At 64.2% G+C, this 57360-nt stretch carries 60 protein-coding genes and 1 pseudogene (2 of these 61 running past the window's edge); 26 read left to right on the top strand and 35 right to left on the bottom strand.

Features of this window, described 5'->3' with window-relative positions; genetic code table 11:
* From fadD6 to B4400_RS09260, 4 genes are all read right to left on the bottom strand, one after another.
* Positions 1–1350, bottom strand: the 5' portion of a protein-coding gene (fadD6, locus tag B4400_RS09245; protein ID WP_078309644.1) for a long-chain-acyl-CoA synthetase FadD6. 441 nt of this gene lie to the left of the window's left edge; the window shows 1350 of its 1791 coding nt (coding positions 1–1350); it begins with the start codon at positions 1348–1350; its stop codon lies off the left edge, out of view.
* Between the two features lie 70 nt (positions 1351–1420).
* Complete coding sequence (gene log / locus B4400_RS09250; RefSeq protein ID WP_078309646.1) at positions 1421–1963, bottom strand: cytokinin riboside 5'-monophosphate phosphoribohydrolase; 543 nt, start codon at positions 1961–1963, stop codon at positions 1421–1423.
* Entirely contained in the window at positions 1960–2712 is a 753-nt protein-coding gene (locus B4400_RS09255) for an LOG family protein (RefSeq protein WP_078309648.1), read from the bottom strand. Before B4400_RS09255 ends, log begins: the two co-directional genes overlap by 4 nt.
* Positions 2713–2739: 27 nt before the next feature.
* Positions 2740–3687 (bottom strand): TIGR03564 family F420-dependent LLM class oxidoreductase, encoded by a 948-nt coding sequence (locus tag B4400_RS09260; RefSeq protein WP_078309650.1) that lies wholly within the window; start codon positions 3685–3687, stop codon positions 2740–2742.
* Between the two features lie 104 nt (positions 3688–3791).
* On the opposite strand from B4400_RS09260, the gene B4400_RS09265 reads away from it, so the two are divergent.
* Complete coding sequence (locus tag B4400_RS09265) at positions 3792–4532, top strand: AraC family transcriptional regulator (RefSeq protein WP_078309652.1); 741 nt, start codon at positions 3792–3794, stop codon at positions 4530–4532.
* Here B4400_RS09265 and dapE read toward each other — a convergent pair.
* Positions 4522–5598 (bottom strand): succinyl-diaminopimelate desuccinylase, encoded by a 1077-nt coding sequence (dapE, locus tag B4400_RS09270; protein ID WP_078309654.1) that lies wholly within the window; start codon positions 5596–5598, stop codon positions 4522–4524. The genes B4400_RS09265 and dapE overlap by 11 nt on opposite strands.
* A gap of 23 nt (positions 5599–5621) precedes the next feature.
* Between dapE and dapD the strand changes: the two genes are divergently transcribed.
* Complete coding sequence (gene dapD, locus B4400_RS09275) at positions 5622–6569, top strand: 2,3,4,5-tetrahydropyridine-2,6-dicarboxylate N-succinyltransferase (RefSeq protein WP_078309656.1); 948 nt, start codon at positions 5622–5624, stop codon at positions 6567–6569.
* On the opposite strand, the gene B4400_RS09280 is transcribed toward dapD, so the two are convergent.
* From B4400_RS09280 to fdxA (B4400_RS09310), 7 genes are all read right to left on the bottom strand, one after another.
* On the bottom strand, positions 6566–7132 hold the full coding sequence (locus B4400_RS09280; RefSeq protein ID WP_078309658.1) for a DinB family protein: 567 nt from the start codon (positions 7130–7132) through the stop codon (positions 6566–6568). The genes dapD and B4400_RS09280 overlap by 4 nt on opposite strands.
* On the bottom strand, positions 7129–8520 hold the full coding sequence (locus B4400_RS09285; RefSeq protein ID WP_078309660.1) for an acyl-CoA synthetase: 1392 nt from the start codon (positions 8518–8520) through the stop codon (positions 7129–7131). The genes B4400_RS09280 and B4400_RS09285 overlap by 4 nt, the downstream gene beginning before the upstream one ends.
* Before the next feature lie 15 nt (positions 8521–8535).
* Complete coding sequence (locus B4400_RS09290) at positions 8536–9501, bottom strand: proline dehydrogenase family protein (protein ID WP_078309911.1); 966 nt, start codon at positions 9499–9501, stop codon at positions 8536–8538.
* Positions 9494–11161: an L-glutamate gamma-semialdehyde dehydrogenase gene (pruA, locus tag B4400_RS09295; RefSeq protein WP_078309662.1), complete on the bottom strand. Its 1668-nt coding sequence runs from the start codon at positions 11159–11161 to the stop codon at positions 9494–9496. The genes B4400_RS09290 and pruA overlap by 8 nt, the downstream gene beginning before the upstream one ends.
* Positions 11162–11290: 129 nt before the next feature.
* On the bottom strand, positions 11291–12379 hold the full coding sequence (gene dapC / locus B4400_RS09300) for a succinyldiaminopimelate transaminase (RefSeq protein ID WP_078309664.1): 1089 nt from the start codon (positions 12377–12379) through the stop codon (positions 11291–11293).
* A 35-nt stretch (positions 12380–12414) separates the two neighbouring features.
* A complete protein-coding gene (gene fdxA, locus B4400_RS09305; RefSeq protein ID WP_078289378.1) occupies positions 12415–12741 on the bottom strand; it encodes a ferredoxin in 327 nt (108 codons plus the stop codon).
* Positions 12742–12917: 176 nt separating this feature from the next.
* Positions 12918–13226 (bottom strand): ferredoxin, encoded by a 309-nt coding sequence (gene fdxA, locus B4400_RS09310; RefSeq protein WP_353615246.1) that lies wholly within the window; start codon positions 13224–13226, stop codon positions 12918–12920.
* A 153-nt stretch (positions 13227–13379) separates the two neighbouring features.
* Between fdxA (B4400_RS09310) and B4400_RS09315 the strand changes: the two genes are divergently transcribed.
* Both B4400_RS09315 and B4400_RS09320 read left to right on the top strand, forming a co-directional pair.
* Positions 13380–13934: a PadR family transcriptional regulator gene (locus B4400_RS09315; RefSeq protein ID WP_078309666.1), complete on the top strand. Its 555-nt coding sequence runs from the start codon at positions 13380–13382 to the stop codon at positions 13932–13934.
* The gene (locus B4400_RS09320; protein WP_078309667.1) at positions 13927–15957 is read left to right on the top strand and encodes an NADPH-dependent 2,4-dienoyl-CoA reductase; all 2031 of its coding nucleotides are present in this window, start codon (positions 13927–13929) and stop codon (positions 15955–15957) included. The genes B4400_RS09315 and B4400_RS09320 overlap by 8 nt, the downstream gene beginning before the upstream one ends.
* 87 nt (positions 15958–16044) lie before the next feature.
* Here the strand turns inward: B4400_RS09320 and B4400_RS09325 are convergent, their stop codons facing one another.
* The 4 genes from B4400_RS09325 to B4400_RS09340 all read right to left on the bottom strand — a co-directional run bounded on the left by B4400_RS09325 (position 16045) and on the right by B4400_RS09340 (position 20179).
* Complete coding sequence (locus B4400_RS09325) at positions 16045–16347, bottom strand: hypothetical protein (protein WP_078309669.1); 303 nt, start codon at positions 16345–16347, stop codon at positions 16045–16047.
* Entirely contained in the window at positions 16344–16640 is a 297-nt protein-coding gene (locus B4400_RS09330) for a hypothetical protein (protein ID WP_170914959.1), read from the bottom strand. Before B4400_RS09330 ends, B4400_RS09325 begins: the two co-directional genes overlap by 4 nt.
* Before the next feature lie 2 nt (positions 16641–16642).
* Positions 16643–17281, bottom strand: a complete 639-nt coding sequence (locus tag B4400_RS09335; protein ID WP_078309914.1) for an MspA family porin — start codon at positions 17279–17281, stop codon at positions 16643–16645.
* A 291-nt stretch (positions 17282–17572) separates the two neighbouring features.
* Entirely contained in the window at positions 17573–20179 is a 2607-nt protein-coding gene (locus tag B4400_RS09340; protein WP_170914960.1) for a bifunctional FO biosynthesis protein CofGH, read from the bottom strand.
* Between the two features lie 117 nt (positions 20180–20296).
* Here B4400_RS09340 and B4400_RS09345 point away from each other — a divergent pair, with 117 nt between their 5' ends.
* On the top strand, positions 20297–21058 hold the full coding sequence (locus B4400_RS09345) for an O-methyltransferase (RefSeq protein ID WP_078309672.1): 762 nt from the start codon (positions 20297–20299) through the stop codon (positions 21056–21058).
* On the opposite strand, the gene B4400_RS09350 is transcribed toward B4400_RS09345, so the two are convergent.
* The 8 genes from B4400_RS09350 to typA form a co-directional block, all read right to left on the bottom strand.
* Positions 21055–21390 carry a hypothetical protein gene (locus B4400_RS09350; protein ID WP_078309673.1) on the bottom strand — a complete coding sequence of 112 codons (336 nt, stop codon included), beginning with the start codon at positions 21388–21390 and terminating at the stop codon, positions 21055–21057. The genes B4400_RS09345 and B4400_RS09350 overlap by 4 nt on opposite strands.
* 139 nt (positions 21391–21529) lie before the next feature.
* Positions 21530–22351: an N-acetyl-1-D-myo-inositol-2-amino-2-deoxy-alpha-D-glucopyranoside deacetylase gene (mshB, locus tag B4400_RS09355; RefSeq protein ID WP_078309675.1), complete on the bottom strand. Its 822-nt coding sequence runs from the start codon at positions 22349–22351 to the stop codon at positions 21530–21532.
* Between the two features lie 11 nt (positions 22352–22362).
* Complete coding sequence (locus B4400_RS09360) at positions 22363–24156, bottom strand: ABC transporter family substrate-binding protein (protein WP_078309677.1); 1794 nt, start codon at positions 24154–24156, stop codon at positions 22363–22365.
* Positions 24157–24231: 75 nt separating this feature from the next.
* Entirely contained in the window at positions 24232–25155 is a 924-nt protein-coding gene (locus B4400_RS09365) for an alpha/beta fold hydrolase (protein WP_078309679.1), read from the bottom strand.
* Between the two features lie 277 nt (positions 25156–25432).
* A complete protein-coding gene (locus B4400_RS09370; protein WP_078309681.1) occupies positions 25433–26212 on the bottom strand; it encodes an AraC family transcriptional regulator in 780 nt (259 codons plus the stop codon).
* Between the two features lie 65 nt (positions 26213–26277).
* On the bottom strand, positions 26278–28170 hold the full coding sequence (locus B4400_RS09375) for an alkyl/aryl-sulfatase (RefSeq protein ID WP_078309683.1): 1893 nt from the start codon (positions 28168–28170) through the stop codon (positions 26278–26280).
* 90 nt (positions 28171–28260) lie between these two features.
* Positions 28261–28650, bottom strand: a complete 390-nt coding sequence (locus tag B4400_RS09380) for a nitroreductase/quinone reductase family protein (RefSeq protein ID WP_286141872.1) — start codon at positions 28648–28650, stop codon at positions 28261–28263.
* 155 nt (positions 28651–28805) lie between these two features.
* Entirely contained in the window at positions 28806–30710 is a 1905-nt protein-coding gene (gene typA / locus B4400_RS09385; RefSeq protein ID WP_078309685.1) for a translational GTPase TypA, read from the bottom strand.
* A gap of 117 nt (positions 30711–30827) precedes the next feature.
* On the opposite strand from typA, the gene B4400_RS24360 reads away from it, so the two are divergent.
* Positions 30828–30995 (top strand): hypothetical protein, encoded by a 168-nt coding sequence (locus B4400_RS24360; protein ID WP_099051564.1) that lies wholly within the window; start codon positions 30828–30830, stop codon positions 30993–30995.
* On the opposite strand, the gene B4400_RS09390 is transcribed toward B4400_RS24360, so the two are convergent.
* The gene (locus B4400_RS09390; protein WP_078309687.1) at positions 30972–31373 is read right to left on the bottom strand and encodes a (deoxy)nucleoside triphosphate pyrophosphohydrolase; all 402 of its coding nucleotides are present in this window, start codon (positions 31371–31373) and stop codon (positions 30972–30974) included. The two genes, B4400_RS24360 and B4400_RS09390, sit on opposite strands and share 24 nt — an antisense overlap.
* Before the next feature lie 26 nt (positions 31374–31399).
* Here B4400_RS09390 and B4400_RS09395 point away from each other — a divergent pair, with 26 nt between their 5' ends.
* Complete coding sequence (locus tag B4400_RS09395; protein WP_078309689.1) at positions 31400–31684, top strand: 4a-hydroxytetrahydrobiopterin dehydratase; 285 nt, start codon at positions 31400–31402, stop codon at positions 31682–31684.
* 10 nt (positions 31685–31694) lie between these two features.
* Here the strand turns inward: B4400_RS09395 and purU are convergent, their stop codons facing one another.
* From purU to B4400_RS09410, 3 genes are read right to left on the bottom strand one after another with little or no spacing between them, the layout of a single operon-like run.
* Complete coding sequence (gene purU / locus B4400_RS09400) at positions 31695–32594, bottom strand: formyltetrahydrofolate deformylase (RefSeq protein WP_078309691.1); 900 nt, start codon at positions 32592–32594, stop codon at positions 31695–31697.
* Between the two features lie 3 nt (positions 32595–32597).
* Complete coding sequence (locus B4400_RS09405; protein WP_078309693.1) at positions 32598–33404, bottom strand: SDR family oxidoreductase; 807 nt, start codon at positions 33402–33404, stop codon at positions 32598–32600.
* 45 nt (positions 33405–33449) lie between these two features.
* Positions 33450–34673, bottom strand: coding sequence for a mannosyltransferase (locus tag B4400_RS09410; protein ID WP_078309925.1), 1224 nt, complete (start codon positions 34671–34673; stop codon positions 33450–33452).
* A 153-nt stretch (positions 34674–34826) separates the two neighbouring features.
* Here B4400_RS09410 and B4400_RS09415 point away from each other — a divergent pair, with 153 nt between their 5' ends.
* Complete coding sequence (locus B4400_RS09415) at positions 34827–35489, top strand: hypothetical protein (protein ID WP_078309695.1); 663 nt, start codon at positions 34827–34829, stop codon at positions 35487–35489.
* 29 nt (positions 35490–35518) lie between these two features.
* On the opposite strand, the gene B4400_RS09420 is transcribed toward B4400_RS09415, so the two are convergent.
* Complete coding sequence (locus tag B4400_RS09420; RefSeq protein WP_170914966.1) at positions 35519–36094, bottom strand: HhH-GPD-type base excision DNA repair protein; 576 nt, start codon at positions 36092–36094, stop codon at positions 35519–35521.
* Positions 36095–36210: 116 nt separating this feature from the next.
* On the opposite strand from B4400_RS09420, the gene B4400_RS09425 reads away from it, so the two are divergent.
* The 7 genes from B4400_RS09425 to B4400_RS09455 all read left to right on the top strand — a co-directional run bounded on the left by B4400_RS09425 (position 36211) and on the right by B4400_RS09455 (position 42937).
* Positions 36211–36504, top strand: coding sequence for a hypothetical protein (locus tag B4400_RS09425; protein WP_078309698.1), 294 nt, complete (start codon positions 36211–36213; stop codon positions 36502–36504).
* Complete coding sequence (locus tag B4400_RS09430) at positions 36501–37529, top strand: TPR repeat domain-containing protein (RefSeq protein ID WP_078309699.1); 1029 nt, start codon at positions 36501–36503, stop codon at positions 37527–37529. The genes B4400_RS09425 and B4400_RS09430 overlap by 4 nt, the downstream gene beginning before the upstream one ends.
* 130 nt (positions 37530–37659) lie before the next feature.
* Positions 37660–37992, top strand: a complete 333-nt coding sequence (locus B4400_RS09435; RefSeq protein WP_139361335.1) for a DUF485 domain-containing protein — start codon at positions 37660–37662, stop codon at positions 37990–37992.
* Entirely contained in the window at positions 37989–39623 is a 1635-nt protein-coding gene (locus B4400_RS09440) for a monocarboxylic acid transporter (RefSeq protein ID WP_078309701.1), read from the top strand. The genes B4400_RS09435 and B4400_RS09440 overlap by 4 nt, the downstream gene beginning before the upstream one ends.
* A gap of 44 nt (positions 39624–39667) precedes the next feature.
* Complete coding sequence (locus tag B4400_RS09445; RefSeq protein ID WP_078309703.1) at positions 39668–40876, top strand: MFS transporter; 1209 nt, start codon at positions 39668–39670, stop codon at positions 40874–40876.
* A gap of 280 nt (positions 40877–41156) precedes the next feature.
* Positions 41157–41546, top strand: a complete 390-nt coding sequence (locus B4400_RS09450) for a hypothetical protein (RefSeq protein ID WP_078309931.1) — start codon at positions 41157–41159, stop codon at positions 41544–41546.
* A gap of 89 nt (positions 41547–41635) precedes the next feature.
* Positions 41636–42937, top strand: coding sequence for an acyltransferase family protein (locus B4400_RS09455; RefSeq protein WP_078309705.1), 1302 nt, complete (start codon positions 41636–41638; stop codon positions 42935–42937).
* Here B4400_RS09455 and B4400_RS09460 read toward each other — a convergent pair.
* Positions 42934–43119 carry a DUF5302 domain-containing protein gene (locus tag B4400_RS09460; protein WP_078289448.1) on the bottom strand — a complete coding sequence of 62 codons (186 nt, stop codon included), beginning with the start codon at positions 43117–43119 and terminating at the stop codon, positions 42934–42936. The genes B4400_RS09455 and B4400_RS09460 overlap by 4 nt on opposite strands.
* Before the next feature lie 60 nt (positions 43120–43179).
* On the opposite strand from B4400_RS09460, the gene B4400_RS09465 reads away from it, so the two are divergent.
* From B4400_RS09465 to B4400_RS09475, 3 genes are read left to right on the top strand one after another with little or no spacing between them, the layout of a single operon-like run.
* Positions 43180–44028, top strand: coding sequence for a class I SAM-dependent methyltransferase (locus tag B4400_RS09465; protein WP_078309708.1), 849 nt, complete (start codon positions 43180–43182; stop codon positions 44026–44028).
* A gap of 2 nt (positions 44029–44030) precedes the next feature.
* Entirely contained in the window at positions 44031–44552 is a 522-nt protein-coding gene (locus B4400_RS09470) for a DUF1697 domain-containing protein (protein WP_078309710.1), read from the top strand.
* A gap of 13 nt (positions 44553–44565) precedes the next feature.
* Positions 44566–45375 carry a class I SAM-dependent methyltransferase gene (locus B4400_RS09475; RefSeq protein WP_078309713.1) on the top strand — a complete coding sequence of 270 codons (810 nt, stop codon included), beginning with the start codon at positions 44566–44568 and terminating at the stop codon, positions 45373–45375.
* Positions 45376–45386: 11 nt separating this feature from the next.
* Here B4400_RS09475 and B4400_RS09480 read toward each other — a convergent pair.
* Positions 45387–46030, bottom strand: a pseudogene (locus B4400_RS09480) (class I SAM-dependent methyltransferase).
* Positions 46031–46136: 106 nt separating this feature from the next.
* Between B4400_RS09480 and tpx the strand changes: the two are divergent.
* The gene (tpx, locus tag B4400_RS09485) at positions 46137–46631 is read left to right on the top strand and encodes a thiol peroxidase (RefSeq protein ID WP_078297550.1); all 495 of its coding nucleotides are present in this window, start codon (positions 46137–46139) and stop codon (positions 46629–46631) included.
* Positions 46632–46637: 6 nt separating this feature from the next.
* On the top strand, positions 46638–47450 hold the full coding sequence (locus tag B4400_RS09490) for a nuclear transport factor 2 family protein (RefSeq protein ID WP_078309716.1): 813 nt from the start codon (positions 46638–46640) through the stop codon (positions 47448–47450).
* On the opposite strand, the gene B4400_RS09495 is transcribed toward B4400_RS09490, so the two are convergent.
* Positions 47441–48082, bottom strand: coding sequence for a TetR/AcrR family transcriptional regulator (locus B4400_RS09495; protein ID WP_078309936.1), 642 nt, complete (start codon positions 48080–48082; stop codon positions 47441–47443). The two genes, B4400_RS09490 and B4400_RS09495, sit on opposite strands and share 10 nt — an antisense overlap.
* Positions 48075–50285 carry an MMPL family transporter gene (locus B4400_RS09500; RefSeq protein ID WP_078309718.1) on the bottom strand — a complete coding sequence of 737 codons (2211 nt, stop codon included), beginning with the start codon at positions 50283–50285 and terminating at the stop codon, positions 48075–48077. The genes B4400_RS09495 and B4400_RS09500 overlap by 8 nt, the downstream gene beginning before the upstream one ends.
* Positions 50286–50495: 210 nt before the next feature.
* Between B4400_RS09500 and B4400_RS09505 the strand changes: the two genes are divergently transcribed.
* The 6 genes from B4400_RS09505 (at position 50496) to B4400_RS09530 (ending at position 56510) form a co-directional block, all read left to right on the top strand.
* The gene (locus B4400_RS09505) at positions 50496–50834 is read left to right on the top strand and encodes a WXG100 family type VII secretion target (protein WP_078309720.1); all 339 of its coding nucleotides are present in this window, start codon (positions 50496–50498) and stop codon (positions 50832–50834) included.
* A 13-nt stretch (positions 50835–50847) separates the two neighbouring features.
* Positions 50848–53175 carry a TPR repeat domain-containing protein gene (locus B4400_RS09510; protein WP_078309722.1) on the top strand — a complete coding sequence of 776 codons (2328 nt, stop codon included), beginning with the start codon at positions 50848–50850 and terminating at the stop codon, positions 53173–53175.
* 44 nt (positions 53176–53219) lie between these two features.
* Positions 53220–54089, top strand: a complete 870-nt coding sequence (locus B4400_RS09515; protein WP_502688390.1) for a hypothetical protein — start codon at positions 53220–53222, stop codon at positions 54087–54089.
* A 107-nt stretch (positions 54090–54196) separates the two neighbouring features.
* Entirely contained in the window at positions 54197–54592 is a 396-nt protein-coding gene (locus B4400_RS09520; RefSeq protein WP_078309724.1) for a hypothetical protein, read from the top strand.
* Between the two features lie 22 nt (positions 54593–54614).
* Positions 54615–55190, top strand: coding sequence for a DUF3558 family protein (locus B4400_RS09525; RefSeq protein WP_078309726.1), 576 nt, complete (start codon positions 54615–54617; stop codon positions 55188–55190).
* A 27-nt stretch (positions 55191–55217) separates the two neighbouring features.
* Positions 55218–56510, top strand: a complete 1293-nt coding sequence (locus B4400_RS09530) for a hypothetical protein (protein WP_078309728.1) — start codon at positions 55218–55220, stop codon at positions 56508–56510.
* Here B4400_RS09530 and B4400_RS09535 read toward each other — a convergent pair.
* Both B4400_RS09535 and B4400_RS09540 read right to left on the bottom strand, forming a co-directional pair.
* Positions 56507–56995 (bottom strand): VOC family protein, encoded by a 489-nt coding sequence (locus tag B4400_RS09535; RefSeq protein ID WP_078309731.1) that lies wholly within the window; start codon positions 56993–56995, stop codon positions 56507–56509. The two genes, B4400_RS09530 and B4400_RS09535, sit on opposite strands and share 4 nt — an antisense overlap.
* 30 nt (positions 56996–57025) lie before the next feature.
* On the bottom strand, positions 57026–57360 hold the end of the coding sequence (locus B4400_RS09540; RefSeq protein WP_078309946.1) for a WS/DGAT domain-containing protein. Its footprint extends 1027 nt past the window's final position; the window shows 335 of its 1362 coding nt (coding positions 1028–1362); the start codon falls outside the window, past its right edge — the gene reads right to left on this strand; its stop codon occupies positions 57026–57028.

The raw sequence follows: 57360 nt of genomic DNA on the forward strand, positions 1-57360 counted from the left end.
ATGACCCCAACCGAGGTTGCGCATCAAATCGCCGGTGTTGAACCAGGTATCGCCCTTCTTGAAGGCATCGTGCACCAGCTTCTTCTCCGAAGCGGTCGGGTCGGTGTACCCGTCGAAGGGCGACATGCTGGTGACCTTGCTCAGCAGCAGGCCCGCCTCGCCGGCACCGACCTTGGTCAGGTACCCCTTGTCGTTGCGCAGTGGTTCGCCCGTCTCGATGTCGTACTTGACGTATGCCAGCGGGTACGGGCAGATGCCCACGGTGCGATCGATGTTGAGCGCGTTGACGAATGCGGTGTTCGACTCGCTGGCCGAATAGAACTCGCACACCCGCTTGATGCCGAATCGCCGGGTGAACTCGCCCCACAGCTCGGGCCGCAGCCCGTTGCCGATGATGACGCGCACCTTGTGCTGGCGATCGGTGGGCTTGGGCGGCTGGTTGAGCAGGTACCGGCACAGTTCGCCGATGTAGATGAAAGCTGTTGCGCGGCTGGCAATGACCTCATCCCAGAACCGGGATACCGAGAATGAGCGGCCAATGGCCAGGGTGGCTCCGGCGTTGATGGTCGTCGACACCGCGAGGGTCAGCGCGTTGTTGTGGTAGAGCGGAAGGCAGCTGTACAGCACGTCACTGGACCGGAGCCGCAAAGCCAGGCTCCCAATGCCGTACATACCGCGCAGCCACCGGTAATGGGTCATCACGCTGGCCTTCGGCAGCCCGGTGGTTCCCGAGGTAAAGATGTAGAACGCCCGGTCCTTGGCCAGCACCGCTTCGGTGGCACTGGGGTTGGTGGTGGGTGCCAATACCGACATCCGGTCGAGCTCGTCGGCGGTCAACTGCGAGACCACATTGACGCCCGATTCGCCGATGGCGTCCACGAATTCCGCGTCGGTGACAAGCATCTTGGAATCAAGCAGGCCGATGCTGTGCGCCAGGACATGGCCGCGCTGGTTGTAGTTGAGCATGCCCGCGATGGCGCCCAGCTTCACCGTGGCCAACATGAGCAGCACGGTCTGCGGCGAGTTGCGCAGCATGACGCCGACGACGTCGCCGCGGCCGACACCGTGCGAGGCCAGGGTCGCCGCATACCGGTTGGCAGTGGCGTTGGCCTGCGCGTAGGTGATGTCGTTGCCCTCGAAGCGCAGGAACACCTTGTCGGCGTACTTGGCGGCACGGTCGGCGAACACGGCGCCGATCGAAAGGCGCCCGTTGGGGTTGGCCTTGATACCGCCGAGAACTCCACCCGCCATGATCGGCAGGTCGAGCGCCAGCGAGGGAAGCTGTGCGAGCACCTCGGTCAGCCGCACCCGGTTACGGGCGGTGGACGGAATGGTGCTGCTTGCGGACATCTGGTTCTCCCTGTTCTTACCGCCCAGTAGGCAATGGCTCACCGCATTGTTGACGAACGGTCAGGTCCCGTCAATCCGTCGGTTGACATGCGTCGAGGGCCGCGGCGATATCGGTGTGCACCAAGAGCCGGTCCCGGGCAGGCGCTGCCACGTAACCCTTGTCCTGCACCTCGTCGAGCCAGCGCAGCAGCCCGGTGTAGTGCCCATCGGGGTCCAGCAGTACCACCGGCTTCTGGTGTAGTCCCAGGTAGCCGGCGGTCCACGTCTCAAAAACCTCCTCGAGAGTGCCGATCCCGCCGGGCAGGGTGATGAAGGCGTCGGACCGGTCCTCCATGATCTGTTTGCGTTCGCGCATGGTGGTGGTGACGATGAGTTCATCGGCGTCGGTATCGGCGACCTCGCGGTGCACCAACGTCTTGGGAATGACGCCGATGGTGCGTCCACCGGCGGCCCGCGCAGCCTGAGCTATCGCGCCCATGGCCGAGACGTTGCCTCCCCCGGACACCAAGGTCCATCCGCGTTCGGCGATGGCGGTGCCCAGACGAGAGGCCAGATCCAGTAGTTCGGGGTGCCGCGGCCCGGAAGCGCAGTACACGCAGACCGACCAACTCATGATCGTGCCCCGTTCCCGTTCGCCGCCGACTTGAGAATGATCTCCACGGCCTCTTCGACGCTATCGGTCACCGAGAGCAGCGCGATGTCCTGCTCACCCACCTTTCCGGCGGGCAGCAGCGTTCCGCGGATCCAGTCGATCAGCCCCGACCAATACTCGGTGCCCAGCAGGATGATCGGGAACCGCGTGACCTTGCGGGTCTGCACCAGGGTGAGCGCCTCGAAGAGTTCATCGAGGGTGCCGAATCCACCGGGCAGACAGACGAAGGCCTGGGCATACTTGACGAACATGGTCTTGCGGACGAAGAAGTACCGGAAGTTGATGCCCAGGTCCACCCATTCGTTGAGGCCCTGTTCGAAAGGCAGCTCGATACCCAGGCCTACCGAGTAGCCACCCGATTCACTGGCGCCGCGGTTGGCGGCCTCCATGGCGCCCGGTCCGCCCCCGGTGATGACGGCGTATCCCGCCTTCACCAGGGCAACGCCCAGCTCACGCCCAAGCCGATATTCGGGTGAATCCTGCTTCGTCCTGGCGGAGCCGAAAACTGTTACTGCTTTGGGTGTTTCCGCCAGCGCGTCGAATCCCTCCACAAACTCACCCTGGATGCGCAACACGCGCCACGGGTCGGTGTGCGTCCAGGTGGTGGTGTCCCGGGTGTCCAACAAACGTTGGTCGGCGGTGATGTTCTCGCAGCGGTCACGGCGCAACTGCACCGGTCCGTGCAGTTGGGGTTCGGTACTTTCTGGCACGCTGTCAGCCTAGGGGCCGCCGGCAACTCAATTCCCGCGGGACAGTTCCCCCAGGAGCGCCAGCGTGCGAGCCTCGTCCTCCGTTCCGCCCAATTCGGTGTGACTCGCAAACACCTCGGTGGCTCCCGCATCGAAGTATCGCTGCAGTTCCTTGGCCACATGCTGCTCGTCGCCGATGATCGCCAGTTCCCCCGTGTGCTGAACCCCCTCGGCGTCAAGCACTTTCCGATACGACGGGATGCTCTCGTAGAACGCCATGTCTTCGATCGCGAGCGCGCGGACCCGTTCCACATCGGAGGTGACGACAACGGCGACGCCCGCGATAACGCGCGGACGCGGACGCCCGGCCCGTTCGGCGGCCCCGTCGATGACGGGCACGATCTCCTCACCGAGCGCCCGTGGTCCCGCGTGCAGCGGAATCGTGCCGTCGGCGAGCTCGCCGGTGGCACGCAGGGCCTGCGGCGCCATGGCCGCCACCAAGAGGGGGATATTTTCGCCGCCGGGCTGCGAGGTCGTGAATTTCGGTGCGACCGTGAGGGTCTCACCGTGAAACTCCGCGGTTCCGCTGTCCAGCAGTTGCCGGAGCGTGGTGAGGTACTCGCGCAGACGCCGTATCGGTTTGTCCACCTGCAGGCCGTAGCTCGGACCCTCGATCACCGGCGCACCCAGCCCCAGCCCCAGCTGGAATCTCCCGTGGGTTGCGGCCTGCGCGGTCTGCGCCGCCGCCGATACCTCGATGGGATGGCGCGGATTGATCGGGATGACCGATACCCCCACGGTGCGGAGTTTTTCCGGGGATATCGCTTGCCCCACCACCGCGGCCATGGTGATCGCGTCGTAGTGATACATCTGCCCGAGCCACAACGTGCCAACACCGGCGTCGGTGACCCGGCGCCCGTGCGCGATGAAGGCGTCGACCAGGTTGGTATCGCTCTGCACACCGAGAGGTCGACCGATCGCCACTCCGAGTTTCACCTCTTGGCCAACCCCGCGCGGTCAGGCGGCTATTCCCGCTCAGGTCGCGATAGCACGAAGGTCAGGGTCTCTAGAGTGCGAGCTTTTCGATAAAATGCCATCTTATGTTGATTAGCAGCCACCTCACCGGAGTGATGTCGGTGAGCGGCGGGCAACGCATCAACCGCCACTGGCACGAAGTGCATCAGATTGTGTATCCCGCCTCTGGCGTTATCGCCGTGACGACGGACGACGGCACCTGGATCGCACCTCCGAACCGCGCACTGTGGATACCGGCAGGCGCCGGTCACGAGCATCGCTTCTACGGCCCCACCGAGTTTCATTCCGTGGCCTTCGACCCCGAGAAGTACGTGGTGGAACTGACAACCCCGACCGTGATCGCGGTATCCCCGCTGCTGCGTGAGCTGATCATGACCTGCTCAGTTCCCGGCGACCTACCCGACGATGAAGTCACGCGGTTGAATGTCGTTCTCGTCGACCAACTGCGGCGCAGCCCGGAGCAAGCACTGAAGCTGCCCACACCGCGCGATCAACGTCTGGCCGAGGCGTGTGCACTGGTGGAGGACGACCTGACGCAGGTATGGACGGTGACCGAGCTGGGCCGGCGTGTGGGTGCCAGCGAGCGCACCCTGACCAGGTTGTTCCGCACCGACATGGGTATGACGTATCCGCAGTGGCGCACCCAGATCCGGCTTCATCACGCGTTGCGGATGCTCGCGGAGGATCGGCCCGTCACCTACGTGGCTCATCAATGTGGTTGGGCCACACCGAGCGCCTTCATCGACGTGTACCGGCGCACCCTCGGTCAGACGCCGGGGACCTACGCGGCACCCGTCACGCGCTGAGGTAGCGCCGGAGCACCTCGGTGACATCGGTGATCTGCTGTACCGGAACGTGTTCGCCGCGGGTGTGCGCGAGGTTTGGGTCACCCGGCCCGTAATTGACCGCGGCGATCCCGCGCGCCGCGAACCGGGAGACATCGGTCCATCCGTACTTGGCACGTACCACTCCCCCTGCCGCGCCGACCAATTCGGCGGCGGCGGGGCGGTCAAGACCCGGCAGTGCCCCAGCGGCGGAGTCGGTGAGTTCGATCTCGACCTCGAGCCCGTCGAACACCTCGCGCACATGCGCGAGCGCCTGCTCGGGGCTGCGGTCGGGGGCGAACCGGAAGTTGACGGTGACCGCTGCGGCGTCGGGGATGACGTTCCCGGCGACACCCCCGTCGATCCGCACAGCGGACAGCCCTTCCCGGTATTCGCACCCGTCGATGTCGACGATGCGTGCGCGGTAGGCCGCGAGCCTGTCCAGGACAGCACCGAGCTTGTGAATAGCGTTGTCCCCCAGCCAGGATCGCGCAGAATGCGCGCGGGTGCCGTCGGCGCGGATCACGACACGCAAGGTACCCTGACAGCCCGCCTCGATGAGACCGGCAGTGGGCTCACCAAGGATGGCAAGATCGGCGTCGAGCCATTCGGGCAGTTCACGCTCGATGCGGCCCAGCCCATTGGCTGAGGACTCGATCTCCTCGCAGTCGTAAAACACCAGTGTCAGGTCGACGCGAGGTATCACGGTGGCGGCCAGGTGCAGGAAGACCGCATCCCCGGACTTCATATCCACGGTGCCGCAGCCAAACAGAATGTCGCCGTCCTCTCCCCGCTCCCAATGGCTGGGCACGTTGTCGGCGGCGGGCACCGTGTCCAAATGTCCGGCCAGCATCACCCGGGTCTTGTGGCCGTAATGAGTGCGGGCCAGCACCGCGTTGCCGTTGCGGATGACCTCGAATCCCCTGGCCTGTTCCCGCAGGGCAACCTCGACCGCGTCCGCGATAATCGCCTCGTGCCGGGACTCGCTGGGTATGTCCACCAGGGCAGCAGTCAGGGCCACCGGGTCACCAGCGAGTTCAAGCGCCATCGACTCAGGCTAGCGTGTAGGGCGTGAGCGGAGCAGTAGCACTTGGCCTGGCGACCATCGCGGCGGACGGATCGGTACTGGATACCTGGTTCCCGGCGCCCGAGTTGACCGATGCACCCGGCACCCCGGGCACCGAGCGGATCTCTGCGGCAGACGCACCTGCCGAGCTATCGGCACTGGCCGGGTCGGACCCAGAACGTGGCGTGGAGAAGGTGTTGGTGCGCACCACCATTGGCTCGCTCGCGGACAAGCCCGCCGACGCCTATGACGCCTACCTGCGGCTGCACCTGTTGTCGCACCGGCTGGTCCAGCCACACGGAGCCAGCACCGATGGACTGTTCGGCGTGCTCACCAATGTGGTGTGGACAAACTACGGCCCGTGCGCCGTCGAAGGATTCGAGACGGTGCGCGCCAGGCTGCGCGCACGCGGAGTGGTGACGGTGTTCGGCATCGACAAGTTCCCCCGCATGGTCGACTACGTGGTGCCCACCGGCGTGCGTATCGCCGACGCCGACCGGGTGCGTCTGGGTGCGCATCTGGCCCCCGGTACGACTGTCATGCACGAGGGCTTTGTGAACTTCAACGCCGGCACCCTGGGCGCCTCGATGGTCGAGGGCCGCATCTCGGCCGGTGTCGTCGTGGGCGACGGCTCCGACATCGGTGGCGGCGCGTCGATCATGGGCACCCTGTCCGGTGGCGGCAGCCAGGTGATCTCCGTAGGCCAGCGCTCGCTGCTGGGCGCTAACTCCGGTGTGGGCATCAGCCTGGGCGATGACTGCATCGTCGAGGCCGGGCTGTATGTCACGGCGGGCACCAAGGTCGCCACGCCCGATGGCAAGACCATCAAGGCGCTGGAGCTATCGGGTGCCAACAATCTGCTGTTCCGGCGCAATTCGCAGACCGGTGCGGTCGAGGTGGTGTCGCGCGACGGTGGCGCGTTCGAGCTCAACGCCGCCCTGCACGCCAACTAGTTCTGGCGCCAGGCGTACAGATCGCGCAGTAGCGCGATCTCGGCTCCGTGGTGGATCAGCTCGCGATTGATGTGCAGGACGAGCGTCGCGAAGGACCGGTGGCCCCATGGCCCCTCGGCCGGGCCGCAGGGGGCCAGGAGTCCGGCCTCGTCCTTGCTCATGATGCCCTCGCGCCACGCCGCGTAAAAACCGTCGAGTCGCTTCAGGGCATCAGCAGCGGTGACCGGGTAGTCGTAGGTCATGTAGTCGATGGGCGGGCCTGCCCAATTCTCTGGGAAATGGCTGGCGATGCGTGCGCCCAGCACGCCCACGAGGATGTGGCCGAGCCGCCAGGCGATAGTGGTCACCGGCGCTGGATTTGGTGGTGGGGCGGCGAATTCGATGACAAGATCGCCGGAACCTCCTAGCAGAGGCGCCTTCGAGGTGCTGCGGGGACGCAGGCTCCAGCAGTCGCGCACCGGTTCCCAGAAATACTCGTCGTCGTTCAGGCCGTCCAGCCGTGGGCGCAGCTGGGTTGTCCAGTGCAATTCGATCTGGTCTACGAGTTCCTCGGTCCAGTTCATAAGATCAGCTCCCTCTTGAGGACCTTGCCCATCGCATTGCGGGGCAGCCCGTCCACGAGCCGCACTTCACGCGGGCGTTTGTGAACGGACAGCTGTTGCGCCACGTACGCGATGACGTCACTCTCCACCACATCACCGACAACGTAGGCGACGATGCGTTGCCCCAGGTCCTCGTCGGGAACGCCCACCACCGCGACTTCCACGACCCCGGGGTGACCCAGCAGCACGGTTTCGATTTCACCGGCGCCTACGCGGTAGCCACCCGATTTGATCAGGTCGACCGATTCGCGTCCGACGATGCGGTGCATTCCGTCGCCGTCGACGACGGCGACATCACCGGTGCGGTACCAGCCGTCCTCGGTGAGCACCTCTGCCGTCTTCTCTGGCAGATTCAGGTATCCACTGAACAATGTCGGTCCTGCAACCTGCAGCTGGCCGACGGTTTCCCCGTCGTGTGGGGTTGCGGTGCCGTCCTCGTTCAGCAGCCGAGTTCGCACACCGGTCAACGGGTGACCGACCCACCCTGCGCGGCGCTCTCCATCGGCACGCGTGGACAGCGTGATGACGGTTTCGGTGGCGCCGTAGCGTTCGATGGGGGCATGGCCGGTAAGCCGGCGCAGCCCGTCGAAAACCGGCACTGGCAGCGGCGCGCTCCCCGACACCAGTAGCCGCGCCGAAGACAGTGCACGCGCACAGCATTCGTCGGCCACCACCCGTGACCACACCGTCGGCACACCGAAGTACATCGTGCCTGGTGTGGCGGCGTAGGTCTCGGGTGTCGGTTTGACGGTGTGCACGAACCGATTTCCCACCCGCAGTGACCCGACCAGGCCGAGCACCAGCCCGTGTACGTGAAACAAGGGAAGTCCATGCACCAGAACATCATCGGGCGTCCACGCCCACGCATCCGCCAGACCGTCGAGGCTGGCCGCCACTGCGCGCCGGCTCAGCTGCACGCCCTTGGGCGCACCGGTTGTCCCCGAGGTGTACACGATGAATGCCGTCGACTCCGGTCGCGGTTCGGAGTACTGATGCCACGACCGTGCGTGCCGCCGCACCGGCACATGCGGTAATCCATCCGACTCGTCCGGAGATTCACCCAGCCACGCGATCGCCCGGCTGTCGGTGAGGATGTGGCGCCGTTCCGCCTCCCCGACATCTGCCGGTACCGGCACTATCGGGACCCCTGCGATGAGCCCGGCAAGCACCGCCAGGACTGTATCTATGCTCGGGCGAGCGAGCACCGCGATGGGACCCGAAGCGCCGCCAATGCGTTCGGCTGCTGCCGTCGCAGCACCCACCAGGTCGCCGCGGCCCCAGCTGTCCTCGCCGATGCGAACCGCGTCCGCAAGGTCGGGCGACGTGGGGTGAAGGGACGTCAGCAGCATGACGCCAGCCTAAAGCTAGCCTCCGGAGACCAGCGCGCGCAGGAAAAAGGTCATGTTGGCGGGCCGCTCGGCAATGCGCCGCACAAAGTACCCGTACCACTCCTCGCCGAAGGGCACATACACGCGCACATGGTGTCCCTCGCCGGCGAGACGGCGCTGTTCGGCGTCACGAATCCCGTAGAGCATCTGGTACTCGTAATCGCCCGGACCCCTGCCCGTCTCGCGCGCCATCAGACTCGCGGCATCGACGATGGCGGGATCGTGTGAGGCCACCATGGGGTACCCGTCGCCCTCCATCAAGACGCGCAGACAGCGTAAGTAGGCGACATCGACGTCCTCGGGATCTCGGTGCGCGACGGACTCTGGCTCGTCGTAGGCCCCCTTGCACAATCGAATGCGCGAGCCTTTGCCGGACAGGTCTGCACAGTCGGCGTACGTGCGCTTCAGGTAGGCCTGCAGCACGGTGCCCAGCCACGGAAAATCGGCACGCAACTCGCTCACGATGCTCAGGGTGGAATCCGTGGTGGTGTGGTCCTCGGCATCGACGGTAACCCACACCCCGGCCTGATCGGCCTTGGCACACAACAGCTGTGCGTTCTCCAGGGCTATCTGTTCCCCATCGCGCGGCAGCGCCTGACCCAACGCGGAGAGTTTCAGCGAGATTTCCAGCGGGCGCACGCCGGTGTGCACGGTGTCGCTGCGCCGCGCCAGTGCGTCCAGCAGGGACAGATAGGCCGACACGGTACTCGTGGCCTGCCCGATATCGGTGGTGTCCTCACCGAGGTAGTCAATCGAGATGAACCGCCCGGAATCGAGCAGCGCGGTGCTGGCGGCGAGTACATCGTCCTGAGATTCACCGGGCACGAAACGACGCACCACCTGCCGCGTCAATGGCATCCGTTCGGCGGCGTGTCGCAGCCGCGCCGATCTACTGGCCGCCAAGACGGCAGGCCTGGCCGTTTTGCCGAACCACTCAGCCATCCGCACGCTCCCCGGCTGCTGGTCTTCCCGCAAGCGGCTCATCCATATGCGGGTATTGATAATCCGTTGGAGCGTCGAATGTTTCCTTGATGGATCGCGGCAGCAGCCAGCGCTGCAGATTGAGCGGCGATCCAGCCTTGTCGTTGGTGCCCGACGCCCGGCCACCACCGAAGGGCTGTTGACCGACGACGGCACCAGTGGGCTTGTCGTTGATGTAGAAGTTTCCGGCCGCGAATCGAAGCCGGTCACTGGCCGCCTGAACGGCCTGCCGGTCATCGGCGATCACGGCACCGGTCAGCGCGTAGCGGGAGCCGGTGTCAACGACGTCGAGGATGCGCTCATAGTCGTCGTCGGGATAGACGTGTACCGCCAGGATTGGCCCGAAGTACTCGGTGGAGAACGCCTCGTCGGTCGGGTCGTCCGAGAGCAGCACGGTGGGGCGGACGAAATATCCTTCGCTATCGTCGTATTCGCCTCCCGCCGCGATCGTCACCCCGGCGCTCTTGGCACGATCGATCGCGGCCGCGTTGCGCTTGAACGACTCCTCGTCAATGACGGCACCACCGAAGTTCGAGAGGTCTGTGACGTCCCCGTACGTCAGCCCGGATGCCGCATCAAGGAACTCATCGCCCATCTGATCCCACACCGACCGGGCCACAAAGGCGCGAGAGGCCGCGGAACACTTCTGCCCCTGGTAGTCGAAGGCGCCACGAATAAGCGCCGTACGCAACACATCCGGCCGCGCGGAGGTGTGCGCGACGACGAAGTCCTTGCCTCCGGTCTCGCCGACAAGCCGAGGGTAGGTGTTGTACCTGTCGATGTTGGTGCCGACTTCGCGCCATAGATGCTGAAACGTCCGGGTGGAGCCGGTGAAATGGATACCCGCCAAGCGCGGATCGGCGAGCGCCACATCCGATACCGCGATCCCGTCTCCGTTGAGCAGGTTGATGACCCCGGGCGGTAATCCGGCGGCCTCCAGCAGCTCCATGGTGAAATGCGCGGCAAAGGCCTGGGTGATGGACGGCTTCCACACCACAGTGTTTCCCAAAAGCGCTGGGGCCGTGGGAAGGTTTCCCGCAATCGCGGTGAAGTTGAACGGCGTGATGGCGTAGACGAAGCCCTCCAGCGGGCGGTACTCCATCCGATTCCACGCGCCACCGCCACTACTGGGCTGCTCGGCCAGGATGTGCCGCGCGAACTGCACGTTGAACCGCCAGAAGTCGGCCAGCTCGCAGGCCGAATCGATCTCGGCCTGGTAGGCAGTCTTCGACTGTCCGAGCATGGTCGCGGCGTTGAGGGTGGGCCGCCACGACCCCGACAACAGATCGGCAGCACGCAAGAAGACAGCCGACCTGTCATCGAAAGACAGTGCTGCCCAATCATTTTTAGCGGCAAGAGCAGCCTCAACCGCGTCACTGGCCTCGGCATGACCCGCGTTGGTGACTGTCCCCAGCACGGCGCGGTGGTTGTGTGGCTGCACCACATCGATGCGTTCACCGTCACTCATCCGGCGAGCGCCACCGATAACATGCGGCAGGTCGATGGGCGTCGCGGCGAGGTCAGACAGTGCCGTGGTCAACCGGTCGCGTTCGGGGGTGTTCGGAGCGTACGTGAGCACCGGCTCGTTGATGGGAGCCGGCACGTTGGTGATGGCGTCCATGTATCCAGCATCGCCCTGATTCCCCGCAGCTGTCGAGGAATCTGGAGATTGCGCAACGAAACCTCAGGTAATGCCGAAATCCGGCGGGACGTTACGTGTGGTAGGCCGAGTCTTCGACGGTCAGCGCAACTAGTCGACGAGCCGCGCGACGGCGGCGTCGATGCGCTCATCGGTGGCCGTGAGGGCCACCCGCACATGTTCCTTGCCACGCGGTCCGTAGAACCGTCCGGGTGCCACCAAGATCCCGCGCTGCGCCAGATATGCCAGCGCGTCATCACACAAGTCGCCCCGGGTGGCCCAGAGATACAGACCCGCCTCAGAATGGTCGATGCGGAAGCCATTGCCGGTCAAAGCCTTCGAGAGCCTGCCGCGGCGACTCTCATAGAGTGCGCGCTGATCGCGCTGATGGTCATCCTCGCTCAGCGCTGCCGTCATCGCCGCCTGTATTGGCCCTGGCACCATCATCCCGGCATGCTTGCGCACCGCGAGCAGCTCGCCGACCACGGACGCATCTCCCAGCACGAATCCGGCCCGATACCCCGCCAGCGACGACGTCTTGGACAACGAGTGCACGGCCAACAACCCGGCGGTATCGCCATCGCAGACCCGAGGATCAAGCACCGACACCGGCTCGGCGTCCCACCCCAGGCCCAGGTAGCACTCATCGGAAACCACGAGGGCGCCGCGCTCGCGCGCCCACTCGACGACCTTGCGTAGATGCTCGACCGGGAGTACCGCCCCAGTCGGATTACTGGGCGAGTTGAGATAGATCAACGAGGGGCGCTGCGGCCCCAACTGTGTCAGCGAGTCCGCCCGGACCGTCGGCACACCGGCCAGCCGTGCGCCCACTTCATAGGTGGGGTATGCCAATTCGGGGATGACGATCAGATCGTCGGCGCACAACCCGAGCAGGGTCGGCAACCACGCGATGAGCTCCTTGGTGCCGACGACGGGAAGCACGGCATCGTCCGCGAGCGCGACGATGCCGTATCGCCGGGACACCGCGCCGCGGATTGCCTGCCGCAATGCGGGGGTACCGGCGGTCGCCGGGTATCCGGGAAGGTCGCTGGCCGCGGCCAGCGCATCGCGGATCAGCGGCGCCACGCTATCCACGGGGGTACCGACCGAAAGGTCAACGATCCCTTCGGGGTGCGCCGCGGCAGTCGCCTTAGCATCGGCGATGGTGTCCCACGGAAATTCCGGCAGCCGGGACGACACAGCCAACGCCCGCGGTCGGGACTCGGACGGCGAGCTCAGTGTCCTTCACCCATGGGCGGAAGCTCCTTGACCGACGGCGGGTCGTACTCGGTCTTGCCGACCTTCGCGGCACCGCCGGGCGAGCCCAGGTCTACGAAGAAGTCAGCGTTGCCCTGGATGTAGCCCGTCCACTGATCCGGCACATCGTCCTCATAGAAGATGGCCTCCACCGGGCATACCGGTTCGCAAGCACCGCAGTCCACACATTCGTCGGGGTGGATGTAGAGCATGCGCCCACCCTCATAGATGCAGTCGACGGGGCATTCTTCGATACATGCTTTGTCCATAACGTCGACGCACGGTTCCGCGATCGTGTAGGTCACGAAGGTTTCCTCATTCCTGCGCTGATGTCCAGTTCATGCGTTGCGGCCAGTATTCCGGTCCCCAGATGCGTCTCTTGACACAGGCTGTCCTAACTCGCCGAGGCGATCTAGCCGTATCCACCGGTTACAGGTACTTAGCTTAACGTTTAACTTGGCCTGCCGTCCAGCAGGCACGCTCAGCCCTGGATCGGGAGTTGCGCCACAAGCGGCACATCCCGGTTGATCTTGCCCATCCGGCGCGCGCCGTTCGGCGAATCGAGGCCGAGGAAGAAGTCCGCGTTGGCCCGCACGTAACCACCCCACTCGCCAGGTACGTCTTCTTCGTAGTAAATCGCCTCGACAGGGCAAACCGGTTCGCACGCATCGCAATCCGTGCACTCGTCCGGGTGGATGTACATGGTCCGGGCACCCTCGTAGATGCAATCGACAGGACACTCCTCTACGCAGGCCTTGTCCATCACGTCCACACACGGTTCGGCGATCACATATGTCGCGGGAAACCTCCAGGCGCGCTCCGGCCAATTACACGTTTCTCTCAATTACATGTTACCAATGGCAACACGTAACTGAGGGCTATATGCAGACTGTTGCACTGCAACAAGTTGCATAGGGGTCCCGTTTCGTGTCAGCATGCTGCCGTGGCACTCACCCACGCGATCCTGTTGTCCCTGGCCGAGCAGAACGGGTCAGGTTACGAGCTCACGAGCCGATTCGATCGCTCGATCGGGTACTTCTACAGCGCCACCCACCAGCAGATCTACCGGACTCTGCGCCGCATGGAGGACGACAGCTGGCTGCACTGCCAGGTCGTCGACCAAGAAGGGCGACCGGCCAAGAAGGTCTATACCGTTGCCGAGCTCGGCTATCGCGAGCTATCCCGATGGGTCAACAGCGCCGAGGGCACCGATATGCGCGATCTGGCCCTCAAGATCCGCGCGGGCACCTACGGCGACATCGACATGGTTGTCGAACACATCCGCGCCCAACGCGACGCACACGCCGTCATGCTCGACAACTACCGCGAAATGGAAAAGCGCCAGTTTCCCGCTCCGGATCAACTCACCGGCGCGGCCCTGCACCAATATCTCGTCCTGCGCGGAGGTGTCCGCATGGAGGAGGGATTCACCGATTGGTGCGACGAAATGATCACTTCCTTGTCCCCAGCCCGGACTGAAAGCGAGAATCATGAGTAATCCATATCCAACCCTGCTGTCCCCCTTGGACCTTGGCTTCACCACGCTCAAGAACCGAGTCGTCATGGGATCCATGCATGCCGGCCTGGAGGACTTCCCCTGGGACACCCCGGCATTGGCCGCCTACTTCGCCGAACGTGCCAAGGGCGGGGTGGGTATGATCATCACCGGTGGATACGCCATCAACCGCACCGCGTGGCTCAAGCCGCTCGCCGGAAAACTGACCACATCCCTTGAGGCGTACCGGCATCGCATTGTCACGAACGCCGTGCACAAAAATGGCGGCAAGATCATCGTGCAGCTGCTACATGCAGGACGCTATGGTTACCACCCGTTTTCGGTGAGTGCCTCGGCCAAGAAGTCCCCCATCACCCCCTTCAAGCCGCGCAAGCTCAGCACCAAGGGTGTGTGGCAAACCATCGACGATTGGGCTCACAGCGCCAAGATGGCCAAGAAGGCGGGCTACGACGGCGTCGAAATCATGGGCAGCGAAGGCTATTTCATCAATCAGTTCCTCGCGCCTTACACCAACAACCGCACTGACGAATTCGGCGGCAGCCCGGAGAACCGACGCAGATTGCCCGTCGAGGTGGTCAAGGCGGTCCGCAAGGCGGTGGGCCCAGAGTTCATCATCTGCTACCGGCTCTCCATGGCCGACTACGTGCCAGAGGGCCAGACCTGGGACGAGATCGTGGCCCTGGCCAAGGAAATCGAGGCAGCCGGCGCGACGATCATCAACACCGGAATCGGCTGGCATGAGGCGCGCGTACCCACCATCGTCACCTCGGTGCCGCAGAATGCGTTCGTCGATCTGTCCAACAAGATCGCCCAAGAGGTCACCATCCCGGTAATGGCATCCAACCGGATCAACATGCCGCAATCGGGCGAACAGATCCTCAACGACGGCCAGGTCCAGCTGATTTCGATGGCCCGTCCCCTGCTGGCCGACCCCGACTGGGTGAACAAGGCCTCAGCGGATCACGCCGACGAGATCAACACCTGCATCGCATGCAACCAGGCATGCCTGGACCATTCGTTCGTGAACAAGAAGGCAAGCTGCCTGCTCAACCCGCGGGCCGGGCACGAGACAACGCTGCAGCTGCTCCCGACCCGGCATACCAAGAAAATCGCCGTTGTCGGCGCCGGGCCGGCCGGGCTGTCGGCGGCCGTCACCGCGGCACAGCGCGGACACAAGGTGGTTCTCTTCGAGGCCAACGCCGAGATCGGCGGCCAGTTCGATATGGCCCGCAGGATCCCCGGCAAGGAAGAGTTCAACGAAACCATTCGGTACTACACCACGATGCTCAAGAAGCACAGCGTCACAGTGCTTTTGAACAAGAAGGTAGATGCGCAGGAACTGATCGACGGCAAGTTCGACCACGTCATCCTGGCGACCGGAGTCAAGCCGCGGGTCCCTGCCATCCCCGGTATCGACCACCCGATGGTGCTGTCCTATCCGGATGTCATCAAGGGCGGTAAGCCCGTCGGCAAGCGCGTGGCCGTCGTGGGCGCCGGAGGTATCGGCTTCGACGTGTCGGAGTTCTTGACCATCGACGAGTCACCGACACTCAACCTCAAGGAATGGCGCGCCGAGTGGGGCATCTCCGAGGATCACGAGTCCCGGGGTTCGCTCACCAAACCCATTCCCGCTCCGCCGGTTCGGGAGGTCTACTTGTGCCAGCGCAAGAAGGGCTCGCTCGGCAAGGGGCTGGGTAAGACCACGGGCTGGGTGCATCGCGCATCGTTGAAGGCCAAGAAAGTCACCGAGCTGGCGGGCGTCAACTACGAAAAGATCGATGATGCCGGGCTGCACATCACCTTCGGCGAGGAGCGCAAGGACCCGCGAGTGCTCGAGGTGGACAACGTGGTGATCTGTGCCGGCCAGGAGTCGGTGCGCGATCTCGATGACGTGCTCAAAGAGGCGGGCATCAGTGCCCATGTGATCGGTGGTGCCGCGGTGGCCGGTGAGCTCGACGCCAAGCGTGCCATCAGGCAGGGCACCGAGCTGGCCGCCAAGCTGTAACTGCCTCCGACGGCTACCGATACCCGTTACACCACCGGTGCGGATGATGGCGCCGGCTGCCAAATACTTGGGCGCTGCGCGGGCGGGTTATCGGGGCGGCGCGCCGGTCGGGCTTTCCAGCTTCCCATCTCCAACCCCGACACCCGGTTTCACTCCGCCCGGCACCGCGACGCCATCTACACCGGCCGAAATCCTGGGACCACGCGACGGTCCCGACATCAGCACCGGCAGTTGAGTACCGCGCGAAGGTCGCAGCGCGGGCAACTGCCCGGGCACGAAGACCGGGTTGTAGGGCGCCGGGTTCGGCGGTGGCGGCGCCGCCGCGGCGGGCACGGCGAGACCGGCCGCAAGTCCAACGAGAATCGTTGCCACACAAACTGTTCTGATCACGGTATTGCTCCTTCGGTCATCCCGCGAGGGTCCTCCAACTGCCCGGCGGTCATCCCGGCACCGATTCGGGCGGTGTACCCGGAATCAACCCCAGCGGAGATCCGGGCTCCGCGCGGCGACGCCGGGGACAATCCGAAGGGTGGCTGTGAGGCAGTGGCCGCATAGTTGGGCGTTCCACCGGGTACTGCCACGGGTACGGCGGGCATCGGGTTAACCGGCGGCGGATCCGCCGAGGCTACCGGCACCCCACCCAGCACCCACATCAAGATCGTTGCGACACAGACGAATTTCATCATCAGATCTTGATCGGGTCGCCGTAGATCGCGAACTCGGTGTGGCCGGTCTCGGTTGATGCGCGCAACGACGCGAACGAACGGATCGTCACATCGCCACCGCAGGCGTCGGCCTTCACATGCACGTTATCCAAGTCCAGCGCGCCCGTACCACCATGGGAGAGAACCATATTGGCCATCGGAAGGTTGACGATGACGCCCGGCTGCACCACTGTCTGCACAAATCCGCTGACCCCCGCACTGCCGCCGACCCCTACCGAGGGTGTTGGTGCCACTCCAAGGCTTACCGAGGGCGCGATACCTGCCGACCCGCCCAGCTGCAATCCCGAGGACACATCAGACTGACAACCGAGCTGATAGCCGATGACGAAGAGGCTGTCGGTGATGGGGTTGGTGCCGCCGGTCGCGGTCGCGGTGCCCGAGAGAGTGATGAACGCCTCGCGCGAGTTGGTTGCGGACGCCAGATTGGGCACCGCGTTAACGCGTTCATTCTCGAGCCGAATCTGCAGCTGCCAGCCATCCCGAGTTGTCCGCGAATACGACTGCGGCGCCATTTCTCTCGGCTCTGCGGTAGCCGGGACGGCTACCAGGAGCCCAAGCATGGCAACGATCACACTTGTCGCTACGAGTCGGGCCATCACGCACATCACGATGCCCAAACCGAACACCGGAGTTAACCCAACGCGATCCAATCAGTCAGGTGCGGACAGAGACCGTCAACTTAGCGATATCCCTCGCAGTCGCGGCGCGGGTGCAGCTCGTGGCACAGCCGCCCCTCCTCCGGACGGGTCGGCACCACCTACCACCACAGTGGTTTCGATGACGGTACTGATCGCTATCTGAGGCGAAATCTCGATCGACGGCATATCTCGCCGAGAGTGAAACTGTGGCGGAGATTCTCGGAAAATCCCGCCATGGATTCACTCTCGGCGTTACGCGGCGGACGGCCGCCGCGCGTACGTCGTGGTGCGCTCCACCGCGGGCCGTCCGATGCCCTCGGCGATCTCCTCCAGTTCGGCAATGGTCTTGGCAGATCCGTGTTCGGAACCGGCCATCCGGGAAATGGTCTCCTCCATCAGCGTGCCGCCGAGATCATTGGCGCCGCCTTCGAGCATCGCCCGTGTCCCGTCGATACCGAGCTTCACCCAGCTGGTCTGGATGTTGTGGATACGCCCGTGCAGCATGATGCGCGCCAGCGCGTGCACCGCGCGGTTGTCCCGGTTGGTGGGCCCTGGGCGCGCGGCACCCGCCAGGTACAGCGGGGCACTTTGGTGCACAAACGGCAGCGGCACAAATTCGGTGAATCCGCCTGTGCGGTCCTGAATTCCGGCGAGGACCCGAAGATGTGCGATCCAATGCTTGGGGGTATCGACGTGCCCGTACATCATGGTGGAGCTGGAGCGCAGCCCCACCTCGTGTGCGGTGCTGATGACATCGATCCATTCGGACGCCGGCAGCTTGCCCTTGGTGAGCACCCACCGAATCTCGTCGTCGAGGATCTCGGCGGCGGTACCCGGGATGGTGTCCAGACCCGCGGCACGCAACTCGGTCAACCATTCGCGGACGCTCTGGCCGCCCTTGGAGGCGCCATTGACGATCTCCATCGGGCTGAAGGCGTGCACGTGCATGCTGGGCACCCGCTTCTTCACCGCGCGCACCAGATCCGCATACCCGGTTGCGGGCAGCTCCGGATCGATACCGCCCTGCATGCAGACCTCGGTGGCACCGGCGACATACGCCTCCCAGGCCCGGTCACCCACCTCCTCGGCCGACAGCGAGAAGGCATCGGCATCGCCCTTGCGCTGCGCGAAGGCGCAGAAACGGCAGCCTGTATAGCAGATGTTGGTGAAGTTGATGTTCCGATTCACCACATATGTGACGTCATCGCCAACCACGTCCGCACGGATCGAATCAGCCAGTGCGGCAAGGGCCTCCATCGCTGGACCCTCGGCGGTCGCCAGCGCCAAGTACTCGTCATCGCTGCATCCCGCCGGATCTCGCTCGGCGGAGCGCAGAGCCGCCAACACATCGGCGCCCACCTTCTCCGGAGCCCGCGCGTTCAGTTCACGAACATGTTCGCGGATGGACTCCCAGTCCCCGAAGGCGCTCGCCAGATCGCTACGGGTGTCGGTGTTGCGGCCCTCCGAGTCAATCGCCGCGTGCAGATCTACCCGGCCCGTCGACTCCCAGGTCTCATCGGGCTCCTGCCACGGCGATCCGGTCGGCGAAACATCCAGGGCAAAACCGGTTTCCGGGTCGGCAAGAGCCTCCACATGCCCGCGCACCCGTGGATCGATCCACGCCGACCCGGCCTGCACGTACTGCGGTTGCGCCGTAAGGCGCTGCACCAGGTCGTATCCGGCCTCGGCCGTCACCGACGCCAGATCGTCCAGATTGGGCCACGGCCGTTCGGGGTTCACATGATCTGGGGTCAGCGGCGACACCCCACCCCAGTCGTCCACACCGGCTCCGATCAGTGCCAAGCACTCACCGCGGGACACCAGGTTCGGCGGCGCCTGCACCCGCATTTTGGGGCCAAGTACCAGACGGGTTACCGCGATCGTCGCCAGGAAGTCGTCGATTTCAGCATCCGGCGCCGCCTTCATCGCGGTGTCTGATTTAGCACGGAAGTTCTGCACGATTACTTCCTGAACATGCCCGAATTCCTTGTGTACCTTGCGGATCGCGTGAATAGTCTCCGCGCGCTCGGTGAGATTCTCGCCAATCCCCACCAACAGACCCGTGGTGAACGGAATCGACAGCCGGCCCGCGTCAGTCAGGGTCCGCAGCCGCACAGTGGGGTCTTTGTCCGGGCTGCCGTAGTGCGCCTCACCGCGATCCTCGAACAGTCGCCGCGACGTGGTTTCCAGCATCATGCCCATCGACGGAGCCACCGGCTTGAGCCGCGCCAGCTCCGACCAGCTCATCACTCCCGGATTCAGATGCGGAAGCAGACCTGTCTCCTCCAAAACCCGGATCGCCATGGCCCGCACATAGTCCAGCGTGGTGTCGTAGCCGCGCTCATCGAGCCACTGCTTGGCCTCCGGCCAGCGGTCCTCGGGCCGGTCCCCCAGCGTGAACAGGGCCTCTTTGCAACCCAATTCGGCACCTCGGCGCGCGATGTCCAGGATCTCGTCGGGCTCCAGATACATGCCCTGCCCCTGCGCCCGCAGCTTCCCGGGCACCGTCACAAACGTGCAGTAATGGCACTTGTCGCGGCACAGATGGGTGACCGGGATGAATACCTTGCGCGAATAGGAGATCGGCAGACGCCCGGTCGCACCGAGGCGCCCGGCGGATTCCAGCCCGGCATCACGCACCCGCGCGGCACTGGCCATCAAATCGGCCAGATCGTCCCCCCGCGCGGTCAGCGCCAGCGAGGCCTCATCGACGTTCAGCGTCACCCCGTCGCGCGCACGACGCAACACCCGCCGCAGCGCCGGCGATGAGCCGCCCGCTCGACGGGCATCCGACACGGGCGAGGCCGCTTTCGGCGTGGGAAAGGCGGGATTCGGCAGCGGCGTTACGTCGTCGGGCACGTTTGTACAACCGTCGGTCACCCTCAGATCATCCGCCCGTTCCAAAAACCCGACCACTCGGGGGTTCATCAACGGGGTCACGCTGCGGAAACGCCCGGGATCGCTAGGCTGATCTTCGTGAGTCTTACGAGAACCCTCAAGCAGAAACTTCCGTTTCTGCGGTATTCGTTTCTGCGTGCGGTGTTCGGCGGCCTGAACGTCATGCGCACCGGTCAGATGGGCGATGGACGCGAAGAGGCCACCGCTGAGTACGTCATCGCGACCGCCCCGGCCGGGGATGTCGACGCCGCGATCGATGCCATCGACAATTTCGCGTACGACCAATCAATCCTGATGAATGTCGGGGACGAAAAGGGCCAGCTGCTCGACGCGGCGGTCAAACGCGCCAACCCCAAGATCGCCCTGGAACTCGGTGCGTATTGCGGGTACAGCGGCCTAAGGATCGCGCGTGCGGCTCCCGGCGCCAAGTTCTTCTCCATCGAGAAGTCGGGAGCCAACGCCTCGGTGGCGCGCCGGGTATGGGCGCATGCCGGGCTGTCGGACCGCACCACCTGCCTCACCGGCACGGCTGACGACGGCACCACCCTGGACACACTGGCCAAGGATTACGGATTCACCGACGGATGCCTGGACTTCGTGTTCATCGACCACTGGAAGGACGTGTACCTCGACGATCTGCAGCGGCTGCTGGAACGGGGCTGGCTGCATCCGGGCACGATTGTCGTCGCCGATAACGTCAGATTCCCCGGCTCGCCCAAGTACCGCGCGTACATGAAGGAGCAGCAGGGCAAGCTCTGGCAGACCGTCGAACACGAGACGCACGTCGAATACCAGACCTTGGTGAAGGACCTGGTTCTCGAATCGGAGTATTTGGGTTAGTCGTTCGCCCGGCGCAAGACATACGCCGCGGGCAGCACGCCGAGCACCATCAGGAGTACAGGCCAGAACCCGGCGAAGACCACGTCGCCGCCGGGCCCGCCGAACAAGAGCAGCGTCGTGGTCGCCACGAATGCCCACAACGGCGCGCCCGCCCATCGCGATGACGGCGCCCACTGCACAGCGCACCACACCAGCACCGCGTTGAGGACGGCGCTGATGATGAGCCCGAGTGGAACGAGAACCCCGCCGAAGCGTGTGTTGAGCAGGGCAGCGCCGAGGATGGCACTAATGACGCCGTCGACAATGAGCGCGGACAGCACGAACGCCCGCATGAAGATGTTCAGGCGTCTAGATGGGGACAGAGTCGAGCTGGGCCACGAGTGAGCCGACGACCCATTGGAAGTTGTCCAGCCGGTCCTGCCAGTGCTGCTGGTTCGGATCCTGGTCTTGATCGGGTGGCATGAATCGAGCTTACAACTCCACCCCAGCGAACAGATCGGATTCCCATCCGGTGTCGACGCCGGGCACACCGCGTACCAATACAAAATGCTCGGTGTCCGCGATGGGCAACGCGATCATGTTCGACAGCGCCAGCGAGGTCCCGTCCTCGGAGACCGTGAGCTGGGTGGCGTGCGCGCGCAGCGCCGCGGCCTTGGCATCGCGGTAGGCCGATACATCGATGGCGGCGCTGATCTGCTCATCGGCATAGGTGGGTATGAGATCGACGGGTGCCGGTTCACATCCCGGAGGCAGCTGCTTCATGGCGGCAAGCCCCGCCTCCAGCGCACTGGTCGCGATGACGGTCCAGTACAGCTTGGCCACCTTCCAGGAAGCCTTCTCCACGGCAGCGGTGGTCACCGTGTGTGCCTGGATGTGATCGGGGTGCCCGTATCCCCCGAAGGGGTCGTAGGTGACGACGACATGCGGGCGGTGTTCCTCGATCAATCCCGCCAGCACCGCGACCGCGTCGTCGACATCGGCGCCCGCGAACGCCCGAGGGTGCAGCGGGCCGGTGTCCGCCATGCCGGAATCACGCCAGTGCCCCGCACCGCCGAGGAAGGTGGGCCGATCGACGCCGAGGTGACTTAGCGCACTGGATAATTCGGCGATCCGGTATCCACCGAGCTGATCAGCGTGATCGACGGCGAGTTGTTCCCAGCGGTCGCCGATCACCTCGCCTTCCTCCCCGAGCGTGCAGGTGACAACCCGGACGTCGGCACCTTCGGCGGCATACCGCGCAATGGTTCCTCCGGTCGTGAGAGATTCATCGTCGGGGTGCGCGTGGACGAGCATGAGTCGTCGCGTCATGGGCGTGTCTTCTTCCACTCTCCTGCCGTGGCGACGATGCCCACCGGAACCGCGCCGGCCAGCTCGACGTTCCGCACGCTGGGTCCGGCGGCGGCGATGGTGGTGTCCTGCATGATCGGCAAAACCGTTGCCATCTTCCATAATTGGGGCTCGGCCTGATCGACGACCTTGCCCACATCGGCCTGCCCGGTCAGCGCGGCGTCGATGCTGGCCTGCAGTCCCTCGTCACACAACCCGGTGAGATTGCTTGGGGCACGAACAGATTCTTCCCTCGACGGCGGCGACGGCGTATTGCTCGCCGGCGGCGGCGGGGGTGTGGTCGTGCGGGTATCGGGCACCCTGACCGATTGCAATGCCGGGCAGCCATACCGGGAGGCCAGCACCGTGGCCAGGTCACCGCCGGACTGATGCCAGCCCACGATGGCGTCCACGCGACCGTCCGGAATCGCCTGGCCATACAACGCGGGCGGATCGAGGGCGGCGACCGTGGCCCGCACTCCCGCATTGCGCAGTTGGTCGGCGGCGGTGTTGGCCACGGCGACCGACGTCGGATCGTTGGAGGCAGCGCCGATGACCAGGCTCAGCGGCTCGCCCTCCCGGGTGATCTGCGGTGGACCCGCCGGGGCACCGGGCGGCGGCGGCACCTCGACGGCCTCATACCCGGCCTCCTTGAACAAGTCGAGGGCCGCGTCTCGGGTGAGGGCGGTGGGTGCGGTGGGCTTGTATCCGGGATCTGAGGGCGAACGCACCTGCGCCGCCGCCAGGGTGACGGCGTTGTCGTTGCCCGCGGCCACCGCCGCCAGCAGCCCGACATCGAGCAACCCGAGCAGCCCTCGGCGCACCGTGGAATCGGTGAGCGCGGGCTGCCCCGCGCGCAGCGTCAACTGCAAGGTGCGCGGTGCGACGATGCGCGCGGTGCGCACTCCGGGGATGTTGGACAGCTGGGCGAAGGTCACCGCGCTGCCGTGCACCTGGGCCACTTGGGTGTCCCCATTGCGAATGGAGTCCGCCAGCACCGTGGGGGCGCCCGCACGACGGAACAGGATCTCGTCGGGAACCGCGGGTGTCGCCCAGTACCGGTCGTTGCGAGCCAGCAGAATCTCGTCACGCTGGGGGTCAATCGCGTCGACCCGGAAACGTCCCCCGGAGGCGGGCATCGACTTGATCAGCCCCGAGGCGAACCCGCCCGGGATGTCCTTCACGATGTGCGCGGGCAGCAGGTCGGTGAACAGCTCGCGCCACGCCGGGTACTTGTGGTCGAACGTGACGACCACGCGCTTGCCGCCATCGCGAGACTGCACATCGGTGATGCTTCCGTAGCCCGCCGGGTCGACGGTCCCGGGCTGAATGAGCATCTGTTGCCACAGGTACGAGAAGTCATCGGCACCGATGGGTGCGTTATCGGTCCACTGCGCCTCGGGACGGATCGTGTAGGTGACGGTGAAGGGTGCCTGACTGGTCTCCTCAGCGGAGACCAGCAGGGTCGGGTCCAGCTCCCAGCGTGAGCCAGTGGTGGTCGCCGAGTCGGGTACCGGGCGGAACGCGCTGGGTAGTACCAGCGAGCTGATCGCGGAGTTCACCGGCGACTGATCAGAGAGCAAGTGCGGGTTGAACCCGGCACCGATCGAGTCGATACCGACCACGATCTGCTCTTTCTTGGGTGGTGGCGGCGTCGTCGAGCTGGTCGTCTCGCTGCCCTGTACGGCCGGGGGCGCGCTGACGGAGCACCCGGCCAGGAGCACCACACCAAGCACTGCGCACAGACGAAGGCGCGGGATCCCGGTAGGCATGAGGACCAACCTTATCGCTGGGGTGCTGAGAGGCGAACGTGAACGAGACGGCAACGGCATGGCGGCACGACCCGGCTACTCCTTCAGCAGCTTGTCGAGCTCCGCCTGGGACGTGGTGGTGATGACCCGCACCACCCGCTCGAAGGCGGAGCTATCGGACGCCACAATCGACACATGATTCTGCTCGGGAAGCAGCTCGACGGCGGCCCGGCCACCCCGGCGCTTCACCGCCGCGACATAGCGCTGCGAATTGACAGGTTCAACCACGTGGTCTCTGGTGCCGTGCAGGGCTATGACAGGCGTATCGATATCGATGTTCTGGATGGGGTCGACGGATAGGTAACGCTCCGGCACGGCATCGGGTGTGCCCCCGAGCACGGTGACGATGCGATCGTCACCGTGCTCCGCGGCATAGACCATATCGAGCGGCCCTGCCAGCGACACCGCCCGCGTGGGCCGGAATCGTGGGCGAGAGCCCACCTCGTCATCCCGGAGATTGTGTCGAGTGGCACCCCATACCGCGAGCTGCGCGCCGGCACTGTGCCCCACCACAAGTTCATCGTCGGTGGTGAGCTGCGGGTGTTTTTTGTCCACCTCGATGACATAGTCAAGCGCGCGCGCCACATCGTGGAACGTGGTCGGCCAGCCGCCACCGGATCCCACCCGCCGGTATTCCATGTTGTAGACGGCCATTCCCCGGGCCGCCAGCTCTCTGGCCAATGGCTCGAAGACCATAGCCCCCAGATGGTTTTGCCATGCTCCGCCATGAATCAGCACCACCAGTGGAATCGTGTCCGGATCCTGACGGCCGGCGGGTAGATACAAGTCTGCCCAGTTTTGAGTCGGATCGGAATGGCCGTCCGTCAGATAATGGAACCGCTCGACGGTGATGTGGGATAGCACGGGCGCATAACGCGCTACTGAGCGTTCGGCAGGACCAGACATCTCTCCCGCGCACCCTGCGACCATCCAGAGACACGCGGTGAACAACGCATGCATCCACAGGGGAACCAGTCGGGGTGTCGCTGGGTAATCCGTCAAAGCCGTCACCACCGCCACGATGGGGGTTGACACACATCATCCCCTCGCACGGCACGCACTCTACTTCTACCGCAACATGTTTGGTAATGGTGTCGAGCAGATTCTGGCTCTCGCAATGCGAGGCCAGAATCTACCCGACCCCCGCGACCACGTCCCCCGTGACCACGTGCGGCCACTGTAGATCGCGCCCGAAAGTCGCGCCTTCGAAATCCGCTGCGTCTTGCGGAAAACACAGTCACAGTCCGCTGCGGTAGACGGTTGGCGTCACCCCCACTCGAGCTTTGAATGTGGTGGCAAAATGGCTGGGGCTCGAAAAACCGACGGCAATACTGATATCAGTGACAGGCAGGGAAGTACCGGCGAGGAGCTTCTTCGCGCGGTCCATACGACGGTTCAACACAAACTGATAGGGCGTCTGCCGAAATGCATCCACGAAAGCCTTGCGGAACTCACTGACCGACATCTCGGAGTGCCGCGCCAGCGCCGCCAGGCTGATATCCGCATCCAAGCTGTCTTCGACGTACTCCATCAACCGCGCCTGCGCGGCCGGCTCCAATGCTCTGCCACCTACCGCGTCTCGGCGGATCGCCGCGTAGTGGTCGCTCAGGTGCAGCCACATCACGTCGACCAATGACTCACGCAGTAGCCGCGCGATCACATCGTCACGGTCTGCGATGCTGCGCATCCTCGCCGCCAATTGCAGCATCAGCGCGTCGGGATGCGCGACCTTCGCCTCCAGCTCTCGCTGATCGAGCAAAGTAGTCGGCACCTCAAGCTGACAGAACGCGGCATGTTTCCCCTGTGCGGTAATGGCGACGCGCCGTCCAGCCGGAACCACAAGCACGTCACCGGCCTTCGGCAGATAGCGACGAGAGAGTCCGCGATCGAACTCCAGTTCCTTGGTCCGGATAGATCCGCCCTGGTAAACCGCGACAATGTGGTGCGGCCCGCGGAAGTACCACTCCGTGGGCTCCGCTATCGACTCACTGACGAACGTGACCTGCAGATTACTCACCGGCGTGTTTCCCCCAGAACATGATCGGCAACCTTAGCGAGCAAATGGTTCATCTCCGATGTCGGCTACGGCGTCACGATCGCGAAGTTGGGATCCGGCTGATCGAGGACCCCGACCAACCGCGCGAATCCGGTCAAGTCGCCCTCCACAGTGATCTCGCCCGAGGCAACAAGCTGCGCGGGGTCCTTGCCGTCCAGCAGAACCTTGATGAGGGTCGGCCGAGTGAGGGTGAAGGTCACATCGGGCGGGCTGATCCCCGCGGGCCGGTCATAGTGCACCAGCACACCGTTACGCAGTTCCACGCGGTGCACGCGATCCTCGTCAGTGAATGCCCAATCGCTCACGAAGCGCTCGTTCCACGCCTTGGGTCCGTTGATCCGCAGCGAGAGCGCATCGAACACCTGATCCACCGTCAGCGCCGCCACCATAGTGGGCGAGCCGACGGCCATCGGGGTCCCGACGCTGCCATGAGTTAGTTCGTATGCACCCATCAAATAGAAGTTGCGCCAGGTGGCGTTCTCCGCTCCGTACCCAAGTTGTTCGAAACAGCTGGCCTGCAACGCCTTCGCGGCGTCGTTGGCCGGATCGGCGAAGATCACATAGTTGACCACTTGTGCCACCCACCGATAGTCCCCTTGCTCAAAGGCGATGCGCGCCTTGCGTAGTACCTCCTCAGCACCACCCATGAACTCCACGTGCCGCTGGGCGTTCGCGACGGGTGGATGTTCCCAGAGGTGCGCCGGATTGCCGTCAAACCAGCCCATGTAACGCTGGTAGATCGCCTTGACGTTGTGACTCACCGAACCGTAGTAACCGCGCGCATGCCAGGCCCCGGCGATCGCCGGGGGCAGCTGCAGCGTCTCGGCGATCTCGGAGCCCACCAGGCCCTGGTTGAGCTGGCGCAGCGTCTGATCATGCAGGTAGGCATATACATCACGCTGCAGGGCAAGGTATTCCACCAAACGCTCGGTCCCCCAGGTGGGCCAGTGGTGCGAGGCGAACACGACATCGGAACCCCGGGCGTACAGGTTGATGGCCTCGGTGATGTACCGCGCCCAGACGTGCGGGTCGCGGACCAGCGCGCCGCGCAATGTCAGCAGATTGTGCAGGGTATGGGTGGCGTTCTCGGCCATGCAGAGCGCGCGGCGCTCGGGGAAGTAAAAGTTCATCTCCGCGGGCGCCTCGGTACCCGGAGTCAGCTGGAAGACCATGCGCACCCCGTCGACGGTCTCTTCCTGCCCGGTATGGGTGATGTCGAGTGTCGGCGGGATCAGCGTGACGGTGCCGATGGAATTGGTTTGGCCAAGACCAGATCCCACCTGCCCGAGCGGCCCCCTCGGCAGCACGGCGCCGTACATGTACACGGCACGGCGCGTCATCGCGGTTCCCGCGTAAACGTTCTCCGCCACAGCGTGTTCCAGAAATCCTGCCGGTGCCAGGACTGGACAATGCCCCGCCGTGACGTCCTCCTCGCTCACCACCCCTAGCGCGCCCCCGAAATGGTCGGCGTGGGAATGGGTGTAGATCAGCCCGGTCACCGGGCGGTCGCCGCGATGACTCCGGTAGAGCGCCAACGCGGCCGCCGCGGTCTCGGCGGATACCAGCGGGTCGATCACGATGACTCCGCGTTCACCCTCGACGAGCGTCATATTGGAGATGTCGAGGCCCCGAACCTGGTAGATGCCCTCGGTGACGTGGTACAGCCCCTGCCTGATGTTCAGCCCGCACTGCCGCCACAGACTCGGGTGCACCGAGGCCGGGCAGGATCCGCGCAGGAACGCATAGGAGTCGTTGTCCCACACAACCTTCCCTGAGGCGTCTGTCACCACACCGGGCTCTAGCGCGGCGATAAAGCCCCGGTCAGCGTCGTCCTGATCCGCCGTGTCGGCGAACGGGAGTTCCGGCACGGCCGCCGCGTTCTGTTCGATGATGCGCACTGCGGGCTGAGTTTGCTCCATATCGCGATAGTACCCACGGGCCCGGTCACGCGAACGCGAAAGCCGTTATCCCTCAAACGAGTTCATCCGAGGCAACCGCTGTTACCAAAATCAGTCCAGATCCACCCGGATGCTCAGCAGTTCGGTGCCCACCGCACGGACCACCGCACTGTTGGCCGTCGGCAGCTGCTGCAACCTGGCCCGGGCGTCGTCATCGGGCAGCAGGTGTGCGGTGCCGGTGCGCCACTGGTCGCGAATGCGCAGCCGTACCGCGGGGTTTGCTTTGATGTTGCGCACGTAGTCGGAGTGCTCGCCGTGCTCGGACACCAGCCAGAACTGGTTACCGACGAGGCGTCCGCCTATCGCGGTGCGCCGTGGCTGTCCCGACGTGCGACCCGTGGTTTCCAGCTGCACGACCGGCAGCCGTCGCCCCACCGGGTTGACGAGGTACCGCTGCACGTTGTGCACCACCAGCCGCTTGATGGAGTTGAAATCAGCCACGCCACGCAGTGTGCTCCGATTTCGCCCGTAACGCGAGGCGAGTCGTCGACATCCGCCACCTTCACCCGGGCAGGGATCAAACCGGGTTGAGGCAAGCCTTGAGCAGGCAGAACTCGTTACCTTCAGGGTCGGCCAAGACATGCCATCGGCCACACCTAGCTGTTGTTGGCAGCTGCCTTCGCGCGTGAGCGATTGCGCGCACGAGTGTTGGCATCCAGGTCGACCTTGCGCACGCGGACGATTTCCGGTGTCACCTCGACACATTCGTCAGCCGCGCAGAACTCCATGGCCTGCTCGAGGTCGAGCTCGATCGGCCGTGCCAGCGTCTCCATGACGTCGGCGGTCGACGAGCGCATGTTGGTCAGCTTCTTCTCGCGGGTGACGTTGACATCGAGGTCCTCGGCACGCGGGTTGATCCCGACGACCTGGCCCTCATAGGTGTCCTCACCTGGCTCTACGAAGAACTGGCCGCGGTCGGCGAGCTGGATCATGGCGAACGGGGTGATGCTGCCGGTCCGGTCGGACACGAGCGATCCGGTGTGCCGCGCGCGGATCTCGCCCGCCCAGGGGCGGTAACCCTCGAAGACCGCGTTCGCGATGCCGGTGCCGCGGGTCAGCGTCAGGAAGTCGGTACGGAATCCGATGAGGCCACGCGAGGGCACGATGAAGTCCATACGGACCCATCCCGCGGCGTGGTTGGCCATCTCTTCCATGCGGCCCTTGCGGGCGGCCATCAGCTGGGTGATGGCTCCGACGAACTCCTCGGGACAGTCGATGGTCATGGCCTCGAACGGTTCATGCAGCTTGCCGTCGATCTGCCGGGTGACCACCTGCGGCTTTCCGACCGTCAGTTCGAAGCCCTCACGGCGCATCTGCTCGACGAGGATGGCCAGCGCCAGCTCACCACGGCCCTGCACCTCCCAGGCGTCGGGACGGCCGATATCGACGACCTTGATCGACACGTTGCCGACAAGCTCCGAGTCCAGCCGCGACTTGACCATGCGTGCGGTCAGCTTGTGCCCCGACACCTTGCCGGCCAGCGGCGAGCTGTTGGTGCCGATGGTCACCGAGATGGCGGGCTCATCGACGGTGATGCGCGGCAGCGCGTGCGCGTGATCGGGGTCGGCGAGCGTGTCGCCGATCATGATCTCGGACATCCCGGCGACGGCGACGATGTCCCCGGCGACTGCCTCCTCGGTGGGGCTGCGATCGACACCCTCGGTGGCGAGCAGCTCGGTGATCTTCGAGCTGGTGATGACAGGGTGGCCATCGACTTCGCGCATCCACGCGATCTGCTGTCCCTTGCGAATCCGCCCGTTGTAGATGCGGATCAGCGCGAGCCGGCCCAGGAACGCAGAGGCGTCGAGGTTGGTGACCAATGCCTGCAGGGGGGCCTCGGCGTCGCCCTTGGGCGGCGGGATGTGCTCAAGCAGGACGTCGAAGAGCGGGTCGAGGTTGTCGCCCTCGGGAATCTCGCCATTGGCGGGCTCGACAGTGCTGGCCACACCGGCACGGCCCGAGGCGTACAGCGTCGGCAGCCCGAGCGCGTCCTCGGCGGCCTTCTGTGCCTCCTCGTCCAGGTCTGAGGCGACGTCGAGCAGCAAGTCGTGGCTGTCGGAGACCACCTCGGCGATGCGGGCATCGGGCCGGTCGGTCTTGTTGACCACCAGGATCACCGGCAGGTGAGCGCCGAGAGCCTTGCGCAGCACGAAACGGGTCTGCGGCAGGGGCCCCTCGGAGGCGTCGACCAGCAGCAGCACTCCGTCGACCATCGACAGTCCGCGCTCGACCTCGCCACCGAAGTCCGCGTGGCCGGGGGTGTCGATGACGTTGATGACCGTCATCGAGCCATCCGCGTGGTGCCGGTGCACCGCGGTGTTCTTGGCCAGGATGGTGATGCCCTTTTCCTTCTCCAGATCACCGGAGTCCATCAGGCGCTCGACGGCGTCATCACCTCGGTGCGTGAGCGCACCCGATTGCTTGAGCATCGCGTCGACCAGGGTTGTCTTGCCGTGGTCGACGTGCGCAACAATGGCTACGTTCCGGAAACTGTGGGTCACGTCTGCCAATTCTGGCAGTGAAACCCCCAGTTCACGAAACTGGCGTTATCCCGTGTGACGCCCGACATAGCCCAAACACAGCCCCAGAGACATTTAAGACCCAGAAGTAGGACCCCAGTGAAGGCCAGCAAGGTCGCCCGGCTCAAGCCCAAGAAGAAGTGCTGTAAGAGCAAACCACGCTGCATGAAGTGCCCTCTTGTCGTGCACAAGATGCAGAAGGCCGAGCAGCATGGACTCTCCGAGAAGGAGCTGAAAAAGCTGCTACACCGGGCGCGCGCCCACTAGCGCCGCCCGCAACGCGGGGATCCATCCCCCGTCCGCGGGAACCCACTCCACCGTGTCGAGTTCATCAGCAGTGACCCAGCGCAACGCCAGATGCTCGTGCGGATGAGGGATGCCCGGGCGATGCGGGTCCAGCCGTGCGCGGTAGGCGCGCAGCACCAGATTCCCGACGACGACGTCCTCACCGATGCGGGCATCAACCTCGACATCGATCCCGAGTTCCTCGCGTAACTCCCGTACAAGCGCCTGCGGCTCCGATTCGCCCTCGGCGACCTTGCCACCCGGAAGCTCCCACTGTCCGGCGAGCTCGGCGGGCTTAGCGCGCTGCGCGATGAGCAGCTTGCCCCCGTCGATCACCGCGCCCGCCACCACTATCGCCATGGTGTTCGACGCTATACGTTGAGTTGATGGCCCTGCTCACCGACGACCAGATCAGCGCGGCGCTCTCCGGGCTTCCCGGGTGGACACGCGAGGGTGACTCCCTGCGCCGCGCCGTCAAATTCGAGGCCTTCTTGGACGGAATAGACGCAGTGCGTCGCATCGCCGAGCACGCGGAATCCGTCGACCATCATCCCGATATCGATATCCGCTGGTGCACAGTGACATTCGTGCTATCCACCCACTCCGAGGGCGGCATCACCGACAAGGATGTCGCACTGGCCCAGGCGATCGATTCACAGGCCGGAAGCTAGCCTTCAGGCGTTACAAGATCGCGGTGACATTCCCGTGCCGCATCACCCGGTCCTCACAGTGCCAGGCAACAGCGCGCGATAGCACCAGCCGTTCCACATCGGATCCCAGCCGCACTAGGTCCTCGACGGTGTGGGTGTGATCGACGCGGATCACGTCCTGCTCGATGATCGGCCCCTCGTCGAGCTCCCGGGTCACGTAATGCGCTGTGGCACCGATCATTTTGACGCCGCGTTCCCGTGCACGGCGATACGGCATCGCGCCGGTGAATGCGGGAAGGAACGAATGGTGGATGTTGATCAGCGGGCAGTCGATCTGGTCGAGAAACTCCGGCGACAGGATCTGCATGTATCGGGCCAGGACCACCAGGTCGACGTTTCCCTGCAGCAGGTCCAGCTGCTTACGTTCGGCCTCGGCACGATTCTCACGGGTGGCGGGGATGTGCACAAAGGGCAAACCGAACGAGCGCACCTGCTCGGCGAGGTCGGGGTGGTTCGAGATCACCATCACGATCAACATGTCGAGCTCGCCGCGGCGATTGCGCCACAGCAGATCCAGCAGACAGTGATCGGTGCGCGACACCATAATCGCGACTCGCTTGGGCTTAGCGGCCTCGCTGAATCGGTACTGGATATCGAACTTCTCGGCGATAGAGGCGAACTCTTTCTCCATATCCTCACGCGCGGCGGTGAGTCCGGAGCGGTGGAACACGGTGCGCTGCATAAACCAGCCGCCCTGCGGTTCCGTCGAGTACTGCGCCAGCGAAATGATGCTCGCGCCGGCGTCCGCCAGAAAGGCGCTGACGGCGGCGACCACGCCGATCCGGTCCGGGCATTGCAGCAGCAACCTCCCGATGTCCTTGGAGTGGAAGGCATCTGAGGAGCCGGTGGGGTGCATACCTTGCGGAAACATGCCCTACCTCGCCTTCAGCCCGTGCATGCGCGCCAGGAACTTGAGGAACAGCCCGGCAGGCAGCAGGCGCTGCGCGCCCATGATGAGTGGAGCGTTACTGCCCTTGGCATACAAGGGCTTCGGGTTCGGATTCAGTGCCACGTCAACAACGAGTCGAGCCAAATCGTCGGAAGCCATACCGTGCTGCTCTCTGGCGGCCATCGCCGCGTCGACAGTCTGGAACGCGTCGCGGTAGGCGGATCCCTCGGACACGATGCGGTTGCGCCGTGTTTCGATTCCGGTCGCGATGACGCCGGGTTCCACGGTGCTCACGGTGATCCCGAACGGCGCCACCTCGTAACGCAGGCAGTCGGCAACGGTGTGCAGCGCCGACTTCGCCGAGCTATAGGTCGATCGGAACGGGACATGCAGGGTGCCCGCCATCGATCCCACCATCACGATGGCGCCGCGGCGCCGCTCCCTCATTCCCGGCAGCACTGCCTTGGTCAGGGCAACGGGTCCAAAAACATTGGTGTTGTAGAGCTTCTCGAAATCATCGATGGAGATATCTTCCAGCGCACCAATCTGACTCTCTCCGGCGTTGTTGACCAGAATGTCCACCTCGCCCGCCTGCGCGACACATTCGTCGATACTGGCCTTGTCGGTCTGATCGAGTCGCAGATACTGCACCCCGGCGATACGGTCGGCGACAGTGTCGGGATGACGACTGGTGCCGAACACGCGATGCCCGCGCTCGACGAAGATCCGGGCCGCGCTTGCGCCGATCCCGCTGGAAGCACCGGTGACCAGGACGGTCCAATGTTCAGACATGGCGCCACGCTAGCCGACCGACCACCGCACGCCGCAACGCGCTGATCAGTGATGGGCGGGGTGGCGAGTTCGCCAGCCCGTCACCGCGATCCAGCCGAGGGTCGCCATGGCCGCCACAATGTCCACCAACCCGGCCCAGGCCAGCGGCCACGGCCTGTCGATGCGCCAGATGTCGGGTTGGGCGAAGCTGAGCAGCCAGGGCACCCCGACCAACAACAGCGCCAACCACCCGTATCCAAAGATCTTGGCGCCCAACTTTTCTCGCCACGGCCCGTGCAGTAGCCACACCATGAACGGAACCATCCACACCCAATGATGTGTCCACGAGATGGGCGAGATGAGCAGACCGAACGTCTGCACCACACAGATCTGGCCCAACCTGTCGTCCACGGCTCGCCAGGCGAAAAAGGCCAGTACCGCGGTGACCAGGTAGGCCGCCAATACCAGCACTCCCGACCCCGCGTCGTGTCCGAGGATCCTGGAGATACCTCCACGCCAGGACTGGTTGAACACGGTGGCGATCGGACCGATGCGGTCCGGCTTACCCAACAGGTCGGTGAAGTAGTACCGCCCCTGCGCTCCGACCACGGCGACGCCGACCAGAACGGTCGCGACAAAAACCACGCCGGCCCAGAGAGCGGTCACCCACCGGCGCGCTCCCAGGAAGTAGAGCCCGGAGACCAACGGGGTCAGCTTCACCCCGCCGGCGAGCCCCACCAGCGTTCCCGAGATCCACCAGCGTGACGATGTCACCGCCACCAGGATCAGCAGCATCAGCAGCACGTTGATCTGCCCATAGTCCAGCGTCGAGCGCACCGGTTCGGTCCACATCGTGATCGCTGTCCACACGGCGGCGCCACGGGCATCGTCGAATCCGAGCAACCGCTGACTCAGCCGAACCACCGCGTACAGCGCGGCGATGGTGCCCAGAATCCAACACAGGCCAAGCAGGGTGAACGGCAGCAGGTGCAGCGGCCAGAACACCACGGCCGCGAACGGCGGATACGTGAAAGGCAGCGGGAAGTCGGGAGTCTTGTCCGGGTACGTGAACTCATAGAGATTGCCGTGCCCCAGAGTGGCGGGGCCGCTGACGTACACATGCAGATCGACAAGGTCGGCGCCATGCGGAGTCAGATAAGCCCAGGCGACTCGTACCGCGATGCTCAGCACGAGCAGCCACGGACCCCATTCCCGGACACGCCGCCACGCCGCCACGCCGCGTGTCGGCACCAGCGGCTCGGCATTCGCCCTGGTCGACTCGGTACTCATCGGGGTTTCGATAACCTCACTCACTCGTTTTGGTAACGGTTCCATCTACGCCACACGCGTCACTTGAGTAACACGCGTAACGGATTACCTTGGGTTTTAACACCGGCAATCATGTCTAGCGAAACAGCATTGGAGTTCAATATGTCACGGTTTATGTCCCGGCTCCCCAACGTCTTCGTGGGCGCGTCGATCGCGGCCTTCGCGTCAGCCGGCCTGGCGCTGGGCATGGCGTCGACCGCTGGCGCTGACCCCATTCCCGGCCCGCCGCCGAACCCGACCAACCCTGCCGCGCTCCTGGGCCAGGCCGCCGCGGGCTTCGGTAACGCTCCCGCTGCCGCCCCGGTGGCTCCCGCGGCACCCGCCGCGATCGCTGCCCCGGCACCTGCCCTCCCGGCGATCACGCCTGCCGCTCCTGCGGTCGCACCGGCTCCCGGTGTGGCGCCCGCCGCACCGGCTGCTCCGGCCGCTCCGGCCGCGCTGCCTCCGGCCGCCGCACAAGCACTGAACCCGGCCGCCGCTCAGGCACTGACGCCCGCGGCCGCGCAGGCGCTGTCCCCGGCGTCGGTTCCCGCCACCAGCAACCTGCCCGGCGTTGGGCAGATCCCCGGCGCGGACGGTGTCACGCAGACCGTTGATCTGTGGGCCACCAACCTGCCCAAGCTGCTCCCCGCAGGTGTGCAGCAGACGCTGATTCCGCCGGCCCTGGTCAACGGAATCCCGGCCGCCGCGGCCGCTCCCGTCGCCGGACTGCCCGCTGCCACCGCCCCCGGCGTTGGCATGGTCCCGTCGGCACCGATGTTCGCAGCACTGCCGTAGTTCACTACACAAGCAAGGCGGTCAGGGCGTTACGCCTTGGCCGCCTTTGCTTTGGCCGCAGCCTTCATTTCCTTCTTATGCGCCCGCACGAGACCGAGCGACTCGCCGTCGACAACGTCCGCAACCGACAGGTGCGTGTCCTTCTCGCCATAGTTTCCGGCGGCCTTACGCCAATCCTTGGGCTGCACTCCGTATTGTTTGCCCAGTAGTGCCACGAAGATCTTGGCCTTTTGCTCGCCGAATCCAGGAAGCGCCTTGAGCCGCTTGAGCAACTCGGCCCCATCCGGATCCCCCGCCTTCCAGATGTTCTCCGCCCGGCCGTCGTATTCGTCGACGATCTCCTGTGCGAGTACCTGAACACGCTTGGCCATCGAACCAGGGAATCGATGTATCGCCGGCCGTTCGGAACATAAGGCGATGAACTTGTCGGGGTCATACTCGGCGATCTGGTGCGCGTCGATACCGCCGATCCGGTCCGCGATCTTCTTGGGCCCGGCGAAGGCCACTTCCATAGGAATCTGTTGATCGAGGAGCATCGCAATCAAAAGCGCTAATGGATTCTCCTCCAGCAACTCATCGGCGGCCGGGTCCTGCGCTAGCTGCAATTTCGCCAATGTGACATTCCTTCCTTCTGAACTTTGACAACCCGAGCGGTGCTAGGCTACGGCAACTTGGGCGACCAAGATCACAGTGTTCGGGGAGGCTGCCGCTGTCAGGCCAATTGGACGTTGATCTAGAGGCGTTGCGCAAGCTGTCGCCGGAATTACGAGAACAGGCCCAGAAGCTATGCAACCGGGCCGCCAACCCCACCAGGGTCGAAGCCGGGGATGCCCCATCGCTGACCGCAGTGAGACGGCTCGTCACCGAAGTCATCCCCGAATTGCAGCGCATGTTTGCGGCACGCTGCGTCAACATGGCAGACCTGTCCGAACAGGCGCAGGCCCGGTTCGGAGACACCGAAGAGTACGTGCGACAGACCATCCTGTCCGCCGCGTCGTTGTCGAGGCCGCAATGAAGTCTGAGTACTCGGCCAGAAGGTTGCTGACGAACCACCCTGAACAGTCGATCGTGCCGTTGCGCCAGGCGATGCTCGCCGCCACCGAGCTGCAGCACCGCGCCCAGGACTACAAGCATTCGATCGACAGGCCAGGCGGCCTGCCCTGGGACGGTGAAACTGCCCGTGCGATCCAGGACACCGCGGCCAGCGATGAGAAGACGATCTACCTGGCCACCCAGGTACTACTCGATGACGCCCCGAAGGCCTTGGTCACCTTGGAGTTCCAGTCGATCGAATATCGCCGCGAGGCGGTCGACCTGTACAACGAGGCCACCGACCACGGCTACACGGTGGCCGAGGACCTCACCGCCAGCTGGATCATGCAGCCCCACACCAGCGCGGAGGTCATCGAGAAGGCGAACCAGAGCGCCGTGAAGTTCACCCGGATGATGCGGAAGGCCTACGACAAGTGGTGGGCAGCCGAATTAGAGGCCCAGCACCAGATCGACGCCATTTGCGATGAGCTGGCGGCCTCGTTCAATCCCTTCAGCGGGCTGACCTCCGCACAGGGAAATCGGGACGGCGAGCACTTCCAGGCGGACAGCCAGCGCGATCAAAGTGTGTTGAGCCGCGTCAACACGGCATCGCTCTTGGACGATCGGCAGCTCAAGGACCTCGCCGCGGGTAAGAGCGTCACCATCCCGTCCAACCAACTGCAATATCTGTACGAATTCGCACAGTCCTTCGATGGCAAATCCGCCACCGAGATCGCGGCCATCAAAGCCGGACTACCCGAGGAATCTCGCGACGCGATGACGCGGGCGTTCGACCTCGTGTCCAACAACCAGGTCAAATCCGGCGTGCCCTTCACCGATGGCGCCCTGAAGAACTTCATTCCCGACGTCGGCTCCGAGCCGCGTCTTCCGGATGGCATCGTCAGCGAGACCATCCACCTACCTCCGGTCGAGCCCACCGATGCGGAGAAGTTCCTCCGCGCGGTCAACCAGCAGTACGGGGAAGAGTCGGCGCGCAGAAGCGTCTGAGCCCCGGGTCCCTGGACCCCAGCCCGGCCAGGTGAACACCTGACAAACCAGCGCGAGAAACCCCACGGCCGTGACTCGGCTCTCATTAGGCTCTCCCAGCACCCTGACAGGTACCCATAAGGAGCCAGCGTTGACCGCCATCGATCCTGCCGAGCTGTCCGCCGAACGAGCCCTGGAAATCCAGGGCAGCGCGGAATTTCAGGAACTCCGGAAAACATTGCGCCGCTTCGTTTTTCCCATGACAGCGTTTTTCCTCGTGTGGTATGGCCTCTATGTCGTGCTGGGAGCTTTCGCGCACGACTTCATGGCGATCAAGCTCCTCGGCAACATCAACGTCGGACTCGTACTGGGCCTTGGCCAGTTCGTCACCACGTTCGTCATCACCGGCCTCTACGTCAGATTCGCCAACCGCGAGCTGGATCCGAAGGCCGCGGCCATCCGTGCCGAGGTGGAACAGGCATGAGCACCCCATCGATACTGGCGGCCGAAACCGTCGGCAATCCGGCCACCAACATCGCGATCTTCACCGTCTTCGTCGCCGTCACCCTCTACCTCGTTATCCGCGCCAGCGGCAGTAACAAGACCGCAGAGGGATTCTTCACCGGCGGGCGCGCGTTCTCCGGCCCGCAGAACGGCATCGCCATCGCCGGGGACTACCTTTCCGCCGCAAGCTTTCTCGGAATCGCCGGGGCCATCGCGGTATACGGCTATGACGGCTTTCTGTACTCCATTGGATTCCTGGTGGCCTGGCTGGTGGCTCTGCTCCTGGTCGCCGAATTGCTCCGCAACACAGGAAAATTCACCATGGCCGACGTGCTGAGTTTCCGGCTCAGGCAGCGCCCGGTGCGACTGGCAGCGGCGACGTCCACCTTGACGGTGTCGCTGTTCTACCTCCTGGCGCAGATGGCGGGTGCCGGCGGCCTGGTGGCGCTCCTGCTCAATATCCACAGCAGACTGGGCCAGTCGATTGTCATCGGCGTGGTTGGCGTGCTCATGATCGTCTACGTCCTGGTGGGCGGCATGAAGGGCACCACCTGGGTGCAGATCATCAAGGCGGTCCTACTGATCAGCGGCGCCGCACTCATGACGGTCGCGGTATTCGCCAAGTTCGGTTTCAACTTCTCCGACATCCTCGGCGCCGCGCAGCACGCCGTCTCCGACAGCCACACCAAAGGTGTTGCGTCCCGCGATGTTCTAGCCCCGGGCGCGCAGTACGGCGGCTCCCTGACATCAAAGATCAACTTCCTGTCGCTCGGACTCGCGCTGGTACTGGGCACCGCCGGACTCCCCCACGTCCTGATGCGCTTCTACACCGTGCCCACCGCCAAGGAGGCTCGCCGATCGGTGGTGTGGGCGATCGGACTGATCGGCGCCTTCTACCTGTTCACGCTGGCGCTGGGCTACGGCGCCGCCGCACTCGTCGGACCCGATCGCATCCTGGCAGCGGCCGGTGGCCAGAACTCGGCCGCACCGCTGTTGGCCTTCGAGCTGGGTGGGGTGATCCTGCTCGCGGTCATCTCGGCGGTGGCCTTCGCGACCATTCTCGCCGTGGTGGCCGGATTAACGATCACCGCATCGGCATCCTTCGCACACGACATCTACGCCTCAGTCATTAAGAACCACAACGTCTCTGAAGCCGAACAGGTCCGGGTGTCGCGGATCACCGCAGTGGTACTGGGCGTCATCGCGATCGGGCTCGGCATCTTGGCCAACGGGCAGAATGTCGCGTTCCTGGTGGCGCTGGCCTTCGCGGTCGCGGCAGCGGCCAATCTGCCGACCATCCTTTTCTCGCTGTACTGGGCACGGTTCAACACCCGCGGCGCGCTGTGGAGCATGTACGGCGGATTGATCTCCACCATCGTGCTCATCGTCTTCTCCCCCGCCGTCTCCGGCGCGAAGACGGCGATGATCCCCGGCGCGGACTTCGCCTGGTTCCCGCTCGCCAATCCCGGCATCGTGTCGATTCCACTGGCCTTCCTGCTCGGCATCGCCGGGACGCTGACCTCCAACGACAAGGGCGACCCCGGGCTGAACGCGGAGATGGAGGTGCGCTCCCTGACGGGCATCGGCGCGGAAAAGGCGATCGCCCATTGATCCGGGCGGAATGAGACGGGCCCGCCCATGACTTACATTGGGTTGTGATTGCCCGTCTGCGGCGTTCGGCCGCGTTCATCCTGCTGGCCTTCAGCTTCTCGGCGGTCATGATCGGCACCACCATGCCGACCCCGATGTACGCCCTGTACTCGCAGCAGATGCACTTTTCCGTGCTCACGACGACGGTCGTGTATGCGACCTACGCGGCCGGCGTGCTGTTCGCGCTGCTGCTGTTCGGCAGCTGGTCCGACGTTCTGGGACGTCGGCCCCTGTTGCTGACCGGCGCCGGATTCGCCATCCTGAGCTCAGTCATCTTCCTGTTCGTCGATTCGGTTCCGCTGCTGCTGATCGCCCGCATCGTCTCGGGGCTGTCCGCGGGGTTTTTCACCGGCGCGGCTACCGTCGCCGTCATCGAGGCGGCACCCGAACAATGGCGGGTACGAGCGGCCGCCGTCGCCACCATCGCCAACACCGGCGGCCTCGGACTCGGCCCCCTGGTGGCCGGCATCCTCGTTCAGTACGCACCCTGGCCCACCCACCTCGCGTTCATCGTCCATATCGGACTCGTGTCCATCGCCGTAGTGGCTCTACTCGCGGCACCGGAGACCGCGCCCAGGCATGGAACACTTGGTGTGCAACGTCTTTCGCTACCTCCCCAGGTTCGTGCGACATTCGCTGCCGCGGCGACAGCGGGGTTCGCCGGATTCGCGGCTCTCGGCTCCTTCACGGCTGTGGCCCCCGGATTCCTGTCCGGGGTGCTCGGCATCGACAACCACGCGGTGGCCGGGGCAAGTGTCTTCCTCACATTCGGATCCTCTTGTGTGGCACAGATTCTCGTCCGGCAGGTGCCGGCGGCCAAGGCGCTGATCCTTGGCTGCGCAATCCTGCTGACCGGGATGCTGCTCGTGGTGGTGGCCCTGCACACCTCGTCATTGCCCTGGTACCTGGCCAGCGCCGTGGTGGTGGGCATCGGGCAGGGCATCAGCTTCAGCCGCGGACTGGCCTCCATCGCCGACCGCACTCCGGAGGACAACCGCGCGGAGGTGACCTCCAGCTACTTCGTCGTCGCCTACATCGGAATCGCCCTGCCGGTCATCGGCGAGGGCCTGGCCGCGCACGCATGGGGACTACGCACCGCGGGGATCACGTTCGCGCTCGCGGTGGCCGCCCTGGCGGCACTCTGCCTGATCGCGGTCATTTGGCAAGAACGCCCACGCCGGGCGGAAACGACGGCACCGGCGACCACCGGCTAATCAAGATCTGTTGCCGCTACACCCCATGACCACAGCTGTGGTGCCGAAAATATAGGTAGCACAGCACAGTTCACACACCCCACTGAGACGCTCGGGCCAGAAACCGTTCATCCGATAAGGGTTGTCCGGGCCGTGGATCGGCGCTAAGTTGTCGGCGGCCCCTGCCTACTCCGGGGTCGTTACCGGTCTTTTCAGAAGGAGTCGATGGGTCGTGCCTGAAGTCGTGCCGGATGACGGCGAAGCCCCAGTCATTGTCAGCCTCGTCGATGCGGCGGTGCACATGTACGCCTCCGCCATCGACACCCTGCCCGAACCCACCGATCCCGAGTACGGCGAACGCGTTGGCGTCGTCCTCAGTGGGTTGCGAAAGCTCGAAGGCGCGATCTCGAAGGCGGCCGGCCGCAGCCGCGTCACGCCCTCGGTCGTCGTCGCGCTGAGCGGAGTGCGCCATCGGTACGACGATCTGATGAAGGACGCGGCCAACAGCCCCAGCGCGACATTGGGACAACGCCTCTACACCGCGCGCCGACGGGCTCGGCTCACCGCGCAGGAAACCGCCAATGGCGCCGGCCTGAAGGTCGGTTTCCTGACGGCAGTCGAATCCGAGGAAGCCGTCACCGAGGACGAGGCCGCCAAGATCAAGGACCTCATCGCCGCGCTCGGCGGCTAGTCCTACTCGCCAGGTCCAGGGGAAACTACCTAGCGAGGTCGCGTAGCGACGCGCTGTGTCGGTGATCGGCACTGGGCGACGCTAGGTGCATGACGATGACTCTGGGCTTGCCCACAGCCGCCGAGGTGGGCGCTGCCACTCCGACAACGCGCGACCGCGCACTTGACGTGATCCGGATCGTGTCGCTGGTCGGCGTGGTCCTCGGGCACACCATCATGGCGGTGAGCGCCATCGACAATGGTGTGCTGCTATGGGGCAACCTGCTCAACGGCCGCCCCGTTTTCCAGGCACTGACCTGGGTTTTCCAGATCATGCCGCTGTTCTTCTTCGCCGGTGTCGCCGCCAGCGTGGGCTCCTGGAAGCCCGGCACCAGCTGGGGGTCCTGGCTCATGCATCGCTGCACCCGGCTGTACCGCCCGGTGTTCTACTATCTGGGCTTCTGGGCGGTGGCGCTGCTGATACTTCGGCAGATCCTGCCGCTGCACGTGTACGAGCCGGTCGCCGGGGTGAGCACCCAGCTTCTCTGGTTCCTGGGCGCCTATGTACTGGTCCTGGCGGCGGTTCCGCTGCTGGCCCGGATTACGACGACACACGCCATGTTCACTGCGCTGGCGGCGATCTACCTGGGCATCGCGGCCATCGACGTGCTGCGGCTGGGCCTGGACGCGCCCAAGGGCATCGGATACGTGAACTTCGTGGTGTGGCTGCTGCCGGCGGTTTTGGGCGTGGGGTACCGCCGGCAGCTGATCACCCAGAAGGCGGCGTTGCTACTGGCCGCAGCCGTATTCGCGGTCAACATCGCGTTGGTGACCTTCGGGCCGTACACGATCAGTCTGGTCGGCGTGGCCGGGCAGAAGGTGCCGAACATGATTCCGCCCTCGCTGGTGCTGGCCGGGCACGCCATCATCCTGTCCGCACTCGCCATCGCGGCAATGCCCGCCATCAATCGATGGGCTCAGCGCCCTCGGGTCTGGTGGGCCGTGGCCATCGGCAACTCGGGCGCGATGACGCTGTACCTCTGGCACATGCCCGCGCTGCTGGGCATGCACCTGGTGTTCGATTTCCTCGGGTTCCCTCGATACAACACCGCAGCACCGGATTTCGCCGCGCTGTCGGTACTTCAAGTCGCGACGATGGCGGTCCTGGTGACCGGACTCTTCCTGGCCCTGCGACCGCTGGAGAACAACCCACTGCCCAGCTGGGACGGTGGCTATGTCGCATACCCCGGTCTGCGCAGCGCCACCGTCGGCATAGCGCTGATGACGGCCGGCGGGTTCACCCTGGCCTCAGTCGTCTGGGGACTCAAGGGCTTTGGCCTTACGTGCTGGGTGATTGCCCTGGCCGGACTGATTATCGCCCGGGCACTGGCCAACCAGAGGCGAGAGGCTTAACCGCTCTTACGGCGGAATTCGCGATGCGAGCCGGCCCGGCCATGTGCATGGGTCGGCTTGCTGGCGGTGTCCTTGTTGTCGGCTGCGGCGTTGGCCTTGTTGTTCTTACGGTCAAGGGCCTCGCGGAACCTGCGCTTGGCATCGTCCGCGGCCGAATCGCCGCTCGCCTTCGAATCGGTCATGCCCATCAGCCTAACCAAGGGACAGACCGATCGTCGCACCATTTCACTAGCATCAGCTTCATGACCGAGTCTGACGCTCTTCGCCCCAGTGACTCATCGCGGATCAGCGGAGACAGCCTGGAGGGTGTCTCGGCCACCACCTTGTGGACACTGCACAACCGCGGCACCGAGGCCAAGCGCGCGGATGGGGTGATTCAGGATCCGCTGGCCGCAGAACTCTTCGACGCCATCGAGTACGACTACCGCAAGTTCGGCCGCCCGTCGCAGAGCCACGCCCTGCGGGCCCGTGCCTTCGACACGCAGGCACGTGTGTATCTGGCGACGCATCCCCGGTCAGCGGTGGTCGCACTCGCCGAAGGCATGCAAACCAGCTTCTGGCGGTTAGGCGGCGCGGAATCCACAACCCAATTCACTTGGTACTCCGTTGATCTGCCACCGGTGATGGAGTTACGCAACAAGCTGCTGCCCAAGAATGAACGGATTGTCGAGCTGGCCCAGTCGGCCCTGGAGCTGAGCTGGATGGATCGGGTCGACGCCTCAGGTGGCGTGTTCATCACGGCCGAGGGTCTACTCATGTACCTGCAGCCGGACGAATCACTCGGGCTAATCGAGGCCTGCGCCAAGCGTTTTCCCGGCGGACAGATGATGTTCGACAACATCCCGCATTGGTTCAGCAGGCGGACCCTGCAGGGGTTCACGTTGTCGGACCGCTACGTGGCACCACCCATGCCGTTCGCGCTGACACCCGATGAGGGCGAGGCGCTCACCTCCGTTCCGGGGGTGACGGCCGCCATCGACATACCGCTGCATCCGGGGCGCGGAATCTGGAAGTTCGTCAACTCCAAGCGCCTTGATCGCGGGTTTCTGCGCCGAACTCGCCCCTCCATGACGCTCCTGCAGTTTGGATAGCCGTGACCAGATATGCCGCCCTGCTGCGCGGAGTCAACGTCGGTGGCATCACGATGAAGATGGCCGATGTCCGCGATGCTCTCGAGGCCGACGGATTTACCGGTGTGACAACAATTCTCGCCAGCGGAAACGTGCTGTTGGATTCCACCGAATCCGCCTCAGCGGTCAAGGAACGGCTACAGCAGGTACTCGGCGATCGGTTCGGATATGAAGCCTGGGTGCTGGTGTACAACCTGGACACGATCGGCCGCATCATCGCGGCCTTCCCCTGGGAGCCTGAGATCGAGGGCGTGCACTCGTACGTGATGTTCTGCAGCGACCCCGCGGTGCTCACCGAGCTGGCTGCCCTCGGTGGCGAACTCGACGAGAGCGAACGCATCGCCGCCGGCGACGGCGTGCTGTATTGGCAGGTGCCCAGGTCGCAGACTCTGAGCAGCCCCATCGGCAAGACGACCGGCAAGAAGCGATACAAGTCGACGACGACCACCCGCAATCTGAGAACGTTGCACAAGCTCGTTCGCTAGTACTGTGGCGTGCATGGCTGCCATTGATGCCCGCCACCTCGACGGGGTGTCCGAAACCGCGCTCATCACTTTGAATCAACGAGCGACCGAAGCGAACCGGCCCGACGGTGTGCTCGAGGATCCGATGGCCATCGTCCTGCGCGACAGCCTGGATTACGACTACCACCACTTCGGCCGCACGCATCAGGGAATTGCCCTGCGGGCGTTGACATTCGACAACGTCTCCAACGAATATCTCGCCGATCATCCGCGGGCCACCGTGGTGGCGCTGGCCGAGGGACTGCAGACCAGCTTCTGGCGTATCGACAACGGCGAGCTGAACTGGCTGTCCGTCGACCTGGAACCCATCGTGCGGTTGCGCCAGCAGTTGCTTCCGCCCGCCGATCGGCTCCGATACATCGCGCAGTCCGCACTCGAGCACTCCTGGATGGACCAGGTCGACGACTCCAACGGCGTCCTCATCACCGCAGAGGGGCTGTTGATGTACCTGGAACGCGATGTGGTGTTCGACCTCATCGCCGCCTGCGCCAAACGCTTCCCCGGCGGGTGGATGGTCTTCGACACCATCCCCTGGTTGATGAGCGTGTACTCGCAGCGGCGCGGCTGGAAGCTGAGCGAGCACTACACGGTGCCGCCGATGCCGTTCTCCTTCACCGCACACCAGTACGGGCAGCTGCGGGCCCTTCAGGGTGTGCGCACGGTGCGTGAGGTGCGGATGCCCGCTGGACGCGGAAACTTCCTGAAGCTGGCCACGCCGCTGTTCTATGACCTGCCGTTCTCCGACCGGATCAGGCCGGCGATGACGGTCGTTGAATTCGGTTGATCTGCAGCGCTCTAGACGGGTTTGACCGCACGTCCGATCACGATCGACGAGGACGGCATCGGAATACCGAAGATCTTCAGCCAGTCGTCGCGCTGCCCCTCGATCTCAAATCCCGCCCGTTGGATCGCTGCCAGCGTGTCCCGGTGGGTATGGCAGTTCCCGAACAATCGGGGCCAGAACGTCACGTCGACCGCGCGCTGCGCCAATCCGAGTGCGCCCTCGTGGGCGACGTGCTCGAAGAAACGCACCTCGCCACCGGGCTTGAGTACCTCGAATGCCTGCGCGGCGGCACGATCGGGGTCGCTGACCGAGCACAACACCAGCGAGCACACCACCGCATCGAAGCGGTCCTCACCCGTGACGGCCAGATCTTCGAACACGCCGGCGGTCACGGTCACCGGGATCGACGCCGCCGCGGCGGCCTCCTCGGCTTGCGGACGCAGCCTGGATTCGGGTTCGAGCGCCGTCACCGACGTCACCGTCTTCGGATACAGCGGGAAGTTCGAGCCGGTTCCCGCACCTACCTCCAGGACATGCCCGTCAGGCCGCGCAGGTTCTCGGCGCGCAACTCCTTGATCTCGGGCGGCTCGCGGCGCGCGATGGCAGACCACACTGCCGAGAAGAATCTGTTGTCGAAGCTGACGGGCGTCGCCATGTCATCCAACCTAGCCCCGCTGGCGCTGATCCAGCCCCCATCCGCCACTCAAACTAGCTCCCACCCCACCACCCCAGCGATAACCGAACTCTGGAACACTGGGGCCATGGCACAGATCACGTTGCGCGGAAACCCCATCAACACGGTCGGCGAGCTTCCCGCTGTCGGCTCTCCTGCCCCGGCATTTGAGCTGGTAGGCGCCGATCTCGGCCCCGTCACCAGCGACCAGTACCGGGATAAGCCGGTGATCCTCAACATCTTTCCCTCGATCGACACCCCCGTCTGCCAGGCCAGCGTGCGGACCTTCAACCAGCGCGCCGCCGAGGCGGGCGCGCCGGTGCTGTGTGTGTCGAAGGACCTGCCGTTTGCCCAGAAGCGCTTCTGTGGCGCTGAGGGCATCGAGAACGTGGGCACCGCGTCGGCCTTCCGGAGCTCGTTCGGCGAGGACTTCGGCGTCGTCATCACCGACGGCCCGATGACCGGACTGCTGGGCCGCGCGATCGTCGTCATCGGTGCCGACGGCAACGTCGCCTACACCGAGCTGGTGCCCGAGATCGCTCAGGAACCCGACTACGACGCGGTGCTCGGGGCACTGTCCTAAAGCCCAGTGACCAGCGCACCCTTTGCCGACGAGCTGCTGGCGACCGTTCAGGCGTCGCCAGCGGCTGTCGGTGCACACGACAAGGACGCCTGGGTCGGCCTGTTCGCCACCTACGGCCAGGTCAATGACCCGGTGGGCTCGCGGCCACATATCGGCGAGGCCGCGATCAGCAAGTTCTACGACACCTTCATCGCGCCCAACACGATCGTGTTCGACGTCGAGAACGATGTGGTCGCCGGGATGTCGGTACTCCGTGATCTGACGATTCATACGACCATGTCGACCGGCGTCACCATGCACATCCCGATGCATCTGCGCTATGACGTCGTGGAGGACGGGCCGGCCTCATCACTCAAGATCGACCGGTTGTTCGCGTACTGGGAGCTGCGCGCCATGATCAGCCAACTCTTGGGTTCCGGCGGCGACGGACTGCTCGCGAGCGCCAAGCTGGGCCCGCAACTGCTGAAGAACCAGGGACTCAACGGTGTGCTGGGATTCATGCGCGGACTCAAGGGTGTGCATCAGACCGGCAAACAGCGCGTCCAGGAGCTGGCGGCCGCGCTGGCGGCCCGGGACATCCCGACGGTCACCCGGCTGCTCGCCCCGGAGGCCGTCCTCTCGCTCGACGGCGTGACCGAGGCATCGCTGGCCGAGTTCGCCTCGGCAGCAAGTTCTTTGACCGTCGACAAGCTGTTGGCCGCAGGCTCGTCGGTGTCAGCCACCGTGCATCTGGGCAGTCGGCGCGGGGTGGGGCTCTTCGAGTTCTCCGACAACTCGGCGGCACCGGGCACGCTGGCCTCGGTGCAGCTCTACTTCTGACGCGGCAGCACCCCGGTCAGGTCGATATCACTGACTGCCTGTCCCAAGCAGGCCGCACGTAACGCGTTGTCGGCGAACAGTTCCGCATCACCCCACGGCAGGTACGGTTTGGTGACCAGCATCGAGGCCACCCCATGCGCCGCCGACCACAGCTGCAGGCCCATTGCGACGGTGTCGCCGTCGGGGTAGAAACCTTCTTCCACGAGCTCTTGAACCCCCTTGTGCAAGTGCGCGAATGCCGCACTGACCAGCGTTTCATCCACTTCGCTGTCATCGCGGGGCGGCGCCGAGGTGGCCAGCCGGTACATCAGCGGGGTCGCGACGGCGAAGCGCACGTAGGCCATACCTTGCGCGTGTAGACGCTCCAGCGTGGTCGGCTGATCAACGGCCGCGGCCACCATCTCATCGTCCAGCTGTTGGTAGTACTGCCCACACACCGCGTCCATCAGCTCGTCCTTATCCGCGAAATGCAGATAGATCGACGGCGGGGTCACACCAATCTTGCGCGCCACCTCACGAATGGACGGCGCACGCAGCTCCTTGGCGTCCAGGACAAGTTCGATTGCGGCGTCGATGATTTCGTCGCGCAGTTGGTCTCCTTCCCCGCGCGAGGAACGCTGACGCTTAGTCACTGAATCCGATTCGGTCATGGAGTTTGACCAGCGGCTTGGGAGCCCACCAGTTGAAGCGCCCGAGCATTCGCATGAACGAGGGCACCAGCAGCATCCGGATGATGGTGGCGTCGACCACGATCGCGATGGTCAGTCCGGTGCCGAACATGCGCATGAAGGACACCTGCGCGGCCATCAGTGCCGCAAAGGCGATGGTCATGATCATCGCTGCCGCGGTGACCACCCGTCCGGTGCGGGCCACCCCGAGTGCCACGGCCTCGTCGTTGTCCGCGCGGGTGCGTCCGGATGCCATCCAGTACTCACGGATCCGCGAGATGAGGAACACCTCGTAGTCCATCGACAGCCCAAACGCTATACAGAACAACAGCATCGGCATGGTGGCGACGATTGTGCCGGTGACCTCGGTCCCGAATCCACCCAGGTGCCCCTCTTGGAATATCCAGATCAGCGCGCCAAAGGTCGCCGTCAGCGACAGCACGTTGAGGACGAGCGCTTTCAGCGGCAATACCACCGAGCCGGTCAACAGGAACAGCAGCGCGAAGGTGACGATCGCGATGATGGCCAGTACCAAGGGCAGCTTGTGCACGATGCCGTCGACGGCGTCGCGATCCAGTTGGGCTCCCCCGCCGATCTTGGCGGTGGTATCGCCCGGACCGGGGAGGGCGTGGATGGCGTCAAGCTGACGCTCGGCGGCGTCGGTGTAGGGCTTGGCACCGGTCTGGACCGTGAAAAGCGCTGTCCCCTCCTTGATCCCGGTTGCCCCCGAGGGCGGACCGACCTTCATGCCCCGGATGAACGCACCGGTGGGGGCGGCAACTTCCTTGACATCCTCGATCTTCGAGAGGTCCGTGGCGTACTCGTCGATGGCCCGTGGCGGCACCGCACCGATGCCCTCGGTGATGACGGACAGATTGGTGGAGCTGTTGTTGTTGAAGTTTCGGCGCATCTCGTTGCCGACCTGATGCGCCGAGGCCGATGCCGGCAACACCCGGTCGTCCGGGAATCCGAACGTTCCGTTGAGGAACGGCATGCCAAGAACCACCAATGCCGTGACGATCACGATGGAGATCGGAATCGCCCGGGCCATAACCCGTTTGGTGTTTCGATACCAGAAGGTCTCGGTGACCTCCTTGGCCGCGGGTTCCGGCCTGCCCAGGATCTTGCGAATGAGACGGCGTACGTCCAGAGCATCGATCCGGTCACCGAGCAGAGTCACCACCGCCGGCACGATGACAAGAGCCGCAATGGCGCCGACGAACACGACAGCGACACCCGCGTACCCGAAGGACTTGAGGAAGTACATCGGGAACAGGATCAGTGCCACCAGCGCCAGGGCGACCGTCAGCGCCGAGAACAGCACGGTGCGGCCCGCGGTGGTCATGGTCAGCACCAGCGCCTCGTCGCGCGGTTTACCGGCGTTCACCTCTTCGCGGTAGCGACTGATGATCAGCAGCGAGTAGTCGATGGCAAGCGCCAAGCCCATGGCGACAGCGAGGTTCAGCGCGAACACCGATACGTCGGTGACGTACGTCAGACCGCGCAGGATCGACATCGCCCCCACGATCGAGAACACCCCAACCACGAGGGGCAGCAAGGCAGCGTAGAGACCGCCGAAGATCCAGACCAGCACCACGAAGCTGATCGGAATCGCGATCGATTCCATGACCAGCAGGTCCTTCTCGGACTGCGTGACGATCTGGTTGTAGAGCGTGGCCACGCCCCCGGCCTTGACCGAGACGCCATCCCGGTCGACGGCGAGCGATTTGATGAGAGTGGCCGCGTGCTTCTGAGCGTCGTTCTCACCGCCGGTCAGTCCGGCGACGATCAACCCCGACTTGCCGTCGGTGCCGAAGAGATCATCGGCGACCTGCGGTGGAGCCGTCCACGCCGAGGTCAGGTTGAGCACCTCGCCGGAGTCTTTGAGCTGGCGCTCCAGATCGGCTGCGACGGCACGCATCTGCGGGCTCTTGACGCCCTGATCGCTGGCGAGCATGAAGACCAGGGATTGGTCGCTGATGTCGAACTTGTCGGCGAGAACTCGTGTCACATACGCGGACTCGGAGTTGGGGTCCTGCTGTCCGCCTGCGGCCAGATGCTTGGTCACCGGGACCCCGAAGATGGCGGCTGCTATGGCGATGAGCAGCGCCGCGCCGAGTACGACGCGGGGTGCCGCGATAACCGATCGAGCTAAACGTTCCAGCATCGCAACGCCTTCCTCCGGAGGATAACGGCGTTAAGTTATCAGCGATAAGTTAGGCGGGTCAAGGACTGGGCGGCGGACCTCCGAGCGGTGTGCGTTGCCCCCGTGGCTGGGCTGTGAATCCGTCGAAAAAAACATGGAACCAAACGGGTCCCTACCCCGTCGGATCTTTATATAGCGGTATGCATGCCGTATGGACGAGGAGAGTCAGGCATGGCAAGCGTTTCGGGTTCATCGGGTGGGCACTTGCATGTGGACCCGGCCGAATTGCAGATTCATGGGGACCAACTCCACACGCACGCTTCCGACCTGAAGGACGCGCACGACGCCGCCCATCGCGCATTGACCGACGCGCAGGCCGGTTTCGGATCGGGGCGCGCCGCCAACGCGTTGGGCAACCGGATTTCCGAGTGGGAGAAGGAAACCGCAGACCATCACGCAGAGCTCACTAGTCACGGCGAGAACCACAAGGCGTCCGCGGTTAAATTCGTGAACCGGGACGCGCTCAATCGTGCGGGTATCGAGCAAGCCGGGCCCGGCAGCGCGGTCTAAGGGGGGAACAAATATGGGGATGACACTCGACGAGTTGCAGCACTGGCCACCGCAGATCAAGGCACTCGCCGATGCCGCGTCTAAACGGGGTGACGCCAGCCAGCAGGCTGCGGACAAGGTGCAGGCCATCATCGACATGTCGACCTGGAAAGGTGATGCCGGCGACGCCGCCAGGGACGCGATGAAACGCTCGGCCGCACGATTTGAGACCGCCGGGTTCGAGGCGATGTATGTGGCGATGCATGCCAATAAGGCCTATGGCGAGTCGCAAGCTCTGGCCGACGACATCGCCTCCTTCTTGGCATACGCTGCGGCGCCCCCGAAGGTGGACATCTATCCCAAGACGAACACGGTGACGCCGCCGGATATCACTGGTTTGAACAAAGACCAATTACAGAAGGTCATCGACAAACTGAAGGATCTCCATCAGCGGGTGACGGGCCTCGTTGCGCGCGGCGAAATGTTGGACGACTCATTGGCTCGCGTGCTCGACGAGGGCACCGGCGGTCACACCATGGCCGAGAAACAAATCGCCGAGGGGAGCCCCGAACAAGCCGAACGCGACGTCCACGACGTTCTCGCCGGTACTGCCACGGAAGAGCAGAAGGCGCGCGTCCAGGCGGCATCGATCCTGAGCCCGGAGCAGATCTCGGATCGCGACGCGGGCCGGCCGGTGCAGTTGACGCGTTCGCAGCAGCAGGTATTGGGGCAGCTACAGGCGCAGATGAATGGGATGTCAGTAGAAGACATTCACCGGGCCGAGCGACGCTTGGGCAACAACAAGAGCATTATCGGTAACGCGCTGCAGATGATGGGTTCGAATCAGTACGGCTACGCGAAGACCGAATTACGCCCCGGCGCAGAGGGTTCCACCACCGAGCTCACGACGGGCGGGTATGACAAGCTGCCCACCTCGGTACAGAACGCATTGAACGAATCCCGGCCGCCCTACACCCCGAACTACCCGCCCGGAACCTACAACGTGGACCCTTCAGTGGGGAACCTCAACCGCCTCTCCGAGGTGCTTATCGACGGCGATCAAGGCTTTCAGCGGGGCACCGAACTGGATCACAAACTGCTGCAGCGCGGCGCCGACATCCTGCACTACGAGAATGAAAGCGGCCACACTGCTCTGGCTCCTGTAGATCAGGAACTACAGAACATATTTGCGGCGACCGGCCGCGATCACATCGCCGTACACGACATCGTCACCGCAACCGATAGTCACCGAAACGACCAGTTCCTCAAAGATCTGACCCACCACCAATTCCCAGACTTGGGCCTCGCCGCGGGCAGCCTGGTGAGCTGGACCGGCGATTCGGCGCACCCGGGGCCGGGGGTGAGCCTAGAAGATGCACGAATATCAGGTGAGACTGCCCGCGCTTATGCCAGCTATGTCGCGGGACCTGGTAGCGAACTGAACAAATTGTCCAACAGCATCGACGGTCGCACCCACACGCTGGGCGAAATCAGCCCCGGACTAGCTCAGGGCATGGCTCGCGGCCTGGCCCCCTACACCGCCGCCATTGGCGGGGGCGATCCCGACGTATTCGGGACCACCCCAGGTTTCAACGGTCCGCTCGACAGCCAGAACGATATCGATAACGCAATGATGCCCAAGGCTAAGGCGCTGGTAACGGTGCTCAGTACCGACTCCGACGCGGCCAAAACATTGGACGGCGCGCTGTATGCCAATTCGATCCGGTCAATGGATCACTACGCCGAGCAAGTTCAACACAACAATGCGGATTCCACCGGCGATCTCACGGATGCGGGCCGGTTCCGCGGACTAGCCGATGCCGGGCTCATTGCAGCCAACGATGCCCAGCAGAATGCGGCCACCAAATCCGATTTCGACAGAGCCCAAAACCTTTACGAAATAAAGCAATTGGCTTACGGCGAAGCGCAAAAAGTGCTGGCCTTCGGAGCCGGTACCGCCGGTGGACCGGCACTCGGCGCAGGTGTCGACATCACAGCCGAGGCCCTGAAGTCCGGCATCATTGGCCCAGCGCCTACAGCGGGTCAAACGTTCGACACCACAGCACCGAATATGTCCATCGCCCAAAGCCAGCAACTCCTCGCCAACTCACTACTTGCCAACGGCGTCCTTCAGCCGAACCAGATCACCGTCCCGGATATTCTTGCCAACGACCAAAGCGCCGGCCCCACCCACCCGCGCTTGAGGACATACGAAGAGATGGTCGCAATCAAAGGCAACGTGTACTCGATCGCCGACTATCAGACGGACATGACCAGGGTCATCCGCCTAGTGCCGGGACAAGAAAACAACGCAGGATATTTGGAACGCACCTACAACAACGCAGTTAAGGCCACCAAATGACCCGAGCCCCGATGCACAAAGTACCGGTTGGGGTTCTCGCCTTGATGCTCGTCGTCAGTGGATGCACACCCCCAAGCAGCACCGGCCCTACCACCACACCAACGAGCGCAGCACCTACCAGCACGGCAATACCACCACCGGTGCCGTTCACCGGCCTGACCCAAGACCTACGGATGCGCTGGAGTGCCGAACCCGGCATCGATTTGGCCACTGGTCCGGCCGTCATCGTGCGTGCCTACCGCGAATCCTTCATACTCGGCGGCCTAATGGCCGATCCTGCCTTCTATTACCCCGGATTCGAGAATGCCGTACCTCCGAGGAATTACAGCAGTTGGACCCATTCGGTGCGACCACTGGTCCGGGGCGACCACAATCTGACCACCGACGGCTTCGAAGTCACCACCTCTATTGCGGGAACCTGGCGTCAACACATTCTGTCCCTCACCCGAGATGGCGTCGGCGCCTACATCGCTCTGGTGTGTTCCTGGGACTACGGCGTCGGCACACTGCAAGAAAACGGGCGCTACCGCTACTACCGTCAGCAGCGGCTCCTCCCCGAACAACTCGCAAGCGACGACATCGGCAGCTTCGTTTACCGGATCACCTTCACCCCACCGGACAGCATTAGCCCCGGTCCCGCCCCTACACCGCAGATAGGGGCCGCACCCAGCCCCAGGACCGACGTGTTCGGGAGCTGGAAAATCGCTACTGCGTTTCGTACGAATGGCTACAGCACCCCTGCAGAACCCGCTAATCCGTGGCCAAAAGAGGTGTTCGAGCGCGACAAACAAACTTGCACTACCAATGCTCCCGACCCCTATGACAAGCGGCTCTTCTACGTCAGTGGCGAACACCCGCGCAGCGACTTCCCGACTCTGCCCGCCGATCCAGGCTGGCCTGCGACAGGAACCTGACGACCCGAGTCCTTCCTCATCCGAAAAACATGGAACCAACGCGGTGTTCTAACGTCAGAGCTATATGTAGGACAAACATGTCTGCTTGACCAGCGAGGGGAGCGTCCATGCCCGGAGAATCAGGGCTCGATATGAACGAGCTGCATCTAGCACCCGGAGCCGCGACGAAGGTGTCACAGGAGTTCAGCGGCGCCGTGGACAAGCTGGAGAGTCTTCGACTGACTGCCGCATCGTTCAACGCGGATGTAGGTATGGGTGGTTGTGCGGAGGGCACGTCATGGAACGATGCTCTAACAGAGTTGGTAACCGGCCCCTCCGAATCGGTCGTCTCGGTCATTGAAGCGCATATCAAAACAGTGAAAACCTGGGCAGAGTGGGCCAAGGTCGCTCAAAACGAGTACGACAACACGGAGCATCGAAACGCCGAATCATTCGAGCAGCTCAGAGGCGACACCATCGACAGCGACGGCCTGGGCGTCTACCCGCCGCCCACCACGAGCTGACGAGTCAGGAAGACTCAAACGCATGAGATGGATCGCAGTGGTTGCCGCTTCGACTGCACTTATCGCGGGATGTACGCATGACGGCATCCAGGGGTCACCGACCTCCGGATCGCCTTCGTCTTCAGTGTCCTCCGCCAGCTCCTCCTCCGGTGCCACAACCACGCAGACAAGCGGTGATCCGGTCAAGGGGACCACTTTCGATGGCTGTGCAGCCGTGACGAGTGACGAGCTAACCAGCTGGGAAGTCGATCCTGCCACCAAGCAGGATGCTCACACTATCGCTTTTGGTCAGAACGTTCGCGGTTGTATGTGGGTTGGCCCAAAGTGGGGGATCAAGATCTACGCGGTCGATGCCAACTTGGACCAGCTTGGGCAACCGCAAAAGCGATTCGATCGGCAAGAACGAGTACAGATTGGTTCGCGGTCGGGTTGGCTGGTTCACACTACGAGCGCCATAAGTTGTTCGATTGCCATCCCTTCTCAGCAGGGTGTCGCGTCCGTCCAAGTGGACTTGAAGACCGACTTGACCGAGCAACGTTACGACCAATGCCCGTTGGCTCTGCAGATCATGAAGCAGATCGAGCCGAAAATACCTTAGAGTCAATAGTTTTCAGGAGGAGAAGACATGGGGAAAAAGCAGATCCAGAAAGAGCACTGGGAAGGCCACGACCACCAGTCCATCTACAACGCCGCCCAAGCCTTCCAGACTGGTAGCCCGCAGGCCGCCAAGGAATCGATCAACAGTATCGCCGAACAACTGGGCGACATCATGCACACACTCGGCGGCAAGGTGCAGGGCATGCTGGTCGAGGATTGGCGCGGTCAGGCGGCAAAATCCTTGCAGACCAACATGTCCGAGTACTTCCGCGCATCAGAGACGGGCATCCTCAGCATTCGGCATGTGGCAGACAGAATGCCGCCGCTGGGCGATGCGATGAGCACAGCGAAGTCGAAGATCGAGCCGCCGATGTCTGATGCCGCTGCCGCGGACATGAAGAAGTCCGGATACTCCGATGCCGAGATCAAGCAGCGGAAAAACCAAGAGCAGTTTTTCGCACGCCTTCAGATGATCGGCCTGTTCAGCGAACCTGTGGTTCGCGAGGGCGACAATGTCGCCGATGTGCAGCCTCCTAAGGGCAACAACCCCGGGAACATCACTCTTCAGCAGCCCAGCAACGGAACCGAATCCGGAACCGGCGGCGGAGGTGGTGGTGGCGGTGGCCAGAACGGCGGCGGTGACCAAGGCCCCAGCTCTTCAAACAATCTCGCCAACGGCCTCGCTGACAAAAACACCAAACCTGCCTTCAGCGACGGCGCGGGTAACCAGAGCGGACAAGGCCAGGGCGCGGGTTCGGGCGGCGGCAGTGGTGCGGGCGGCGGCAGCCCCCAAAGCGGCTCCGGCGGTTCCGGTAGCGGCCTGGGCAATGCTCTCAGTGGCCTCGCGGGCGGCCTAGGCAAGGACGGCTCCGGCCTGGCACCCGGCAACACGACCGCAGCAGGGTTCGGCTCTCCCTCGGGCTCTGGCTCAGGCTCGGGTACCGGAACCCTCGGCGGCCCAGGAGCATTGCGCGGTGGCGCGGGCGTTCCCGTACCGGGCGGCGCCGGAACCAACGCCGCCGGCATCGGCGGTGCCGGAGTCCGAGGTGGCGCAATGGGTATGGGCGGCATGGGCATGGCCCCCATGGGCGGCGCCCACGGCCGCGGCGGCAAGGGCGAAGACGACGACGAACACCAGACCCCCGAGTTCCTCATCAACTGGGACAACGGCAACGAGCTGTTCGGCGATCTGCCCAAGGCGTCCCCCGGCGTCATCGGCGACTGGTCCGAGCACGAACGTGCCGAGAAGCAGCGCCGCGAGTCGGAGAAACGCCGCTACAAGTCCATGGGCTGGAACGTCGACTTCGGAGACGACGACTAAGACCCGGACTGCGCTGCGGCTACGGCCTCCTTGGCGACGGCAACATCGAGCTTGCGCATGGTCATCATGGCCTGCATCGCTGCGTTACCGGTCACGGGATCGGAGTGGAAAATCAGGTCGATCAGCTCGCGCGAGACCACCTGCCAGGAGACTCCGAATTTGTCCTTGAGCCAACCACATTGGGACTCTTCTCCCCCGTCCGCCGTGAGCGCCTCCCAGTAGCGGTCGACCTCCTCCTGCGACCTGCAGTCGATCTGAAACGAGATCGCCTCATCGAATGTGAACTGGGGTCCACCGTTGAGCGCGGTGTACCGCTGCCCATCGAGCTCGAACTCAACGGTGAGCACCGTGCCCTCCGGCATGGGGGTGTTCGGTCCGTAGTGAGTAACCTCGAGAATCCGGGAGTTCGGAAACACGGACACATAGAAGTTGGCGGCCTCTTCGGCGCGGGTGTCGAACCAAAGGCATGGAGTAATCGTCGGCATATTGGTATCGACCCGCGGTGATGAGAAAACTCATCGCAATTGGCGAGATACCTCGGTCAATGCGGCGGCCAGCAGGCCCTCATAGTGATCGATATCGGGCATCACCGCCGCACTGGTGTGCACGCTTACCGTCACGGTGTCGCCAATCCCGTGCACCCCATGAGTCAGGCCCATCACCGGCGAGAGCGCCGGGAACCCAGCGGTGAACACCACCCGTCCACCGGCGAGAGTCAGATCGGCCGCGCCACGAACGACGCTCGACACCACGGTGTTGCCCGCGACCGTGGGCGGCATGAGATCGGTGTTGAAGGCATTGACACCCACCCACATCATCGGCGCGGGCAATGCCGCACCACCGGCACGTT

Source organism: Mycobacterium sp. D16Q13 (assembly GCF_002013375.1).
Lineage (GTDB): Bacteria > Actinomycetota > Actinomycetes > Mycobacteriales > Mycobacteriaceae > Mycobacterium.

Coding starts and splice junctions, on each gene's coding strand:
- B4400_RS09430 (WP_078309699.1), top strand. CDS start 36,501: ATGAAGTCTGAGTACTCGGCCAGAAGGTTGCTGACGAACCACCCTGAA.
- pruA (WP_078309662.1), bottom strand. CDS start 11,161: ATGGACGCCATCACCAACGTGCCGGCTCCCATCAACGAGCCGGTGCTC.
- B4400_RS09505 (WP_078309720.1), top strand. CDS start 50,496: ATGGCAAGCGTTTCGGGTTCATCGGGTGGGCACTTGCATGTGGACCCG.
- B4400_RS09410 (WP_078309925.1), bottom strand. CDS start 34,673: ATGAGTACCGAGTCGACCAGGGCGAATGCCGAGCCGCTGGTGCCGACA.
- B4400_RS09525 (WP_078309726.1), top strand. CDS start 54,615: ATGAGATGGATCGCAGTGGTTGCCGCTTCGACTGCACTTATCGCGGGA.
- B4400_RS09285 (WP_078309660.1), bottom strand. CDS start 8,520: ATGCTGCTGACGTCCCTTCACCCCACGTCGCCCGACCTTGCGGACGCG.
- B4400_RS09535 (WP_078309731.1), bottom strand. CDS start 56,995: ATGCCGACGATTACTCCATGCCTTTGGTTCGACACCCGCGCCGAAGAG.
- B4400_RS09455 (WP_078309705.1), top strand. CDS start 41,636: ATGACGATGACTCTGGGCTTGCCCACAGCCGCCGAGGTGGGCGCTGCC.
- B4400_RS09460 (WP_078289448.1), bottom strand. CDS start 43,119: ATGACCGATTCGAAGGCGAGCGGCGATTCGGCCGCGGACGATGCCAAG.
- B4400_RS09395 (WP_078309689.1), top strand. CDS start 31,400: ATGGCCCTGCTCACCGACGACCAGATCAGCGCGGCGCTCTCCGGGCTT.
- B4400_RS09530 (WP_078309728.1), top strand. CDS start 55,218: ATGGGGAAAAAGCAGATCCAGAAAGAGCACTGGGAAGGCCACGACCAC.
- B4400_RS09350 (WP_078309673.1), bottom strand. CDS start 21,390: ATGCGGGCGTTCGTGCTGTCCGCGCTCATTGTCGACGGCGTCATTAGT.
- mshB (WP_078309675.1), bottom strand. CDS start 22,351: ATGCTCGTCCACGCGCACCCCGACGATGAATCTCTCACGACCGGAGGA.
- B4400_RS09390 (WP_078309687.1), bottom strand. CDS start 31,373: ATGGCGATAGTGGTGGCGGGCGCGGTGATCGACGGGGGCAAGCTGCTC.
- B4400_RS09365 (WP_078309679.1), bottom strand. CDS start 25,155: ATGCATGCGTTGTTCACCGCGTGTCTCTGGATGGTCGCAGGGTGCGCG.
- B4400_RS09450 (WP_078309931.1), top strand. CDS start 41,157: ATGTACGCCTCCGCCATCGACACCCTGCCCGAACCCACCGATCCCGAG.
- B4400_RS09510 (WP_078309722.1), top strand. CDS start 50,848: ATGGGGATGACACTCGACGAGTTGCAGCACTGGCCACCGCAGATCAAG.
- B4400_RS09265 (WP_078309652.1), top strand. CDS start 3,792: ATGTTGATTAGCAGCCACCTCACCGGAGTGATGTCGGTGAGCGGCGGG.
- purU (WP_078309691.1), bottom strand. CDS start 32,594: ATGTTTCCGCAAGGTATGCACCCCACCGGCTCCTCAGATGCCTTCCAC.
- B4400_RS09415 (WP_078309695.1), top strand. CDS start 34,827: ATGTCCCGGCTCCCCAACGTCTTCGTGGGCGCGTCGATCGCGGCCTTC.
- B4400_RS09280 (WP_078309658.1), bottom strand. CDS start 7,132: ATGAACTGGACCGAGGAACTCGTAGACCAGATCGAATTGCACTGGACA.
- dapE (WP_078309654.1), bottom strand. CDS start 5,598: ATGGCGCTTGAACTCGCTGGTGACCCGGTGGCCCTGACTGCTGCCCTG.
- log (WP_078309646.1), bottom strand. CDS start 1,963: ATGAGTTGGTCGGTCTGCGTGTACTGCGCTTCCGGGCCGCGGCACCCC.
- B4400_RS09375 (WP_078309683.1), bottom strand. CDS start 28,170: ATGGAGCAAACTCAGCCCGCAGTGCGCATCATCGAACAGAACGCGGCG.
- B4400_RS09500 (WP_078309718.1), bottom strand. CDS start 50,285: ATGCTGGAACGTTTAGCTCGATCGGTTATCGCGGCACCCCGCGTCGTA.
- B4400_RS09520 (WP_078309724.1), top strand. CDS start 54,197: ATGCCCGGAGAATCAGGGCTCGATATGAACGAGCTGCATCTAGCACCC.
- B4400_RS09290 (WP_078309911.1), bottom strand. CDS start 9,501: ATGGCTGAGTGGTTCGGCAAAACGGCCAGGCCTGCCGTCTTGGCGGCC.
- B4400_RS09405 (WP_078309693.1), bottom strand. CDS start 33,404: ATGTCTGAACATTGGACCGTCCTGGTCACCGGTGCTTCCAGCGGGATC.
- tpx (WP_078297550.1), top strand. CDS start 46,137: ATGGCACAGATCACGTTGCGCGGAAACCCCATCAACACGGTCGGCGAG.
- B4400_RS09320 (WP_078309667.1), top strand. CDS start 13,927: ATGAGTAATCCATATCCAACCCTGCTGTCCCCCTTGGACCTTGGCTTC.
- B4400_RS09475 (WP_078309713.1), top strand. CDS start 44,566: ATGGCTGCCATTGATGCCCGCCACCTCGACGGGGTGTCCGAAACCGCG.
- B4400_RS09515 (WP_502688390.1), top strand. CDS start 53,220: ATGCTCGTCGTCAGTGGATGCACACCCCCAAGCAGCACCGGCCCTACC.
- B4400_RS09465 (WP_078309708.1), top strand. CDS start 43,180: ATGACCGAGTCTGACGCTCTTCGCCCCAGTGACTCATCGCGGATCAGC.
- B4400_RS09440 (WP_078309701.1), top strand. CDS start 37,989: ATGAGCACCCCATCGATACTGGCGGCCGAAACCGTCGGCAATCCGGCC.
- B4400_RS09330 (WP_170914959.1), bottom strand. CDS start 16,640: ATGAAATTCGTCTGTGTCGCAACGATCTTGATGTGGGTGCTGGGTGGG.
- B4400_RS09360 (WP_078309677.1), bottom strand. CDS start 24,156: ATGCCTACCGGGATCCCGCGCCTTCGTCTGTGCGCAGTGCTTGGTGTG.